Source organism: Pseudomonas oligotrophica, assembly GCF_021726475.1.
Taxonomy (GTDB): domain Bacteria; phylum Pseudomonadota; class Gammaproteobacteria; order Pseudomonadales; family Pseudomonadaceae; genus Stutzerimonas; species Stutzerimonas oligotrophica.
In genome coordinates this window covers 336,409-389,938 of sequence record NZ_JAKJRU010000005.1, presented here as the reverse complement: position 1 = coordinate 389,938, position 53,530 = coordinate 336,409, and the positions used below count along the sequence as shown (strand labels likewise).

The 53,530-nt window shown below is 66.1% G+C and carries 48 protein-coding genes, 3 tRNA genes and 2 pseudogenes (1 of these 53 cut by a window edge); 27 read left to right on the top strand and 26 right to left on the bottom strand.

The annotated features are described in order from the left end of the window. The 7 genes and pseudogenes from L3N39_RS13150 to L3N39_RS13120 all read right to left on the bottom strand — a co-directional run. Positions 1-916 (bottom strand): NosD domain-containing protein (locus L3N39_RS13150; protein WP_237257819.1); only part of this gene is annotated, 916 nt, incomplete at its 3' end. Positions 917-1,017: 101 nt separating this feature from the next. Then, positions 1,018-2,931 carry a TAT-dependent nitrous-oxide reductase gene (gene nosZ, locus L3N39_RS13145; RefSeq protein ID WP_237257817.1) on the bottom strand — a complete coding sequence of 638 codons (1,914 nt, stop codon included), beginning with the start codon at positions 2,929-2,931 and terminating at the stop codon, positions 1,018-1,020. A 738-nt stretch (positions 2,932-3,669) separates the two neighbouring features. Then, positions 3,670-4,377: an ABC transporter ATP-binding protein gene (locus L3N39_RS13140; RefSeq protein ID WP_237257815.1), complete on the bottom strand. Its 708-nt coding sequence runs from the start codon at positions 4,375-4,377 to the stop codon at positions 3,670-3,672. A 1-nt stretch (position 4,378) separates the two neighbouring features. Then, positions 4,379-5,584: an ABC transporter permease gene (locus tag L3N39_RS13135; RefSeq protein WP_237257814.1), complete on the bottom strand. Its 1,206-nt coding sequence runs from the start codon at positions 5,582-5,584 to the stop codon at positions 4,379-4,381. Continuing rightward, a complete protein-coding gene (locus L3N39_RS13130) occupies positions 5,581-6,732 on the bottom strand; it encodes an efflux RND transporter periplasmic adaptor subunit (RefSeq protein ID WP_237257813.1) in 1,152 nt (383 codons plus the stop codon). The genes L3N39_RS13135 and L3N39_RS13130 overlap by 4 nt, the downstream gene beginning before the upstream one ends. Next, a complete protein-coding gene (locus tag L3N39_RS13125; protein WP_237257811.1) occupies positions 6,729-7,337 on the bottom strand; it encodes a TetR/AcrR family transcriptional regulator in 609 nt (202 codons plus the stop codon). The genes L3N39_RS13130 and L3N39_RS13125 overlap by 4 nt, the downstream gene beginning before the upstream one ends. A 235-nt stretch (positions 7,338-7,572) precedes the next feature. Continuing rightward, positions 7,573-7,787 (bottom strand): annotated as a pseudogene (locus tag L3N39_RS13120) (DUF4113 domain-containing protein); the annotation flags it as partial. Positions 7,788-7,833: 46 nt separating this feature from the next. On the opposite strand from L3N39_RS13120, the gene L3N39_RS13115 reads away from it, so the two are divergent. Continuing rightward, a complete protein-coding gene (locus tag L3N39_RS13115; RefSeq protein WP_237257809.1) occupies positions 7,834-8,391 on the top strand; it encodes an IS3 family transposase in 558 nt (185 codons plus the stop codon). Positions 8,392-8,436: 45 nt separating this feature from the next. Here L3N39_RS13115 and L3N39_RS13110 read toward each other — a convergent pair. The 10 genes from L3N39_RS13110 to L3N39_RS13065 form a co-directional block, all read right to left on the bottom strand. Then, a tRNA-Pro gene (locus L3N39_RS13110) sits at positions 8,437-8,513 on the bottom strand. 79 nt (positions 8,514-8,592) lie between these two features. After that, positions 8,593-8,949, bottom strand: a complete 357-nt coding sequence (locus tag L3N39_RS13105) for a MerR family transcriptional regulator (protein WP_237257807.1) — start codon at positions 8,947-8,949, stop codon at positions 8,593-8,595. Then, positions 8,930-9,232 carry an integration host factor subunit alpha gene (gene ihfA / locus L3N39_RS13100; protein WP_011913482.1) on the bottom strand — a complete coding sequence of 101 codons (303 nt, stop codon included), beginning with the start codon at positions 9,230-9,232 and terminating at the stop codon, positions 8,930-8,932. The genes L3N39_RS13105 and ihfA overlap by 20 nt, the downstream gene beginning before the upstream one ends. Before the next feature lie 3 nt (positions 9,233-9,235). After that, entirely contained in the window at positions 9,236-11,614 is a 2,379-nt protein-coding gene (pheT, locus tag L3N39_RS13095; RefSeq protein WP_237257805.1) for a phenylalanine--tRNA ligase subunit beta, read from the bottom strand. A 30-nt stretch (positions 11,615-11,644) separates the two neighbouring features. After that, on the bottom strand, positions 11,645-12,661 hold the full coding sequence (gene pheS, locus L3N39_RS13090) for a phenylalanine--tRNA ligase subunit alpha (protein ID WP_237257804.1): 1,017 nt from the start codon (positions 12,659-12,661) through the stop codon (positions 11,645-11,647). A gap of 161 nt (positions 12,662-12,822) precedes the next feature. Further along, the gene (gene rplT / locus L3N39_RS13085) at positions 12,823-13,179 is read right to left on the bottom strand and encodes a 50S ribosomal protein L20 (RefSeq protein WP_237257803.1); all 357 of its coding nucleotides are present in this window, start codon (positions 13,177-13,179) and stop codon (positions 12,823-12,825) included. Positions 13,180-13,206: 27 nt separating this feature from the next. Further along, positions 13,207-13,401 carry a 50S ribosomal protein L35 gene (gene rpmI, locus L3N39_RS13080; protein WP_003298367.1) on the bottom strand — a complete coding sequence of 65 codons (195 nt, stop codon included), beginning with the start codon at positions 13,399-13,401 and terminating at the stop codon, positions 13,207-13,209. Between the two features lie 59 nt (positions 13,402-13,460). Further along, positions 13,461-14,012 (bottom strand): translation initiation factor IF-3, encoded by a 552-nt coding sequence (gene infC, locus L3N39_RS13075; protein ID WP_237257802.1) that lies wholly within the window; start codon positions 14,010-14,012, stop codon positions 13,461-13,463. Further along, the gene (thrS, locus tag L3N39_RS13070) at positions 14,012-15,934 is read right to left on the bottom strand and encodes a threonine--tRNA ligase (RefSeq protein ID WP_237257800.1); all 1,923 of its coding nucleotides are present in this window, start codon (positions 15,932-15,934) and stop codon (positions 14,012-14,014) included. The genes infC and thrS overlap by 1 nt, the downstream gene beginning before the upstream one ends. A 215-nt stretch (positions 15,935-16,149) precedes the next feature. Next, positions 16,150-16,226: transfer RNA gene (locus L3N39_RS13065), tRNA-Val, on the bottom strand. Positions 16,227-16,396: 170 nt separating this feature from the next. On the opposite strand from L3N39_RS13065, the gene L3N39_RS13060 reads away from it, so the two are divergent. Beyond that, complete coding sequence (locus L3N39_RS13060; protein WP_237257839.1) at positions 16,397-17,680, top strand: NAD(P)/FAD-dependent oxidoreductase; 1,284 nt, start codon at positions 16,397-16,399, stop codon at positions 17,678-17,680. A gap of 39 nt (positions 17,681-17,719) precedes the next feature. On the opposite strand, the gene L3N39_RS13055 is transcribed toward L3N39_RS13060, so the two are convergent. Both L3N39_RS13055 and L3N39_RS13050 read right to left on the bottom strand, forming a co-directional pair. Then, the gene (locus L3N39_RS13055; RefSeq protein ID WP_237257798.1) at positions 17,720-18,604 is read right to left on the bottom strand and encodes a PA2778 family cysteine peptidase; all 885 of its coding nucleotides are present in this window, start codon (positions 18,602-18,604) and stop codon (positions 17,720-17,722) included. Positions 18,605-18,660: 56 nt separating this feature from the next. Further along, positions 18,661-19,062: a PA2779 family protein gene (locus L3N39_RS13050; RefSeq protein WP_237257796.1), complete on the bottom strand. Its 402-nt coding sequence runs from the start codon at positions 19,060-19,062 to the stop codon at positions 18,661-18,663. A gap of 119 nt (positions 19,063-19,181) precedes the next feature. Between L3N39_RS13050 and L3N39_RS13045 the strand changes: the two genes are divergently transcribed. Beyond that, positions 19,182-19,481: an I78 family peptidase inhibitor gene (locus L3N39_RS13045; RefSeq protein ID WP_237257794.1), complete on the top strand. Its 300-nt coding sequence runs from the start codon at positions 19,182-19,184 to the stop codon at positions 19,479-19,481. A gap of 52 nt (positions 19,482-19,533) precedes the next feature. Here L3N39_RS13045 and L3N39_RS13040 read toward each other — a convergent pair whose 3' ends face one another. Further along, entirely contained in the window at positions 19,534-20,565 is a 1,032-nt protein-coding gene (locus tag L3N39_RS13040; protein ID WP_237257793.1) for an acyltransferase family protein, read from the bottom strand. Positions 20,566-20,751: 186 nt separating this feature from the next. On the opposite strand from L3N39_RS13040, the gene mobA reads away from it, so the two are divergent. The 3 genes from mobA to L3N39_RS13025 all read left to right on the top strand — a co-directional run bounded on the left by mobA (position 20,752) and on the right by L3N39_RS13025 (position 21,812). Beyond that, positions 20,752-21,354, top strand: coding sequence for a molybdenum cofactor guanylyltransferase MobA (gene mobA, locus L3N39_RS13035; RefSeq protein ID WP_237257791.1), 603 nt, complete (start codon positions 20,752-20,754; stop codon positions 21,352-21,354). A gap of 52 nt (positions 21,355-21,406) precedes the next feature. Continuing rightward, positions 21,407-21,625, top strand: coding sequence for a YgdI/YgdR family lipoprotein (locus L3N39_RS13030; protein WP_237257790.1), 219 nt, complete (start codon positions 21,407-21,409; stop codon positions 21,623-21,625). Positions 21,626-21,735: 110 nt separating this feature from the next. Then, positions 21,736-21,812, top strand: a tRNA-Pro gene (locus tag L3N39_RS13025). Between the two features lie 78 nt (positions 21,813-21,890). Here L3N39_RS13025 and L3N39_RS13020 read toward each other — a convergent pair. Next, positions 21,891-22,130, bottom strand: coding sequence for a glutaredoxin family protein (locus L3N39_RS13020; protein ID WP_237257789.1), 240 nt, complete (start codon positions 22,128-22,130; stop codon positions 21,891-21,893). Positions 22,131-22,511: 381 nt separating this feature from the next. On the opposite strand from L3N39_RS13020, the gene L3N39_RS13015 reads away from it, so the two are divergent. The 6 genes from L3N39_RS13015 (at position 22,512) to L3N39_RS12990 (ending at position 27,637) form a co-directional block, all read left to right on the top strand. Then, positions 22,512-23,771: an OprD family porin gene (locus L3N39_RS13015; protein ID WP_237257787.1), complete on the top strand. Its 1,260-nt coding sequence runs from the start codon at positions 22,512-22,514 to the stop codon at positions 23,769-23,771. A gap of 196 nt (positions 23,772-23,967) precedes the next feature. Continuing rightward, positions 23,968-24,366 (top strand): ElaB/YgaM/YqjD family protein, encoded by a 399-nt coding sequence (locus L3N39_RS13010; RefSeq protein ID WP_237257786.1) that lies wholly within the window; start codon positions 23,968-23,970, stop codon positions 24,364-24,366. 13 nt (positions 24,367-24,379) lie between these two features. Then, a complete protein-coding gene (locus L3N39_RS13005) occupies positions 24,380-24,760 on the top strand; it encodes a phage holin family protein (RefSeq protein ID WP_237257784.1) in 381 nt (126 codons plus the stop codon). Next, positions 24,757-25,086, top strand: a complete 330-nt coding sequence (locus L3N39_RS13000; RefSeq protein ID WP_237257782.1) for a hypothetical protein — start codon at positions 24,757-24,759, stop codon at positions 25,084-25,086. The genes L3N39_RS13005 and L3N39_RS13000 overlap by 4 nt, the downstream gene beginning before the upstream one ends. A 116-nt stretch (positions 25,087-25,202) precedes the next feature. Continuing rightward, entirely contained in the window at positions 25,203-26,534 is a 1,332-nt protein-coding gene (locus L3N39_RS12995) for a deoxyguanosinetriphosphate triphosphohydrolase (RefSeq protein ID WP_237257779.1), read from the top strand. A 5-nt stretch (positions 26,535-26,539) separates the two neighbouring features. Further along, on the top strand, positions 26,540-27,637 hold the full coding sequence (locus L3N39_RS12990) for an FUSC family protein (protein ID WP_237257778.1): 1,098 nt from the start codon (positions 26,540-26,542) through the stop codon (positions 27,635-27,637). On the opposite strand, the gene L3N39_RS12985 is transcribed toward L3N39_RS12990, so the two are convergent. Continuing rightward, positions 27,627-27,965 (bottom strand): YggL 50S ribosome-binding family protein, encoded by a 339-nt coding sequence (locus tag L3N39_RS12985; protein ID WP_237257776.1) that lies wholly within the window; start codon positions 27,963-27,965, stop codon positions 27,627-27,629. The two genes, L3N39_RS12990 and L3N39_RS12985, sit on opposite strands and share 11 nt — an antisense overlap. Positions 27,966-28,155: 190 nt before the next feature. On the opposite strand from L3N39_RS12985, the gene dacB reads away from it, so the two are divergent. Further along, positions 28,156-29,658: a D-alanyl-D-alanine carboxypeptidase/D-alanyl-D-alanine endopeptidase gene (dacB, locus tag L3N39_RS12980; protein WP_237257774.1), complete on the top strand. Its 1,503-nt coding sequence runs from the start codon at positions 28,156-28,158 to the stop codon at positions 29,656-29,658. Between the two features lie 9 nt (positions 29,659-29,667). Here dacB and rlmKL read toward each other — a convergent pair whose 3' ends face one another. Further along, positions 29,668-31,836: a bifunctional 23S rRNA (guanine(2069)-N(7))-methyltransferase RlmK/23S rRNA (guanine(2445)-N(2))-methyltransferase RlmL gene (gene rlmKL, locus L3N39_RS12975; protein ID WP_237257772.1), complete on the bottom strand. Its 2,169-nt coding sequence runs from the start codon at positions 31,834-31,836 to the stop codon at positions 29,668-29,670. Between the two features lie 310 nt (positions 31,837-32,146). Between rlmKL and rmf the strand changes: the two genes are divergently transcribed. Beyond that, complete coding sequence (rmf, locus tag L3N39_RS12970; RefSeq protein ID WP_237257771.1) at positions 32,147-32,362, top strand: ribosome modulation factor; 216 nt, start codon at positions 32,147-32,149, stop codon at positions 32,360-32,362. Positions 32,363-32,466: 104 nt separating this feature from the next. Here the strand turns inward: rmf and L3N39_RS12965 are convergent, their stop codons facing one another. Both L3N39_RS12965 and L3N39_RS12960 read right to left on the bottom strand, forming a co-directional pair. After that, positions 32,467-33,498: a quinone-dependent dihydroorotate dehydrogenase gene (locus L3N39_RS12965; protein ID WP_237257770.1), complete on the bottom strand. Its 1,032-nt coding sequence runs from the start codon at positions 33,496-33,498 to the stop codon at positions 32,467-32,469. 90 nt (positions 33,499-33,588) lie between these two features. Next, a complete protein-coding gene (locus L3N39_RS12960) occupies positions 33,589-33,810 on the bottom strand; it encodes a DUF2835 domain-containing protein (protein WP_237257768.1) in 222 nt (73 codons plus the stop codon). A gap of 167 nt (positions 33,811-33,977) precedes the next feature. On the opposite strand from L3N39_RS12960, the gene L3N39_RS12955 reads away from it, so the two are divergent. Next, positions 33,978-34,898 carry a DUF6685 family protein gene (locus L3N39_RS12955; RefSeq protein ID WP_237257766.1) on the top strand — a complete coding sequence of 307 codons (921 nt, stop codon included), beginning with the start codon at positions 33,978-33,980 and terminating at the stop codon, positions 34,896-34,898. 45 nt (positions 34,899-34,943) lie between these two features. On the opposite strand, the gene L3N39_RS12950 is transcribed toward L3N39_RS12955, so the two are convergent. Then, positions 34,944-39,803, bottom strand: a complete 4,860-nt coding sequence (locus L3N39_RS12950; RefSeq protein WP_237257764.1) for an NAD-glutamate dehydrogenase — start codon at positions 39,801-39,803, stop codon at positions 34,944-34,946. A gap of 208 nt (positions 39,804-40,011) precedes the next feature. Between L3N39_RS12950 and L3N39_RS12945 the strand changes: the two genes are divergently transcribed. The 12 genes and pseudogenes from L3N39_RS12945 to L3N39_RS12890 form a co-directional block, all read left to right on the top strand. Further along, positions 40,012-40,971: an AAA family ATPase gene (locus tag L3N39_RS12945; protein WP_237257763.1), complete on the top strand. Its 960-nt coding sequence runs from the start codon at positions 40,012-40,014 to the stop codon at positions 40,969-40,971. A 1-nt stretch (position 40,972) separates the two neighbouring features. After that, positions 40,973-41,941 (top strand): DUF58 domain-containing protein, encoded by a 969-nt coding sequence (locus tag L3N39_RS12940; RefSeq protein WP_237257761.1) that lies wholly within the window; start codon positions 40,973-40,975, stop codon positions 41,939-41,941. Further along, a complete protein-coding gene (locus L3N39_RS12935; RefSeq protein ID WP_237257759.1) occupies positions 41,938-42,435 on the top strand; it encodes a DUF4381 domain-containing protein in 498 nt (165 codons plus the stop codon). The genes L3N39_RS12940 and L3N39_RS12935 overlap by 4 nt, the downstream gene beginning before the upstream one ends. Beyond that, on the top strand, positions 42,428-43,447 hold the full coding sequence (locus L3N39_RS12930) for a vWA domain-containing protein (protein WP_237257757.1): 1,020 nt from the start codon (positions 42,428-42,430) through the stop codon (positions 43,445-43,447). Before L3N39_RS12935 ends, L3N39_RS12930 begins: the two co-directional genes overlap by 8 nt. Continuing rightward, entirely contained in the window at positions 43,444-45,135 is a 1,692-nt protein-coding gene (locus L3N39_RS12925) for a VWA domain-containing protein (protein ID WP_237257755.1), read from the top strand. Before L3N39_RS12930 ends, L3N39_RS12925 begins: the two co-directional genes overlap by 4 nt. Then, positions 45,132-46,763: a BatD family protein gene (locus L3N39_RS12920; RefSeq protein ID WP_237257753.1), complete on the top strand. Its 1,632-nt coding sequence runs from the start codon at positions 45,132-45,134 to the stop codon at positions 46,761-46,763. The genes L3N39_RS12925 and L3N39_RS12920 overlap by 4 nt, the downstream gene beginning before the upstream one ends. Before the next feature lie 116 nt (positions 46,764-46,879). Continuing rightward, positions 46,880-48,100: a CmpA/NrtA family ABC transporter substrate-binding protein gene (locus tag L3N39_RS12915; RefSeq protein WP_237257751.1), complete on the top strand. Its 1,221-nt coding sequence runs from the start codon at positions 46,880-46,882 to the stop codon at positions 48,098-48,100. A 12-nt stretch (positions 48,101-48,112) separates the two neighbouring features. Further along, positions 48,113-48,691, top strand: coding sequence for an ANTAR domain-containing response regulator (locus L3N39_RS12910; protein ID WP_237257750.1), 579 nt, complete (start codon positions 48,113-48,115; stop codon positions 48,689-48,691). A gap of 207 nt (positions 48,692-48,898) precedes the next feature. Beyond that, a complete protein-coding gene (locus tag L3N39_RS12905; RefSeq protein ID WP_237257749.1) occupies positions 48,899-50,110 on the top strand; it encodes a nitrate/nitrite transporter in 1,212 nt (403 codons plus the stop codon). Between the two features lie 62 nt (positions 50,111-50,172). Then, complete coding sequence (locus L3N39_RS12900) at positions 50,173-51,846, top strand: bifunctional protein-serine/threonine kinase/phosphatase (RefSeq protein ID WP_237257746.1); 1,674 nt, start codon at positions 50,173-50,175, stop codon at positions 51,844-51,846. 266 nt (positions 51,847-52,112) lie between these two features. Beyond that, positions 52,113-53,316 (top strand): annotated as a pseudogene (locus L3N39_RS12895) (NAD(P)/FAD-dependent oxidoreductase); the annotation flags it as partial. Positions 53,317-53,356: 40 nt separating this feature from the next. Continuing rightward, a protein-coding gene (locus L3N39_RS12890) for a nitrate reductase (RefSeq protein WP_237257744.1) crosses the window boundary here: on the top strand, positions 53,357-53,530 show its 5' portion. Its footprint extends 2,526 nt past the window's final position; only the first 174 of its 2,700 coding nucleotides appear in the window; it begins with the start codon at positions 53,357-53,359; its stop codon lies beyond the right edge, outside the window.

The following is a 53,530-nucleotide window of genomic DNA, read 5'->3' as shown; positions in this document are numbered from 1 at the left end:
CGCTGTTGCCGAAGTGGTTGTTCTCGATGCTGTTGAACAGCGAGTTGTAGATGAACAGGGCCTTGCCTTCGCCGCCGTTGATTTCACCACCGGCGCTGGTGGTCGCCGCCCGGACATCCGCGACGTGGTTATCTTTCAGGGTCGAGTAGGTGATGTTGTTCATCAGGATCCCGTAGCCCTGATCCTCCAGCGACCGGTTGCCTACGACGGTCAGCAGGCGACTCTGCATCAGCGCATAGCCGGTGCGGGTACGGTAGGTAAGGTTGCCGAGCAGCTGATTGTTCTGCGAGTACATGTAGTGCACGCCGTAACGCAGGTCGTGCAGGGTGTTGTTTTCCAGCGTGTTGCCATTGGAGTTGTCGATGAAGATGCCGTCGCGGGTCTGGCTGACGTGGTTGCCGGAAACGAGCGCACCGCTCGCCCGGTACAGGTGAATGCCATTGCCGCGATCCTGCGAGCGCACGCTGTCATCGCCCCGAAGCCGATTACCCAGGATGCGAACGCCACGGGCCGAATCGGAAAAGATGCCGAACCCGGCGCCATCGATGCGGTTGTCGCGTACCACCGTTCCCGCTGCAGCAGGCCGGATGAAGATCGCCGCGTTCATCTCGGTCAGGTTGCGCCCCGCGTTGCGGATCGAACAGCCTTCGAGCACGACGCCGGCAGCGGCAACTTCCAGCGCATTACCCTGCCCTTGCGCGTCCAGGACGGCTCCAGCTGCACAGCGCAGATGCATCGGCCGGTCGATGATGAACTGGCCGGAATACTCCCCGCCAGGCAGCACCCAGCGGTTGTCGCCGGCGGGCTCCAGAGGCAGTTCCGTAATGGGTTTGGGCTGCGCCGTGGCGCAACCGGTAAGGATGAGCAGTACCCAGGGCACCTGGTGGTACTGCCGTCTGACCGCCAGAAGTTTCATTTCATGCCTCGCATGTTCCAGACGCCCCATGTCACCGGAATCTCCCCGGCAACGCCGGGGAGTGCTGGGTTGAAGCGATTTATCCGCTTCGGTGCGCCCCGTCACGCGGGCTCGACGATCATCCTCCCGTTCATTTCCATGTGCAGGGCATGGCAGAAGAAGTTGCAGTAGTACCAGAACACGCCGACCCCTTCGGGTTTGAAGGTAATGGACGATGTCTGCTGCGGGCCGATGGCCATGGTTACGCCCTGGTTGACGATGCAGAAGCCATGGGTCAGATCCTCGATCTTGTCGATGTTGGTAATGGTGATGGTGACTTCATCGCCCTCTTTGACGGTGAACTCGTTGATCCCGTAGCTCGGCGCCATCGACACCATGTACACCCTGACCTTGTTGCCGTCGCGGATGATCTTGTTGTCGGTCTCCAGGTTGATGCCGTCCTTCTCGGCCATCTTCACGGTTTCAGCGAAGTACGGATCGTTGCGGTCCCAGATCTTCTTGGTCTTGATCTGGTCGCGGCGCGCCATGGTGCAGTCATGCGGCTCGGCGAAGGCCGGGCCGTCGTGCACCAGCTTCATCTCATCGCCGGAAATATCGATCAGCTGGTCGTTCTCCGGATGCATCGGGCCGGTCGGCAGGAAACGGTCCTTGGAGAACTTGCTCAGTACCACCAGCCACTGGCCGTCCGCCTCGCGGGACTCGGTCAGCGTGGCGTGGTTATGCCCGGGCTGGTAATGCACATCGAGCTTCTGCTTGATGTAGTTGACCTTCTCGCCCTTGTAGGCACGGATGGCTTCGTCGATGTTCCACTTGACCACCTGGCTGTCGATGAACAGCGTGGTGTAGGCATTGCCGCGGCCATCGAAGGTGGTATGCAGCGGGCCGAGGCCAAGTTCCGGCTCGCCGACCACGACGTCACGCTCGTCCTTCAACTTGCCGGCGAACAACTCGTCGAGCAGCGCCGTGGAGATGATGGTGCAGGTCGGCGACAACTTGCCGGCCGCGATGAAGTACTTGCCATCCGGCGACATGTTGCAACCGTGCGGGTTCTTCGGCACCGGGATGTAGCGCGTGACATTGGTGTCGCCGATCTTGGCCTTGCGGCCATCGACCACGGGTACCTTGCTATCGCCCAGGGTCACGAACTTGCCGTCCTTGATGGCCTTTTCGATCGCCGGGATGTTGTAGACGACCACCCAGTCGCGCTCGTTGCGCATGCTGCCGCCCAGGTCCAGCGCCTTCTCCGAGTTGTAGCAGGTGGACGCGGCGTACTTGCCGGTGTAGTCGGCGTCGCAGTTATCCAGGTTGCCGTCGACGATGACCTGGAAGGCCACTTCCATCGATTCGGCATCGATGGCGTTGAATACCGTGAAGCTGTCTTCGGAATCCAGCGCGATATTGAGGCCGTCGTTCGGATGCGGAATGATGAATTCGGCATTGCAGAACACGTACTTGGTGTACGGCACCTTCTGCAACCGCAGGCCGTGCACCGCCTGCGCGTTGGGAATGGTGACGATCTTGTCGGTCATCATGATATCCAGACGGATACGCGCGACGCGGCTGCAAGCCTTGTCGTTGATGAACAGATACTTGCCGTCATGCTTGCCATCGGTCAGTGACAGGTGCGGGTGGTGGCAATCACCGATCATCCACTTGCCACTGTCGCCCAGCACGCGCTTGCTCTCGTTGGTGAGGCCGTACCCGGTCGCTGGGTCGAGGTTGAACACCGGGATGCGCATGATCTCGCGCATGGACGGCACGCCCATGACGCGCACCTCGCCCTGGTGACCGCCGCTCCAGAAGCCATAGTAGGTATCGAGCTCGCCAGGCCCGACGTGGATCTTGGACTTGGAGTCCTTGGCCGCCGCCGCCCAGCTTTCACGCGTCATCACCGCGCCACCCAGTGCCGTGGCGGCTGCGGCGGCACCGGTCATGGCCGTTGCGCCGAGGAAACCACGACGACTCAAGCCGCTTTTCCCCAGTACTTCGGTGTCGCCTTTACGCTTGTCGCTCATGCTCTACTCCTTTCAGGATGAAATTCGAACCAGCCGATTGAAGGGCGCGCCTGACCAGGGGCTCATGACGTGCACCGTCCAGCTTGGCGCGGCCCGCTTGGCCAAACGCCGGGATCAACGCAACCTGTAGCGAGAACGGGCTTGTGCCGGTCATCCGGCATGGTGACGGCTGTCGTGGCAGATGGTGGTCGACGTCGCCAAGCGCTTCCCCACGGCGAATTCCGCAGCCTGAGGAAAGGCTGGTTCGCCGGCTCGTGGATACCGAGCGGCAGGCTCGGCGGACTTGGCGAACGGAGTTGGCGACGCATCATGACGGCATGCTCTCGCTACGAATGTGTAGGGAGATAATCTGCGTCCATCTGCACCGAAAACAGCGGCAGATAAGGGGAATAAAAGCGTATCAGGCCACTTCCCAAGCGCGCCTACAGGAGGGAGCGGCGTGGGTCCATGACGCGCATCAAGTGGTTCTAACTACGGGCACGCCGACAGCCTTCGAGCTGCGCAGAATTCATGAGGGCAAGACAAGGCTCGGGCAAGGTTCGCAAGCGCAGCGGCCAGTTTTTCCGAGGAATGCACCTACCCGCGTCGCAACGGTCCGCGCCGTTCGCCCGGCCAGGTGTGTGATTGCGTTGGGCACTGGGTATCAATGTCCGGCTTACGCAGTAGCGTTTCGAAGCGTACGTCACCAACCGCACCAGGTAATCGGCGCTCGGCCGAGAGCGGACGCAGGCATACGATTTAGTACGCCCGCCCCTCGCCAGCCTCTTCGTGGGTCACGCCATCGCGAATATGGTAGATGCGCTTGAAGGTGGGAATGATCTTCTCATCGTGCGTGACGACGATGATCGCCGTCTCGAAGGAACGCGCCATCTCGTTGAGGATACGGATGACCGCCATCGCGCGCTCGCTGTCCAGCGGCGCGGTCGGCTCGTCGGCCAGGATCACCGGCGGACGATTGACCAGGCCACGGGCTATCGCCACGCGCTGTTGCTCGCCGCCGGACAACTGCGATGGCATGGCATTGGCCCGATGCCGGACATCCAGTGCGCCCAACAGGTCGAGCGCACGGCTGCGGGCGTCGGCGTTGGGTACGTTGGCCAGCATCGGCAGCAGCGCCACGTTGTCGGTCACGTTGAGGAAGGGGATCAGGTACGGTGCCTGGAACACGAAGCCGATCCTGTCGCGACGCAGGGCGCGCAGGTCGCTGACGCTCCAGCCGTCGTCGTAGATCACCTCGTCGCCCAGGGTCATCCGCCCGGCCGTGGGTTCGATGACCGCGCCCAGGCATTTGAGGAGCGTGCTTTTGCCCGACCCCGAGGGGCCGATCAGCCCCACTACCTCGCCGGGTGCGACATGCATGTTCACCTCTTTCAGGGCGAACACCGCCGTGTCGCCCTCGCCATAGCGCTTGCTCAGCCGTTCGATGCGAATGCCGTTGCCTGCCATGTCAGCCTCCTATGGCCTGCGCCGGATCAACCTTGAGCGCGATACGGATGGCAACCAGGCTGGCCAGCACGCAGATCGCCAGGACGGCGAGGAAGCCGGCGATGGAGTCGCGCGGAATCAGCAGCACATACTTGGGAAACACCGGCGCGGAAAACGTGGCGCTGATCTTGCCCACTGCAAAGCCGATCACCCCCAACGCTATCGCCTGCTGCAGGATCATCGCGGCAATCGTGCGATTGCGCGTGCCGATGAGCTTGAGCACGGCGATCTCGCGAATCTTGTCCATCGTCAGCGAATAGATGATGAAGGCCACGATCGCGGCGCTGACGATGGCCAGGATCACCAGGAACATGCCGATCTGCTTGGCCGATGTCGCGATCAGCTTGCCGACGAGGATCTGCTCCATCTGATCGCGGGTGTATACGGTCAGGCGCTTCCAGCGACGGATGGACTCGGCCACCGCATCCGCCGAATGCCCGGGTTTCAGTGTCACCAGCACGGCGTTGACGTAGGGGTTGGCGACTTGCAGCGCGTTGACGGTTACGAGCATGTCCGACGCCCCGGGGCGATTGAGCTCGAGGTCGGCCGCGGTGCGACGGCGCTCCTGCCAGATCGCATCGTTGTCCTTGAGGAACTGGGCCTGCTGCGCATCCTTGAGCGCAATGAACACCATCGGATCGCCGCTGGAGGACACCATGCGCCGGGTCAGGCCCACGACCGTGTATTGATTGCGGCGAATCGTCAGCCGGTCTCCCAGCTGGAACCCGGTGGCGACATCGGCCACCGCCTCGTAGTGCCCGCGGGTGATCTGGCGCCCGGCGACCAGGTAGGCCGGCCAGCCGGGCGTCACACCCGGCGAGCCCGGCGCGATACCGACCACCATGGCGCGCACATCGCTCGCACCCTTGCGTACCTGCATGGTCAGGTAGGTGGCATTCGCCGCCTGGGAAACCCCCGGCATGGCCAGGATCGTACGGTACAGGTCGTCGTGGATGCTGGATGATTCGGCGTAAGGCCCCAAGGTGTCCCGCTGCACGACCCACAGATCGGCGCCGCTGTTGTCCAGCAGCACCTTGCCGTCATCGACCATGCCGCGATACAGCCCGGCCATGACCAGCGTGACACCGATCAACAGGCCCAGGCCCACACCGGTGAAGACGAACTTGCCCCAGACATGCAGGATGTCGCGCCCGGCGAGACTGATCATCTCGGCGCGCCCACGATGTGCTCGACGACCTGCACGCGGTGGTGCGCCGCCAGCGCCTTCTCGCTATACACCACGATCCGGTCGCCGCGCTCGAGGCCTGCCGCAACCTGCACATAGCCATCCAGGTCGGCGGCACCGAGACGGACCGGCGCGAACCGCAAGCCCCGCTCCATGAGCTGCCAGACACCTGTGGTCTCGTGCTCACGCCTGATCGCGGCGTTGGGAATGACCAGCGCGGCAGGCAGCGCGGGCATGTCGACCGTGACCTCTGCCAGCTCCCCCACCGACGGCAGCGGTTCGGGCAGCGTCTGGAAGACCACCTTGGCCAGCAGTTCCTCGGTTACCGCATCGGCCATCGGCTCCACCCGAAGTACCCGTCCGTGCAGCACCTGGCCGCCACGCGAGCGCAGCACGACCCGAGCCGGCAGATCCTGCGCCAAGCCGGCGGCACCGACCTGGTCAAAGCGAACATTGACCCAGTAGCTGCCCGGGTCAATGACGTTCACCACGGCCTGCCCGGCGACGATCGCCGAGCCGGGATCAGCCGTTCGCTCAGCCACCAGGCCGTCCACCGGAGCGATCAGGCGCAAATCCGCGCGCTGCGCCAACAGCACTTCTTGCTCGGCCCTGGCGCGCGCCAGCTGTTCTTCGGCAGCGGTCAGCGCCGTCTCGGCTATCCGCAGCTCGTGGCGCTTCGTTGCAGCATTCTCCTCGCTGGTCGCCCGCGCCTCATACAACCGTGCGTAGCGTCCAGCCTGGGTGCTGGCGTAACGCTGCCGTTGCTGAGCTTCACGCAAGGCCGCCTCGGCAGCCTTGACGGTCGATGCCTGCGCGGCAATCCGCTTGTCCAGGTCGACCGGGTCCATCTCCCCGATCACCTGTCCGGCAATGACATGATCGCCAACCTGCACGGAGAGGCGCAGCAGGCGCCCGGTCGAAGTGGGACCGATCCTGTAGGTGTAGCGCGCCTCGACGGTGCCGATGCCAAACAGTGCCGGCGCCAACGAGCGCGACTCCACAGGCGCGACCGTTACCGCAACGGGTGCGAGAGGACCGGAACGCAACGCCACATAGCCGAACAAGCCCGCCAACGGCACCACGACCGCCAGCAGCACCAGCACGCGACGGTGCAGGATCGGCCGTTTCATGCGGCCGCCTCGATGCCACGCCGGTAGACCGCGAAGACGCGCGGTGCATCGCGTCGGATTCGCTGCATATCGCCGTCGAGCATCGACTGCATCACCAGCCCCTGGATCGTGCCGATGAAAAGCATTGCCGCGGCTTCGTCATCCAGTTCACCAGACAGTTCGCCGTTCGCTTTGCCCTTCTCGATAAGCAGCTTCAGGCGCTCGGCATAACGCCTGATCAACGTCTGCACCATGCGCTTGGCAGCCGACGATTCGGCGCGCTGAAGTTCGCCGAAGATCATGCGCGGCACGCCCGGATGCTCGGCCACGAAGTCGACGTGGCTCATGAACATCGCCTCCATCGCCTCGAGCGCCGACTCGATGCCGCGAGCCGCACGGTCTATGCGGGCGAGCAGACGTTCGGCCACCCACTCCATCGTCGCCTGCCAAATGGCGTCCTTGTTCGCGAAATGCCGAAACAGCGCGCCCTGGGTTACATGCATGTGCTTGGCAATCGCGGCGGTGGTGATCTCGCTGGGATTGTTCGATCCGGCGAGCTCCACGACCGCCTCGATCGTTACAGCGCGACGCTCGTCGGCGGGGAGATGTTTCGGAGGGTTGTCCATGAGTCACCTAAAGATAGTAATCGATTACTATCTTAGCGCTCGAACCTGGAATTGCAATGGTCGTGACGCCCATCGAACCAAGGCCGCTCGCTTTATGGTGCTGTCTCGCCGAGGCGCGAGGCCTATCGGGACAGCGAATAGTGGAGCGGACGCGGAATCGCATCGCCCCAAGAAGATTGGCTTGCCATATCGAATGCAGCGATTGCTGGTGCAGCGCCGCGTACTGGCGCGCGGCTCAACATGGCACCCGCCACAGCTGGTCAAGGCGCGTAGTGAACGACTGGCTGATCATATCCCGTCGTATTCCCCACTCCGGGCTGGCCACCACGCGCCCCGGACGCAGGGTGCCACGCCCCCAGCGCGCGTTGATCTGATCAACACTGTCATCAGGCGCTCGGTTTCCAGCGGCTGCGTCGTGGCGAACAGATCATCTTGATCTGTCCCCGTCTGAGTGGACCCTGACTTAAGGTGGATAATGCCACCGCAAGGAGTGTTCATGCCCCAGACCAAGCGATGTTTTCCCGAATCTTTCAAACGCGAGGCGATAGACCAAGTGCTTGCCGGTACACCGCTTCGTCATGTAACCGAGACGCTGCGCATCGCTGAAAGCCTCTTGGGCAACTGTAGCGCCGATGTGCCGGCCATGGGGCATGCGTGTGGTCGACACCGGGTTGCTCGACTGATGCGCGAAGCCGGTCTGCGCGCTCGCTCGCGCAAGCGCTGGCGGCTGGTTTCCAGCAGTCATCATGTTTCTGCCGATTGCCCCGAACCACCTGGATCGCCAGTTCGCCTCGGATCACGCCAATCGGCACTGGGTCTCGAACATGACCTACGTGCGGATGGCCTAAGGCTGGCTGCATCGGCCGTCGTGCTCGATCTCTATTCACTCGCCGTCGTCGGTTGGGCGATGCACCACCGGATGCGGCAGGCCCTGATGCACGCTGCTCTGGCACGCCGACAGCCGAAAGAAGAAGTGCTGCTACACCCGGATCGTGCAGCCAATACTGCGCGTACGACTACCAGGTCTTGCTTCGGCGGCATCCTCCAGGCATAAAAAAATCCAGTCACCGCTAAGTGACTGGATTTTCTAGGGATTTTTTGGTCGGGACGGAGTGATTCGAACACTCGACCCCTTGCACCCCATGCAAGTGCGCTACCAGGCTGCGCTACGCCCCGACATTGTCTTCCCTTTCAGGAAAGCGCGCTAACTATATACTAAGCAACTGAATTGCGAAAGGTTTTTTCGATTCGCTTTTCATTTCGCCAGGACTTGGCGAACCTCCTCCAGCTCGACAAGCATCTGCCGAATCAGTTGCCGGTACTGGGTGACATCGTCACGTGCTTCATCACCCGAAAGGCGTTGCCGTGCGCCGCCGATAGTGAAGCCCTGCTCGTAGAGAAGCGCCCGGATCTGTCTGATCATCAGCACATCCTGGCGTTGGTAATAGCGACGATTACCTCGCCTTTTGACGGGACTCAGTTGCGGGAACTCCTGCTCCCAGTAACGCAGTACGTGGGGCTTGACTGCGCACAGCTCGCTGACTTCACCAATGGTGAAGTAACGCTTGCCGGGGATCGGCGGCAGTTCGTCGTTATGGCTTGGTTCCAGCATAGGCTTCGACTCTAGCTTTGAGTTTCTGGCCGGGGCGGAAGGTGACGACACGGCGAGCAGTGATGGGGATCTCCTCGCCGGTCTTCGGATTACGGCCCGGACGCTGGCGCTTGTCGCGCAGATCGAAGTTGCCGAAACCGGACAACTTCACCTGCTCGTTATGCTCCAGTGCTTGCCGTATCTCTTCAAAAAACAGCTCGACCAGTTCCTTGGCCTCACGCTTGTTCAGGCCTAGCTCTTCATATAGACGTTCGGCCATTTCAGCTTTCGTCAGAGCCCCCATACGCTATTTCCTTAACGTGGCATTGAACCTTTCTTCCAGATTAGTGAGGATCCGTCCCATCGCGGCGGTGACCTCATCGTCGTTAAGAGTGCGCGCGGAATGCTGCCAGGTCAAGCCGACTGCCATACTTTTGCTAGACGGATCAATGCCTTTGCCCTGATAAACGTCAAAAAGTCTCAAGTCGCGCAGCGTCTCGCCCGCTGCCTCACGGATGCAGGCCAGTATCTGCTCGGCCGGAACGTTGCGCTCGACCAGGATCGCCAGATCACGCCGAACCTCCGGGAAGCGCGACAGCTCCTGGAATGTCGGCAAGCGCCCTTCGCACAGCTCGGCAAGCGAGATCTCGAATACGTAGATCTGCTGTTCGATGCCCAACTCCTTGGCGATCTGCGGATGAAGCGCGCCAAGATGCCCAACCAAGCGACCATCACGCTCTATGCGTGCCGCCTGCCCCGGATGCAAGACGGGCAGCTCGCCGCGAACGAAGTGGAAAGCACCAGCCGCCCCGGCACTGCCAAGCAGTGCCTCGACATCGGCCTTCAGGTCGAAGAAGTCCACCTCGGCCGACTCATGAGCCCAACCTTCCGGCATCCGACGGCCGCAGATCACACCGGCCAGCATGGTTTCCTGGCGCAAATCGTCCAGCTGGCCGACGAAGCGCAGGCCGGCTTCGAACAGGCGCACGCGCGATTGTTGACGGTTGAGGTTGTACTGCAGCGCCTTGACCAGGCCCGGCAGCAGAGAGGCGCGCATCGCCGCCATGTCGGCGGAGATCGGGTTGGCCAGCTGCAGCGGCGCGACCCCTGGCGTGAACAGCTCGAACAGCTTCGGATCGATGAAGCTGTAGGTGATCGCCTCGTGATAGCCGCGCGCAACGAGCAGGCGGCGCAGCGCTGGCAGCTCGGCACGGGCTTCCGGACGTACCTCGGGCGCCAGGCGTGCCTGCGGATAGCGGGTCGGCAGCAGGTCATAGCCGTAGAGGCGGCCCAGCTCCTCGATGAGATCGACCTCGAGGGCGACATCGAAGCGATGGCTCGGCACACCGACCTGCCAGACACCGGCCGCCTGCTCCTGCACGGTGAATCCCAGTGCGCGCAGTATCGCGACGATGCGATCCGGCTCCATCGAAAGACCGAGCATCTGATCGACGCGTTCTGCACGCAGGGTGATCGGCTGTGGCTGCGGCAGGTGTTCGGCGCTGCTCGCCTCGACAACCGGTCCCGCAGCGCCGCCGACGATCTCGAGCAACAGCGCGGTCGCACGCTCGATCGCCCGCTTGGCCATCTGCGGATCGACCCCACGCTCGTAGCGATGGGATGCGTCCGTATGCAGGCCATAGGATCGCGCCCTGCCCGCCAGGGCGATCGGGTCGAAGAAGGCGCTTTCCAAGAACAGATCGGTCGTCTCGCTGGAAATGCCGCTGTGCTCACCGCCCATGATGCCGGCCATGGCCAATGCGCGACGGTGGTCGGCGATCACCAGGGTATCCGACCGCAACACGACTTCCTGCCCGTCGAGCAGGACAAGCGTCTCGCCCTCCTCGGCCATGCGTACGCGGATGCCGCCCTCGATCTGCTTGAGATCGAAGGCGTGCAGCGGCTGGCCAAGCTCCACCATCACGTAGTTGGTGACATCCACCACCGCATCGATGCTGCGAATACCGGAACGACGCAGGCGCTCGACCAGCCACAACGGCGAAGCGCGGGAAACGTCGACATTGCGAATGACGCGCCCCAGATAGCGCGGGCAGGCTTGAGGCGCCGACACCTCGACAGGGCGGGAATCGTTGACCGAAACCGGATTGTCCGGCGTCTCGACCTCGGTTACCGAGGCGCCGTAGATCGCACCCACCTCACGCGCCAGACCGGTAATGGACAAGCAGTCGCCACGATTGGGCGTCAGGCCGATCTCGATGCTGACATCGTCAAGCCCGAGGTAGCTGCGCAGGTCCTGCCCCACAGGCGCCCCGGCAACCAGTTCCATCAGGCCGCCATGATCCTCGCTGAGCTTCAGCTCGGCTTCCGAACACAGCATGCCGTTCGACTCGACGCCGCGCAGCTTGGCCTTCTTGATCTTGAAGTCACCCGGCAGCACCGCACCAATCTGAGCGAAAGGCACTTTCAATCCTGGCCGCACGTTCGGCGCGCCGCAAACCACCTGGAAGACGTCCTTGCCATCGCTGACCTGGCACACGCGCAGTTTGTCGGCATCAGGGTGCTGCTCGGTCGAGACGACCTCGCCGACCACCACCCCACTGAAAGAACCGGCAACTGGCTCAACTGCATCGACTTCGAGCCCGACCATGGATAGACGGGCCACCAGCTCGTCACGGGAAACCGTCGGGTTCACCCAGGCGCGCAGCCACTGCTCACTGAATTTCATTCTGCTCTCCTAGAATTCTTGAAAACGGCACTAGCGAAATTGCGCAAGAAACCGCAGGTCGTTATCGAAGAACAGACGCAAGTCGTTGACGCCGTAGCGCAGCATGGCCAGCCGCTCTACGCCCATGCCGAAGGCGAAGCCCTGGTATTTCTCGGGGTCGATGCCGGACATGCGCAAGACGTTCGGATGCACCATGCCGCACCCCATCACTTCCAGCCAGCCGGTCTGCTTGCACACCCGACAACCCTTGCCGCTGCACATCACGCACTGCATATCCACTTCGGCCGAGGGTTCGGTGAAGGGGAAGAACGAAGGCCGGAAACGCACGCCGAGCGGCTTCTCGAAGAACACGCGCAGGAACTGCTCGATGGTGCCCTTGAGGTCGGCGAAGCTGATGCCCTCGTCGACCAGCAGCCCTTCGACCTGATGAAACATCGGCGAATGGGTGATATCCGAGTCGCAGCGATACACGCGTCCAGGGCAGACGATACGGATGGGGGGCTGTTGCGCCTCCATCGTGCGCACCTGCACCGGCGACGTGTGGGTACGCAACAGCATGTTCGCATTGAAATAGAAGGTGTCATGCATGGCGCGGGCGGGATGGTGCCCCGGGATGTTGAGCGCCTCGAAGTTGTGATAGTCGTCCTCGACCTCGGGCCCTTCGGCGATACCATATCCGATGTGCGTGAAGAACTGCTCGATACGCTCCAGCGTACGGGTCACCGGATGCAACCCGCCAGACTGCTGGCCGCGCCCCGGCAATGTCACATCGATGCGCTCAGCCGCCAACCGGTTGTTCAGCTCGGTTTCCTCGAGCGCGAGCTTGCGCGCCGAGAGGGCATCCTGCACCTGGGTCTTGGCAGCATTGATCTGCGCACCAGCCCTGGGCCGTTCCTCGGCAGACAGACGACCGAGGGTCTGCATCAGCTGGGTCAACTCGCCCTTCTTGCCCAGGTACTGGACCCGGAGCTGTTCCAGAGCATTGATATCTTCGCACTGCTGCACCGCCTCGAGCGCTTGCGAGACCAGTGCCTCCAGGTTTTCCATTTACAACCTCCCGAGGTTCTTGCAGAACCGCACCGGAACCCGTCGGGTTGCCCGTGCACTTTTGCAAAAGCCTCCTCAGATACGAAATAGGGGAAGAGCCTAAGACTCTTCCCCTATCGGTGACATCCGCAGCGAATCGCTGGATTCGCGACAGTCGGAGCTTAGGCCAGGGAGGCTTTGGCTTTTTCGACGATCACAGCGAATGCCGCTTTTTCGTTCACTGCCAGATCGGCCAGAACCTTGCGGTCGATCTCGATGGCTGCCTTCTTCAGACCGGCGATGAAACGGCTGTAGGACAGACCGTTAACACGAGCACCAGCATTGATACGGGCAATCCACAGAGCGCGGAACTGACGCTTGCGCTGACGACGGTCACGGTAGGCGTACTGGCCAGCCTTGATCACCGCCTGCTTGGCAACGCGGAATACGCGCGAACGCGCACCGTAGTAGCCTTTGGCGAGTTTCAGAATTTTCTTGTGACGGCGACGAGCGATGACGCCACGCTTAACACGAGCCATGAGTTATTCCTCTGAGTCTTGACCGGATCAACGAACGCGCAGCATGCGCTCCACTTTTGCAACGTCGGACGGGTGCACTTGCGAGCAACCGCGCAGCTGACGCTTACGCTTGGTGGTCATCTTGGTCAGGATGTGGCTCTTGAAGGCGTGCTTGTGCTTGAAGCCGTTCGCAGTCTTCTTGAAGCGCTTTGCAGCACCACTCTTGGTTTTCATCTTTGGCATGTTCGTACTCCGCATTCAATAACAACAGTCAACCATCAGGCCTGCCAGTGCCCGGGAGGTTACTTACGCTTCTTGGGAGCGATGACCATCATCAGCTGGCGTCCTTCCAGCTTGGGATGCTGTTCGACGGTACCAATCTCGATCAGGTCAGCTTCGACCCGCTTGAGCAGTTCCATCCCCAGCTCCTGGTGAGCCATCTCGCGGCCGCGGAATCGCAAGGAAACCTTGGCCTTGTCCCCATCTTCAAGGAAACGTACCAGGTTGCGTAGCTTTACCTGGTAATCCCCTTCTTCCGTCCCTGGACGAAACTTGATTTCTTTGATCTGTTGCTGATGCTGGTTCTTCTTCGCAGCAGCAGCCTGCTTCTTCTTCTCGAAAAGGTGCTTGCCGTAATCCATGATCCGGCAGACCGGGGGATTCGCATCCGCGGAAATCTCCACCAGGTCCAGCTTTGCCTCTTCGGCGACACGCAACGCTTCATCAATCGAGACGATGCCAATCTGCTCGCCGTCGCTACCGATCAGGCGCACTTCGCGCGCAGTGATGTTCTCGTTGATCGGTGCCTTGGGCTGAGCTCTTCTATCCTGTCTCATTTCACGCTTAATAGTCATTACTCCGATTCTTGGCGACCACGCCGGGAAACCGCCTGTGCGAGCAGCTGGGCGAACTGTTCGAGCGGCATGGAGCCCATATCGACGCCTTCGCGGGTGCGCACAGCAACGGATCGTGTTTCGACTTCCCGATCCCCAATAACCAAGAGATAGGGTGTCTTGAGCAAAGTATGCTCGCGGATTTTAAAGCCGATCTTCTCGTTTCTCAAGTCAGCCTTGACACGGAAGCCGCCCTGGGAGAGCACCTTCTCGGCCTCCAGCGCGAAATCAGCCTGTTTGTCGGTGATATTCATGATCACCGCCTGGGTTGGCGCCAGCCAGGCCGGGAAGGCCCCTTCGTAATGCTCGATCAGTATGCCGATGAAGCGCTCGAACGACCCCAGGATCGCCCGATGCAGCATCACCGGGTGCTGGCGATCGTTGTTCTCGCTGACGTATTCGGCGCCCAAGCGGATCGGCAGGTTGAAATCCAGCTGCAGCGTACCGCACTGCCAGACGCGCCCCAGGCAATCCTTGAGCGAGAACTCGATCTTCGGACCGTAGAAAGCACCCTCGCCCGGCTGCAGCTCATAGGGCAGCTGCGCGCTGTCGAGCGCCGCAGCCAGCGCCGCCTCGGCACGATCCCACAGCTCATCGGAACCCACGCGCTTTTCCGGACGGGTCGACAGCTTGAGCTGGATATCACTGAAGCCGAAGTCGGCATAGACCGCCTGCGTCAGCTTGATGAACGCTGCGGACTCCGATTGCATCTGCTCTTCGGTACAGAAGATATGCGCATCGTCCTGGGTGAAACCGCGCACGCGCATGATGCCGTGCAGCGCACCCGACGGCTCGTTGCGATGGCAGGCGCCGAACTCGGCGAGACGCAGGGGCAGCTCGCGATAGCTCTTCAAGCCCTGGTTGTAGACCTGCACGTGGCATGGGCAGTTCATCGGCTTGATGGCGTAGTCGCGGCTCTCCGACTCGGTGGTGAACATGTTCTCTGCATAGTTCGCCCAGTGGCCGGACTTCTCCCAGAGCACCCGATCGACCACCTGCGGGGTACGGATCTCCAGGTAGCCGTTCTCGCGCTGCACCTGCCGCATGTACTGCTCGAGCACCTGGTAGAGCGTCCAGCCATTGGGATGCCAGAACACCATGCCGGGCGCTTCTTCCTGCGTATGGAACAGATCCAGTCGCTTGCCGATCTTGCGGTGGTCGCGCTTCTCGGCCTCTTCGATGCGCTGGATGTAGGCTGCCAGCTGCTTCTTGTCGGCCCAGGCCGTGCCGTATACCCGCTGGAGCTGCTCGTTCTTGGCGTCGCCGCGCCAGTAGGCACCGGACAGCTTGGTCAGCTTGAATGCCTTGAGAAAGCGCGTATTGGGCACGTGCGGACCACGGCACATGTCCACGTATTCCTCGTGGTGGTAGAGCCCCATCGCCTTCTCGTCGGGCATGTCCTCGACCAGGCGCAGCTTGTAGTCCTCGCCACGCGCGCGGAAGACCTCGACCACCTCGTCGCGCGGAGTCATCTTCTTGATGACATCGTAATCCTTGTCGATCAGCTCCCGCATGCGCTGCTCGATGGCAGCCAGGTCGTCCGGCGTGAAGGGGCGCTCGTAGGCGATGTCGTAATAGAAGCCCTCGTCGATGACCGGACCGATCACCATCTTCGCCGTCGGGTACAACTGCTTGACCGCATGCCCGACCAGGTGGGCACAGGAGTGCCGGATGATCTCCAGCCCTTCCTCATCCTTCGGGGTGATGATCTGCAGCGTGGCGTCCCGCTCGATCAGATCACAGGCGTCGACCAGGCGACCGTCGACCTTGCCGGCGAGCGTCGCCTTGGCCAGGCCCGCACCGATGGATTGCGCCACTTCGGCGACACTGACGGGATGATCGAACGTGCGCTGACTGCCGTCAGGAAGCGTGATGATGGGCATGGCGTCCTCTCCTAGTGGTGACCCCTACCAAAGGCCACGTGGGTTGGGATGAGCCAGTAAAGCGATCCGCCGCACAGCCTGCCGCACATTGGCAGGCGCTCGAGGCACCGAAGCGGACCGAAGTCACTGGAAAAAGGGCTCGGCATGCTTCCAGAAAGGACGGACGCTGGCAAGCAAGCCAAAAAAAAGGGTCGCTTTCGCGACCCTTTTTGATTTGGTAGGCACAATTGGACTCGAACCAACGACCCCCACCATGTCAAGGTGGTGCTCTAACCAACTGAGCTATGTGCCTCCGTTGGGTGCGCATTCTATAGATCCGCCGAAGTGCGTCAAGCACTTTTTTCGCTAAACCCCTGAATTTTTTTGTTTTTCATTTTCGACACGCGCTTTCCATACACCCATTGGCAGTTGCACAAAGGCCTGGCTAGTATCGCGTCAAATATAAACAACGGACGACACGCGATCATGAACACCGCCTACCCGCCCTCCTACTACGCCGCCTCCGCCAATACCGCGCCGCAACGCCGGCAACTGCAGGAATGTGTCGACACCGACGTGTGCGTTATAGGTGCCGGCTACACCGGCCTGTCCGCGGCGCTCTTTCTGGCCGAACGCGGCTACCGAGTCGTCGTGCTGGAGGCCGCCCGGGTCGGTTATGGGGCATCCGGGCGCAACGGCGGCCAGATCGTCAACAGCTACAGCCGTGACCTCGACACCATCGAACGCAGCACCGGCACCCGGGAGGCCGAGCTGATCGGTGCGATGGCATTCGAGGGTGCGCGCATCATCCGCGAGCGAATCGAACGCTACGCGATCGCCTGCGACCTCAAGGACGGAGGACTCTTTGCCGCCCTGACGGCGAAGCAGATGAAACACCTCGAAGCGCAGAAGGCGCTTTGGGAGCGCTATGGCTACCAGCACCTCGAGTTGCTGGACGCCGATGCCGTTCAGCGCGAGGTCGCCACCAATCGCTACGTCGGCGCCATGCTGGACCGACAGGGAGGCCACATCCACCCATTGAACCTCGCCCTGGGTGAGGCGGCGGCGGTGGAAAGCCTGGGCGGACGCATTCATGAACACTCGCCGGCCATTCGCATCGAAAGAGGCGCACGCCCAACCGTCCACACGCCAGAGGGGCAGGTACGAGCCGACTTTATCGTCGTCGCCGGCAATGCCTACCTCGGCAACCTGGTCCCGGAGCTTGCGGCAAAATCGATGCCCTGCGGCTCGCAAGTCATCACCACCGAACCCTTGCCCGAGGAGATCGCACACGCCCTGCTGCCACACGACTACTGCGTCGAGGACTGCAACTATCTGCTTGATTACTACCGGCTCTCGGCCGACCGACGCCTTATCTATGGCGGCGGGGTGGTCTATGGCGCCCGCGATCCGGCCGACGTGACCGCGATCATCCGCCCGAAGATGCTGGCGACCTTCCCCCAGCTGCGCGAGACGAAAATCGAATTCGCCTGGACGGGCAATTTCCTGCTAACCCTGTCGCGACTTCCCCAGGTCGGCCGGCTTGGCGACAACATCTACTATTCCCAGGGCTGCAGCGGGCACGGGGTGACCTACACGCACCTTGCCGGCAAGGTGCTGGCCGAGGCCATCAGCGGGCAAGCCGAGCGTTTCGATGCTTTCGCCGGCCTACGCCACTACCCCTTCCCAGGCGGGCAGCGCTTTCGTGCCCCGATCAGCGCACTGGGCGCGTTCTATTATTCGCTACGCGATCGGCTCGGTTTCTGAGCCCGGCAGCGAGGCGTGCAGCACCGTCTCGCCCGCCGCTCAGGGCACCGGGCAGGCCGGAAGGCGAGAGCAGGATTGGCTCGACCGGCGCACTGACGGCAGCCCGCCAGACATCTCCTGCCGCGGCGCAAGCCTGCGGGCACAGGCAAGCGCTGCCTGCGCCTGCACGTCGCAGCCCTGCTCGCCCAGCAATTGGGACAGGTTGTACCAGCCGGGCGCGAACTCCGGGTCGCGGTCGAGCGCACGGCGGAATGCTCCCTCCGCCTGCGAGTACTGCTGCGCCGCATAGTGGCTGTTGCCCAGGGCGAACCAGGACAGCGCCCCGCCCCAATGCTCGGCAGCGGTCCGATTGGCCTGCCTCGCCAGCGACGCCCGCCCGGTCTGCTCGAGATCACTGGCAGCGCGCAGCCAGGTGAGCTCCTGCGCCGTGGCCGGCAGCCGGTCGACAGGCACCGTCACGACAGCCCAACGCTCACCCTTGGCCCAGGAGCGCTCGAATTGGGCAAAGCTTCCGACCCATCGCTTCGTCGTGCCGGAACGCAGGATGACCTGCTGGGTCGCCAGGTCGTAACCCACCATCACCGCGAAATGCCATTGGGGCCAACTGTCGAAGGCGAGATTCTGCAGCACCAGCACCGGATTGCCGGCCGCGACCTCGGCAAGCACCGCCTCCAGCCGAGGCTGCAACGGATACACCAGCAAGCCGGCTGCCCGGGCTGCCGCAACCATCTCCACCTGCAGGCTACCCTTGCGCTTCGGCAAGTACACCTGATCGACCAGTTCGTCCGGACCGGCATCTATCCCGCGCTGGGTCAGCATGGTCGCCAGGGCAGCCGGGCCGCACTGGTAGTCTTCCTGGGGAAAGAAGGGAACCTCGGTCAGCTCGACGTGGGCCGGGAGCTGACCCTCATCGATCTGCAGCATGCGCTGTGCGCAGCCGCCGAGCACGGCGGTCACGCACAGCAGGAGCGCCAGCCGGATCAACGGTTGACGCAGTTGACGAAGTTGAAGATGTTCGTGGCGCAGAGCATGTCGGTGATGATGAAGATCACCAGGAACAGCACGATGATGCCTACCACACCAGCACCCGCGGGCGCGCTATCGAGCTGCTGATTGAACTGGGCGAGCTCGGCAGGCGTCAGACTGTTGATGCGCTTCTCCACCTGGGCACGATCGACACCCATCGACTCGAGCTTTTTCTGCACCTCCTGGTCGTCCAGCATCCCGAGCAACTGCTCACGATCGACCTGCTGTTGGTGCTCCGCGAGAATTTCCTGCGTGCCGATCATCGAGGCCTGCGCCTGCGGGATCTGGATGATCATCAGCGAGTGCAACATCAGCGCTACTGCAGCGACGCGCTTCAGAAGAGTGGAAGTGAACATAGCGAAACTCCTTTTGAGGTTTTTTCTTTTACAGCGAAGGTCCACCTTTCTGTGGACGACCAGCCCACAGTTTCGGTTCCGTCCTCACCCCTTGCCTTGAAGTAAAGGATGAATAATCCATGCATTTGACAGCAAAGCACCTTTTGCCGATTTTCGCCGTGATGGCCGTCAGCGCCTGCACATCTTCCCCCGATTCGACAACACCTGCGGGCAGCCAGGGCTGCAATGCCGAGGCGGTGCAGAGCCTGGTCGGGCAAACCGCGACGCCGCAACTGCTCGACAGCGCACGCAAGCAGGCCGGCGCACAACGCGCTCGCCTGCTGCGCCCGGATGACGTGGTCACGCTCGAGTACGACTCGCAACGGCTGAACCTGCATACCGACGACTCGCTGATCATCGAGCGCATCCACTGCGGCTAACCGACAGGCATCCCGCGAAGCCGGGCCGACATCGTCGACCCGGCCTCGCCCTCTACTGGGCCATCGCCTTGCGCATGCGCAGGTTCGTAGCAGACACCAGCCTGGGCGGTGCCAGCAGGAAGGACAGGTTGAAGCGTGTGATGACCAGCTGCGCCACCAACGGCGCCAGCAGGCCGACCAGCGTGCCGACCACCAGATGCACCGGAATCGAGTCGATCCCCATGAACTTGCTGAGCATCACCCGGGCACCGCTACCGGCCAGGATGTGCATCAGGTACACGGTCATGGACGAGGCCCCGATGAACAGCAGCCAGTCGACGCGGAACTGGCCGAGCCACATCGACAGCGCGACCATGAAGAAGATCGACACGGTGGCCAGCGCCAGCACCGGCAAGCCGCCGACGGTGTAGTTCAGACCGTAGGTGACATGGAACAGGTATTGCCCGATCACGAAGAGCACGCCGAAGAACGCCGCCAACTGCGCGTAGCGCGCGAGGAAGAACGCCTTCACCTCGTTGAACCAGACGCCGAGCGCGAAGAACACCGTGTTGCCGAGGATGAAACGCAGCGGCCCCTCGGTCACCAGGTCTTTCTGGAAAACGAACAGCACGCCGAACAGCACCAGCAGCGGAAGGAAATGGCGCCGGTCCGCCTTGCTGTAGACGAATGCGCAGACCACGAACACCAGGAACAGCGCATAGAGGAACCAGAACTGCGCCCGCGGCATCCACAGCAGGGACAGCACCTCGCCGGCGGTCACCTGGCCGTTGGTGTAGTTGGACAGCCCGACCTCGATGAAGCCCTGCAGCAACGACCAGAGAATGAACGGGTAGACGACGGTATCGACCTTGTTGATGATCAGGCCACCCTTGCCGCGCTTGACCAGCGAGTCGTAGAAGAACAGGCCGGACAGGAAGAAGAACAGCGGCATGTGGAAGCTGTAGATGATGCTGTCGACGAGCGTGTAGCTGGCTTCATCCATGGGCAGGCCAGCATTGAAGACGCCGCGCGCCACGTGCCCGTATACGACCAGGATGATCCCGATCGCTTTCGCATAGTCGACCCAGACGTTTCTCTCCTTCATCGTTTGTTCTCCTTGTTCGATGGGCAAAACGAAGACGGCACCCGGCCGAGATAGCCAGGTGGTGGAGATAGACAACCCGATGATGGCTTTGTTTAACCTCGCCCCCGTCGAGAGGTGCCGCCGATCATCCGTGCGCCTGCCGCCGCAACAACCAGCCGCCCTGGACCGGGCCTTGAAAGGAAAAAGATGAATACAGCCGACTGTCAGCCAATTTCGATCCTGGTCCTCGCCGGCGGTCGCGGACAGCGCATGGGCGGCCGCGACAAGGGCCTCGTCGAGTGGCGCGGCCGGCCGCTGGTCGACTGGATCTGCAGCGCGGCACGCCCGCTCACCGACGACCTGCTGATTTCCTGCAACCGCAACCAGGCACGCTATGCACGCTTCGCCGACAGGCTCGTGAGCGACGATGAAGAAGGCTTTCCCGGCCCTCTGGCCGGCATTCGCGCCGGGCTGGCGGCGGCTCGTCATCGACAGCTGCTGGTCGTGCCCTGCGACACACCGCTGATCGACACCACATTGCTCGCCCACATGCAGCAACGTGCACGGCAGGCGCCCGACGCCCCGCTGATGGTGCGCCAGAATGGCCAATGGGAGCCGTTGTTCTGCGTGATTCCCACCGGCCTCCGGGGGACGATCGACGCGCTCTGGCAGCAGGGCGTGCGCAGCCCCAGGCAGGCACTGCTGGCGCAAGGCTGCATAGCGCTCGACCTGGCACCAGACGATCCGCGCCTGGCGAACCTGAACAGTCCCGAACTGCTACGGCAAGTCGCACCACATGAGGGAACTTGAGCGCGCAGCAGGCCGTCCCAACTACGGAAAACCGACCATAGAAGGAACGGATATGCGCCCCTCTCTCTCCATGTGCCTGGCGGCCGCCGGGCTCGCATTACTGGCAGGCTGCTCAAGCCCCAGCGTCATCACCCTCAACGATGGCCGGGAAATCCAGACGCTGGACACGCCCGAGTACGATGACGAATCGGGCTTCTACGAATACGAACTACTGGACGGCAAACCCGGCAAGGTCAACAAGGACCGCGTGCGGACGGTGCGCGAACTCTGACCGAACCGCGCGAGCCGCGGCTGCACTCCGCTCGATCCAACGGCGCGCAAAAAAGTTTTCGTTAACCTCTTGTCGAACAAAACTTTTTCTGTAGAATGCGCGCCATTCCACGGAGCGTAGCGCAGCTTGGTAGCGCGTCTCGTTCGGGACGAGAAGGTCGCTGGTTCGAATCCAGTCGCTCCGACCATATCCCGCTCGCCACTCGGCGAGAAAAGAAACCGGCCTCAATGGCCGGTTTTCTTTTGCCCGCAGAAAAAGATCTGCTCTATTCCTGCAAAAAGGGAACGACCTGTTCCAGTTCGAACGGCCACTCGAGTTCCGCACCGGTATCGACACGACGCAGCACCGGAATGCGCAGGCCGTATTGCTCGACCCAGCGCTCGTCCTCGGCAATGTCTAGCAGTTCGACGAGCAATCCCCGCTCCACCAGCGGCATCAGCAAGCCCTCTGCCTGCTCGCACAGGTGGCATCCCAGGGTTCCGAACAATTGACACTCCGGCAGCATTGCCAGCTTCCCTCAAAATTGGTCTTACCAGTAATTGGAACGGCAAATAGCCGAACTTCCAGACAAGACTTATTGAAATTCGTGACGTCCAGCGCAGCAAAGAGGTGCGACACAGACGCAGGTTCGACTCGCCAGAAACAAAAGGATAGGATACCGGCTGCCTCAGGCAACGACAGATTGCCGGGCAAAGCGTTTGGCATGACCCATCAGGTCCGCTGCCTGTGTGGCCAACGTGGGCAAGACAGGGCGCGAAAGCGTCTAGCACGTTGACTGCAGCGCCTTGAAGACTAAAGTCTAAAGGTTGAAGGCGCTACGTAATGTTTTATTTCACGGCGCCGTAAAGAGCGATTCAGAGCATCATCCAACGAGGAGAAATAAGAAATGCTCAAGACCCCCATCGCCCGGGGCGTGGCCCTGGCCACTCTGGGAGCAACACTCGCAATCCCGACCCTGGCCCAGGCTGCCTTTATCGAAGACACCAAAGCTGGTCTGGAACTGCGTAATTTCTATTTTAACCGTGACTTCCGTCAGGAAGGCGCCTCGCAGTCGAAGCAGGAAGAATGGGCACAAGGCTTCCTGCTCCGTGTCGAATCCGGCTACACCGAAGGTACCGTAGGCTTCGGCGTCGATGCTCTGGGCCTGCTGGGCGTCAAGCTTGATTCCGGCGCCGGCCGCGACGGCAACGGCTCCCAGTTGCTTCCTAGTGAAGGTGATTCTGCTGCGGATGATTTCTCTGAGGTCGGTCTGACCGCCAAAGCAAAGCTTTCCAACAGCGTTCTCAAAGTCGGCACTCTGCAGCCGAAAAACATGGCTATCGCTACTAGCGACAGTCGCCTGCTCCCCGCTGTTACTCGCGGCGCGCAGTTGGTCTCCAACGAGATCGACGGTCTGACGCTGGACGTCGGTTACCTCGACGAAATCAACAATCGTGCGTCGAGCGACTATGAAGATCTGAGCGTTAACAACTCAGGCAAAGGCATTAACGGCGCTACCGAAGCTGACAGCTTCGTGTTCCTGGGTGGCCAGTACAAACTGACCAAGGATCTGACCGCGGGCTACTACTACAGCAATCTGGAAGACAACTACAAGCAGCACGCTGTCAACCTGATCCATGTACTGCCTATTGCAGAAGGCCAGTCGCTGAAGACCGATCTTCGCTACCAGCGCTCTACCGATGACGGCAACACCAATGTCGACAACAAGGCATTCGGTGCCATGGTCACCTACTCGCTGAGCGGCCACAGCTTCGGCCTGGGTTACCAGAAGATGAGCGGCGACACCGGCTTCGCCTACGTCGGCGGCAACATCGACCCCTACCTGGTTAACTTCGTACAGATCGGCGACTTCGCCAATCCTGACGAGAAGTCCTGGCAAGCTCGCTACGACTTCAACTTCGCTGCTGTCGGTATTCCCGGCCTGACTCTGATGACTCGCTACATTACTGGCGATAACTTCGAGCGCTCGGGCGTATCGGAAGGCAAGGAATGGGAGCGTGATACCGATCTCGCCTACACCTTCCAGAGCGGCGCGCTGAAGAACCTGAACGTCAAATGGCGTAACGCGACCTTCCGCAGCAACGGCACCGCAAACGATCTGGACGAAAACCGTCTGATCGTCAGCTACACCATCCCGCTGATGTAATGCATCTCGCGTGATAGGAAAAACCCGCTTCGGCGGGTTTTTCTTTTTCTGCGGCGCGCAAAATACGACTTTTTCCAGCTCCACTGCGACCTATTGCCCGCCCGCCAATACCGCCGCAGCGAAACGGGAACCTTGTACCGAGGCTATGCTCGAAACAGTTAGCCCCGACGACAGTCCATTTCATCAGGAGCGGAAGATGACCATCGAATCCACCAACGGCAGCCCCTTCGAGCAGAACATGGCAGGCGACACCGGCGCCTCGCGCCCGGTGATCGACAAGGACGCCCATCGGCGCAACCTGCAGAACGCGCAGAACGCACTCATCGAGGAATTCCACACGCTGATCGCCGACACCGAGCGCCTGCTCAAGCACACCCAGGAATCGGCCGGCGGCCAGACCGAAGAGCTGCGCGCCAAGATCAACGCGAACATCGCCCGCGCGCGCCAGACGCTCAAGGAGCGCGAGGGCGCCCTGCGCGAACAGAGCCAGGCCGCCATGCAGTGCACCGAGGAATACGTGCAGACCCACCCCTGGCAGTCGGTCGGCATCGCTGCGGGGGTCGGCTTTCTACTGGGCCTGATCACTCGTCGCTGAGCGGAGGCGGACAATGGATGCCTCACCAGGCGAAGAAGCACCCAAGCCATCGCTGAAGAAACTGGGCGGAGCCTTTGTCGATCTGCTGCATGGCCACCTGGAATTGCTCGGCATCGAGTTCCAGGAAGAGAAGTCCCGCACCTTTCGCCTGTTCCTGCTGGCCGGGGTCAGCCTGATCCTCGGCCTTCTGGTACTAGTGGGCCTCTCGGCGGCGGTGGTGATCGTCTTCTGGGAGACCCATCGCATGGCGGCGATCCTGTCGCTCTGCGGGATCTACGCGGTGCTGATGGCCTTGTGCATCGGCCGCGCGATCCGCCTGGCGAAGGAAGCCGCCACGCCGTTCCAGGCGACCCTCGAGGAAATAGCCCGCGACCGGGAGCGACTGCTGCCATGAATCCACCGCTGAGCAGTTCCACCGACCTCAAGATGCGCAAGGACCTGGTACGCCTGCGCATGGAAATGCACCGCCAACAGCTGCGCTACCATGCCCGCCCGCTGGCGAGCCCGCTGCACTACGTACAGGGTCTGTTCGGCCGCGACCGCGAGCCGGACGAAACGCGCCACCCGGGCAAGAGCCCCATGATCGCGGTTGCCACCGCCCTGCTCTTTCTCTTCGGCAAGCGGCTCGGGCGCTTCGGCACCCTCGCCCGCATCGGCATCACCTTGTACCCGATCATCAAGGGCCAGCAGATACTGCGACGCAAGATCAAGGCACCATAGCCAGCGTCATCGGAAACTGGTGAACGGTGCCGCTTAGCCAAAAGGCTGAGCGGCACCGCACCGGCGCGCGACTGTGGTAGCGTTGCCCGACTGCTGTAGCGAGATGGAGAGCGTCCTTGGACTGGAATACCCTGCTGACCCGCGAACGGCTCGGAAAGCCGACCCAGGGCACCGATGAGCTGGGGCGCAGCCCGTTTCACAAGGACCACGACCGCATCATCTTCTCCGGCGCCTTTCGCCGCCTCGGCCGCAAGACCCAGGTGCACCCGGTCTCGAGCAACGACCATATCCACACCCGCCTGACCCACTCGCTGGAAGTCAGCTGCGTGGGCCGCTCGCTCGGCATGCGTGTCGGCGAGGTGCTGCGCGAGGCCTTGCCCGAATGGTGCAGCCCGGCAGACCTGGGGATGATCGTGCAATCGGCCTGCCTGGCCCATGACATCGGCAACCCGCCGTTCGGCCACTCGGGCGAGGACGCGATTCGCTACTGGTTCCAGCAGGCAGCGGCACGGGGCTGGCTCGACGACATGAACGATGCCGAGCGCGCCGACTTTCTCAATTTCGAAGGCAATGCCCAGGGCTTTCGCGTCCTCACCCAGCTCGAATACCACCAGTTCGACGGTGGGATGCGGCTGACCTACGCAACCCTCGGCGCGTACCTGAAATACCCCTGGACCTCCCGCCACGCCGAGGCGCTCGGCTACAAGAAGCACAAGTTCGGCTGCTACCAGAACGAGCAAGCCCTGCTCGAGCAGATCACCGCCCGCCTCGGCCTGCCCCGCATCGACGACCAGCGCTGGGCGCGTCATCCGCTGGTGTACCTGATGGAGGCCGCAGATGACATCTGCTACGGGCTGATCGATCTGGAAGACGGGCTGGAGATGGAGCTGCTCGACTACGCCGAGGTCGAAGCCCTGCTGCTGGACCTGGTCGGCGACGACCTGCCGGAGACCTACCGCCAGCTCGGCCCGCGGGACTCGCGCCGGCGCAAGCTGGCGATCCTGCGCGGCAAGGCCATCGAACACCTGACCAACGCGGCGGCGCGCGCCTTCGTCGAGCAGCAGCCAAACCTGCTGGCCGGCACGCTGGCCGGCGACCTGGTCGAGCACCTGCACGGGCCGGCCAAGCGCTGCGTGCTGCAGGCCAAGACCCTGGCGCGGGAAAAAATCTTCCAGGACAAGCGCAAGACGCTGCACGAGATCGGCGCCTACACCACCCTGGAGATCCTGCTCAACGCGTTCTGCGGCGCCGCGCTGGAGCAACATCGCGGGCGCAGCCTGTCATTCAAGAACCAGCGCATCCTGGACCTGCTCGGGCGCGGCGCACCGGACGCGAAGCTGCCGCTGTATCAGTCCTTCCTGCGCATGATCGATTTCATCGCCGGCATGACCGACAGCTACGCCACCGAGATGGCTGGCGAAATGACCGGCCGCTCCAGCCCGGTCTGACCACCATGAAGCGCCTGTTCAGCCAGACACTGCAATGGACACCCGGCCGCCCCGCCTGGGGCGCCGCGCTGGTCGCCGGCTTCGGTTGCGCGCTGCCGTTGCTGCTCGGCCTGTTCAGCGGCCACCCGGGCTTCCTCTGGGCCACGGTAGGTGCCTTCCAGGCCGCCAAGGCCAACCCGCTGCATCGCTTCGGCATGCTGCGCATGCTGCTGCTGATTGCCCTCGGCGCCTGCTCGGCGGGCCTGGGTTTCTGGTCGGCAACCCATCCGCTGATCAGCCTCGGGCTGTTCGCCTTCTATGCGCTGCTGCTGGCCTGGCTGCAACGCTACGGGGCCGAGGCCGGCAAGCTGGGCATCGGCCTGGCGATCTGCCTGTGCCTGGGGCAAGGCCAGTATGGCGTCGCCGACTTCAACAATCCGGCCGCGATCGCCATGCTGTTCGCCCTCGGCGGACTGTGGGTCACGCTGCTCGCCTTCGGCCTGCGCGGCATGCACGGCCTGCGCATGTGGCCGTACATGCCGCGCCTGGGCCGGCTGGTGCGGGTGCTGCATCGTCATGCGCGACGCACACCGATCCGGCAGTGGCGCGTGCATGCAATGTCCTACGTGATTGCCTGTGCCCTGGGCGGCCTGATCGTCAACCTGGCGCAGCTGCCGCGCGGCTACTGGCTGACCCTGGCCGTGTTCACCAGCCTGCAGATGGATGTGGAGCGCAGCGTGGTGCGGGCCATCCAGGCCTGCCTGGCGATCCTCGTGGCCGCAGCCATCCTGATCTACCTGGGCCATAGCCTGGCCGACCCGCCGATGATGGTGATGGTGCTGCTGCCGCTGGTGGTGCTGGGCCGGGCGTTCCAGGCGCACCACTACGGGCTGTTCGTGCTGCAGACGACGCTGGGGTTCCTGCTGCTAGCCGAGACGCTGGCGCAGGACTGGAACCTGCCGCAGGTGCGCCTGATCAACGCCTCGATCGGCGTCGGCCTGGCGCTGCTGGTGACGCTGGTCATGCACGGCCTGCGCCGCTGGCTACTGGCCCGCGCACCGGCGTCGAAGGACGCCGGGCAACCTGGGCCAGCGGAGGACGAGCGCCCGGAAATCAGGCTCTGATGGGGTTTTCCGGGTACCAGACGTCCATCAGCGGGCTGACCTGGTACTCGGCGAGTTCCGCGCGGTCCTTGAGCCAGGCCTCGACCTGCTGGCGCTGTTCCTCGTTGACCGAACCGCGGCGGGCAAGGCAGACGAAACCGTAGTCCTCACCGCCGATATAACCCAGACCATTGCCTTCGATCGCGTCGCGCAGGAAGCCCTGCAGGAAGGCATCGACCGCCTTGCTGTCGATACCTTCGCGGTAGTTCAGCGTGACTTCGAAGCCAAGCTCCTGGAATTCGTCGACACAGAGTTTCTTGCGCAGGCGTCGCGAACGGTTGGTAGCCATGGTTGATCCTTTGGTTTGCGGGAATGACGGCGCGCACTCTAGCAGCATCGGCCCGAGGGTGCGAACGCCGGCAGGGGCACATGCCGTTTTGCAGAGTGGCCCTGGCGCCAGCTACGCTTATCGGACCGTCGCATGTCGCCGCGGAGGGCGTAGCATAATGCCCGCACCTTCCCTTGGAGCAGTGGGAAACATGTCCCTGAAAGCAGCTCATCGCGTGCGTCCGGCAGGCGCACGCTGCAAAACCCTTCTTCGCACCCTGGCAGCCATCGCCCTGGCCGTGCCGCTGGCCGCCCCGGCAGTCGCCGCCCCGGCCAGCCAGGCGCTCCCGGCCAGCGTGGCCAAGGCGCTGCAGGCCAACAAGATCGACAGCAAGGCGCTGTCGCTGGTGATGCTGCCGCTCAACGGCAGTGGCGCACCGACCTATTTCAACGCCGACGTCTCGGTCAACCCGGCCTCGACCATGAAGCTGGTCACCACCTACGCCGCGCTCGAACTGCTCGGCCCCAACCATCAGTGGAAGACCGAGTTCTATGCCGACGGCCCGTTGGTCGACGGCACGCTGAACGGCAACCTGTACCTCAAGGGCGGCGGCGACCCGAAGCTGAACATGGAAAAGCTCTGGCTGCTGATGCGCGACCTTCGCGCCAACGGCGTGCGCACGGTGACCGGCGACCTGGTGCTGGACCGCAGCCATTTCGTCCAGCCGGACCTGCCCGAGTTCGATGACGACGGCGGCGACTCCAACAAGCCCTTCCTCGTCGAGCCCGATTCGCTGCTGGTCAATCTCAAGGCGCTGCGCTTCGTCGTGCGCAATGACGGCGGCACGGTCAATGTGACGGTCGAGCCGCCGATCGCCAGCGTGCAGATCGACAACCGCGTCAAGCCGCTGCCGGCCGCCAAGTGCCCCGGCTGGCCCGACGTGCTGTTCAACCCCATCGAGCAGGACGGCAGCGTCAGCGTGGTGGTGAGCGGCAAGCTCGCAGCCGGCTGCAAGACCCAGACCTACATCTCGCTGCTCGACCACCAGCGCTACGCCGCCGGTGCCGTGCGTGCCATCTGGCACGAGTTGGGCGGCAGCATCCAGGGTCACGACCGCGTGGCCCAGGTGCCGAAGGATGCCAAGCTGATCGCCCGCGCCTTCTCGCCGGATCTCGTCGAGGTGATCCGCGACGTCAACAAGTACAGCAACAACACCATGGCCAAGCAGCTGTTCCTCAGCCTGGGCGCGCAGTTCCGTAACGAGGCCGACGCCGACGATGCCAAGGCCGCGCAGCGCGTGATCCGGCAGTGGCTGGCGAAGAAGAACCTGATCTCGCCGCACCTGGTGATCGAGAACGGCTCGGGATTGTCGCGCGACGAGCGCATCAGCGCGCGCGAGATGGCCGGCCTGCTACAGGCGGCCTGGCGCAGCCCCTACGCCGCGGAATTCATCTCCTCGATGCCGCTGGCGGCGATCGACGGCACCATGCGCAAGCGCCTGCGCAACACCGCGGTGGCCGGCAAGGCCCACATCAAGACCGGCACGCTGAACACGGTGCGCGCCATTGCCGGCTACAGCCGCGACGGCGACGGCAACACCTGGGCCGTGGTCGCTATCCTCAACCACCCGCGGCCCTGGGGCGCCTCGTCGATCCTCGACCAGGTGCTGGTCAGTCTCGCCCGCGAGCGCGGCGACCGCACCGCGCAACGCTGACGGCCCGCCTCATCGTGCCTGGAACTTCCAGGCGCGATGGATGCGCGGATTGCGCCGGAAGTCCTCGTCCAGCGTGCTGGCGCTGATCTCCTCGACGCGATAGCGCGCCGCAAGTCCCTCGTCCAGCGCGAACTTGCGGAAGTTGTTGGAGAAATACAGCGTGCCGCCGGCAGCCAGGCGCGCCATGGCCAGGTCCAGCAGGGCCACGTGGTCGCGCTGGACATCGAACACGCCTTCCATGCGCTTGGAGTTGGAGAAGGTCGGCGGGTCGATGAAGATCAGCTCGTACTCGCCGCGATCCTCGGCCAGCCAAGCCATCACGTCGCCCTGCTCCAGACGCTGGCGCTCGGAGAAACCATTCAGCGCGAGGTTGCGCCGCGCCCAGTCGAGATAGGTCCGGGACAGGTCCACGCTGGTGGTGCTGCGCGCGCCGCCCTTGGCAGCATGCACGGTGGCCGTCGCGGTATAGCAGAACAGGTTGAGGAAGCGCTTGCCCGCCGCCTCGCGCTGGATGCGCAGGCGCAGCGGACGGTGGTCGAGGAACAGCCCGGTGTCCAGGTAGTCGGTCAGGTTGACCAGCAGCTTCACGCCGCCCTCGGCGACTTCGAGGAACTGGCCCTGGCTGGACTGGCGCTCGTACTGGCGCGTACCACTCTGCCGTTCACGTCGCTTGACCACGATGCGCTCGCGCGGAATGTTCAGCGCCTGGGGAATCGCGGCCAGCGCATCGAGCAGGCGCTCCTGCGCCTTCTGCGGGTCGATCGAGCGCGGCGGTGCGTATTCCTGCACATGTACCCAGTCGCGGTACAGATCGACCGCCAGCGCGTATTCGGGCATGTCGGCGTCGTAGAGGCGATAGCACTCCACACCGGTGCGCGCCGCCCATTTGCCGAGCTGGCGCAGGTTCTTCTGCAGGCGGTTGGCGAACATCTGCCCGCCTTCGCTCAGGCGTACCTCGCTCACAGGCTCGCTGGCGGTCGTCTCGGCCGCCTTGGCGCCGATCACGAACTGGTCCGGGGTGACGCGCAGCAGCAGCAACTTGCACGGCAGCGCGCCATTCCAGAACGCGTACTGCTTGTGACTGCGAATGCCCATGCGCTTGCCCAGCTCCGGGGCCGCGGTGAAGACGCCCGCCTCCCAGCCCTCGCAGGCCTGGCGCAACCGCTCGCCGAGGCTCTGGTAGAGATACAGCAGGCTGGCCTCGTCACCCAGGCGCTCGCCATAGGGCGGGTTGCAGATCACCAGGCCTTTCTGGTTCTGGTCCGGGCGCGGCGCGAAGGTGGCCACCTCGCCCTGGTAGATCTTCACCCACTCCGCCAGCCCGGCCCGCTCGATGTTGTTGCGCGCCGGCTGGATCAGTCGCGGGTCGGCTTCGTAGCCACGGATCCACAACGGCGTACGGGCCAGGCCCGCCTCGGCTCGCGCCTGGGCCTCGGCGTGCAGCCGTGCCCACAATGCCGGCACATGGCCGAGCCAGGCGCTGAAGCCCCAGCGCTCGCGCTTGAGGTTCGGCGCAATGTCGGCGGCCATCATCGCGCCCTCGACGAGGAAGGTGCCCACCCCGCACATCGGGTCGGTCAGGGCGCCGCCCTCGGCGGCGATGCGCGGCCAGGCGGCGCGCAGGAGGATGGCCGCGGCGAGGTTCTCCTTCAGCGGCGCGGCGCCCTGCTGCAGGCGATAACCGCGCTGGTGCAGGCTGTGGCCGGACAGGTCCAGCGAAAGCACAGCCTGGCCTTTGTCCAGGCGCAGGTGCACGCGCAGGTCGGGGTTCAGCTTGTCGATGCCCGGCCGCGTGCCGTCCGGCCTGCGCAGGGCATCGACGATGGCGTCCTTGACCTTGAGCGCACCGAAATGGGTGTTGTCGATGCCCGAGCCGCGGCCGCTGAACTCCACCGCCAGGCTGCCGTCGGCGGCCAGGTGCTCGCTCCAGTCCACCGCGCGCACGCCGTCATACAGCGCCTGCGCGTCGGCAACCGGAAAGCGCGCGAGCACCAGCAACACCCGGTTGGCCAGGCGCGACCACAGGCAGAGCCGGTAGGCCACCTCGAGCTCGGCGACACCACGGATCGCCGCCGTCTGCTCGCGTACCTCCTCCAGGCCGAGGCCGAGCGCCTCGTCACGCAGCAGGCCTTCGAGGCCCTTGGGACAGGTGAGGATGAGTTCGTGCCGTGTGCTCATGAAATTTCCAGTAAATGACTGCGCCCTGTCGGGCAAGAGAAGCTGAAATCGGCCGTCAGCCCGTAGGCCAGGGCTGTCGCGCCGCGGTGCTGGTCCGGCTTATGGGCAGAACCATAGATCTGTTACCTACTTATGACAAAACGATCGTTCCCGCCCCGGAATCCATGGGTTAGAACTGGCCCCAGGTCGGCTCCGCAATGGAGTCCGGCGAAGCTCGCCACGCCGGCAGCGAGCTTCACTGGCAGCCCGCCTGCCAGGTCTCACCAGGAGACCACCAGGAACACCAGTCAACCACTGAGGGCAACACCCAATGAGAAGACTCAAGCGTGATCCGATGGAACGAGCTTTCTTGCGCGGTTATCAACACGGTATTCATGGCAAGTCCCGCGACATGTGTCCTTTCAATCATCCCAACACCCGGCAGGCCTGGCTGAACGGCTGGCGGGAGGGCCGCGGCGACAACTGGGATGGCTTGACCGGCACCGCCGGTCTGCATCGACTGAATCAACTTCACGCGGTCGGCTGACCTGACCTGACACCCCAACCTTTTTTCAAGCACGCCCCACCCGGGCGGCGGGCTAGAAGCCCAGGGGCTCCAGACGGAGCCCCTTCCGGGCCAGGCCGCCGGGCCTAGCCCTTCTCGGCACGCAGCGCCGCGATGGCATCGACCGACTCGCGAATCAGCGCCGGCCCCTTGTAGATGAACCCCGAATAGAGCTGAACGAGACTGGCGCCCGCCTTGATCTTCTCGGCGGCATGCCGCCCTTCGGTAATGCCGCCGACCGCGATGATCGGCAGCCGCCCGCCCAGGGTCTCGGCCAGCACCTTCACGGTGTGGGTGCTCTTGTCGCGCACCGGCGCACCGGACAGCCCGCCCGCCTCGTCGGCATGTGCCAGCCCGGCGACGCCCTCGCGGCCGAGGGTGGTATTGGTCGCGATGATGGCGTCCATCCCGGCCTGGAACACCGCCTCGCCGACCAGGGCGATCTCCTCGTCGCTCATGTCCGGCGCGATCTTGATCGCCAGCGGCACGCGCTTGCCGTGCTCGATCTCCAGGTCCTCGCGGCGCAGCCGCAAGGCATCGAGCAGGTGCTTGAGCGAGTCGCCGAACTGCAGGCTGCGCAGCCCCGGAGTGTTAGGCGAGCTGACGTTGACCGTGACGTAGCTGGCCTGGTGGTAGACCTTGTCCAGGCAGAGCAGGTAGTCATCCTCGGCACGCTCGACCGGCGTGTCGAAGTTCTTGCCGATGTTGATCCCCAGCACGCCGCGGAAACCGGCCGCATCGACGCGCGCCAGCAAGGCGTCGACGCCGTTGTTGTTGAAGCCCATGCGATTGATGATCGCCTCGGCCTCCGGCAGGCGGAAGATCCGCGGCTTGGGATTGCCCGGCTGTGGCCGCGGCGTGACGGTACCGATCTCGATGAAGCCGAAGCCCAGCTGGGAAAGCCCGCAGATCGCCTCGCCATTCTTGTCCAGGCCGGCCGCCAGCCCGACGGGGTTGGGAAAGTCCAGCCCCATCACCCGCACCGGCAGGCTCGCCGGCGCCTTGCACAGCAGCCGGTTGATGCCCAGGCGACCGCCTGCGCCGATCAGATCGAGCGACAGTTCGTGGGATGTCTCGGGAGAAAGCTTGAACAGCAGCTGGCGGGCCAGGTTGTACATACGCAGCCTAATATCCTGGGGAGGGAACGATGGCCGCGAGTATAGCAGCCGGCATGGGGTTTAAGCCGACCGGCAGGCACCACCGCGCGATCAGGAAAGCCTGCGCAATCCCAGCAGCCGACCCTGCTCGGCGAACACCAGTTCGAAGGAACCAAACACGCCGTCGCGCGTCAGAAAGCGGCGCAGCTCAGCGGCCGGCAGGCTGACCCGCCGGCCATCGCGGCTGCGCAGCAGTACCCGATTGGCCTGTCCCTGGTAGACCGCCAGCAGCTTTTCGGCAGGCAACGCGATATCCAGCACAAGAGTCGGCATGGAGGCTCCTCGGTGACAGTCGCAACGATAGTGCCACAGCCACGGGCTGCGGCAGGCATCCGTCCGGGCATTGCCGGGCGCCCGCAGGCCCGGGCACCGCGCAAAGCGGATGCAGATTGCCGCCCGCTCTGCCAAACTCCGGCCGGAGCTGTGCGAGCACACGCATCATGATCAGCCTGTCGGAAACCATGCCCTCACTGACCGCCCATATCGCTCGGCTGGCCCAACGCCTGGGGCTCGGCCCATCGCCATCGCGCGACATGCTGGAGCGCGCCGGTTCGCTGAGCCTGCCCTTCACCCAGTTGCCCGAGCCCGAACCGAGCATTTTCTGGGGGGACGGCCCCTGCCTGCATCGCCTGGTCGAGCTGCCCAGGGGCGCACTGTCCGGCCCGGTGCAGGAAGACAAGGCGCGCGCCCACGCGGCCCTCTGCCGGCTGATCCGCAAGGAAACCGAAAGCCTCGCTGCGCTCGACCTGCGCCAGGTCGACGGCATCTGCGCCCAGCCGCAGGACGGCCAGTACCACCGGAGCTTCGAAGCCCTCGCTGCCAGCCCGGGCGCACGGCGCGTACGCATCATCAGCTACAACGACTTCCTGCGCGCGATCGGCTCGGCGCTGCCCGGTTTTCCGCGCTGCGCGCCGGTCGAGCTGCGCCAGGCCAGCTGGCTCGGCGAGCGCCTGTACTGGAGCGGCGAGCACCACGCCGATGCCTTCGCCTGCGCAATCGCCTATGCACGGCTACGCGGCCTGGACCTGAGCGCACCGGTGCAACTGGTCGACTATCGGCTGGAGCGCAGCGGCATCCGCGCGCTGGACGAGCAGTACCACGCACTGACCATGCCGGCACAGGCCTGGAGCGACGGCCAGTTCATGGCCCTGTTGCTGGAAAGCCAGGTGCCCTATGCGCGGCTCTCGCTGCTGCGCCAGCCGAACAATTCCGAACTGCTGCTGCTCGAGCGCAGCCAGCCGGTGGCCAACGCCCTGGGCGAAGGCCTCAAGGCAGCCGGTGCGCCAGACTTCATCCGTTATCTCAAGGGCTTGCCGCAGATCACCCGCTTCAAGCGTGGCGAGCCCGCGCAGCACGACTGAGCGGCCCCGCCTGTGCCGGCCGGAGTCACCCCCGGCCGGCGCCCCTCACGCCGGCTCGCGTAGCGGCAAGGCCTGGGCCAGGTCCTGCAGCTCGCGACTGGCAACCGCATACATCGCATAGTCGGCCACCGTGGCCGCGCGCAGGTCGGCCAGCATGCAGCGCCAGCGCGCGACCTGCTCGTGGCGCTGACCGAGCCAGCGCTCCAGGCGCTCGTGCAGCGTGCCCGCGCCGGTCTCGAACTGCAGCACCGACACGGTGATGGCGCGCTGCTGGCTGTCCAGGTCGTCGCGCAAGCCCTCGCGCGCCAGCGCCTGCCAGTTGTTCTGCACCGGCAGCGCAGTCAGCTGCTGGCCGTACCAGGGCAGGTCCAGCGCATCGCCGACGGCGAAGTAGGCGGTGGCCACCTCGACCGGCGACTGCCCGGTCTCGTCGGCCGCCTCGAGCACCGGTAGCAGCGTGTACAGGTGGCTGGTCCCGGCGACCAGTCGGGCCAGCAGTTCCGGCACACCGGCCTCGACGTAGCGCTGGTAGCGCGCCTCCCAGAATTCGCGCGTCGAGCCCTGCAGCAGTTCGTTGAGCTTGAGCCCGAGCGCCGCGACCCGCGGGCCGAAGTGCGCCACGTCGCGCGCCGCATCCAGCTCGCCGCGCCGGTTGCGCAGGAACCAGCGGGTCGCCCGCCGCCCGAGGCGCACCAGCTCGTCCATCAGGCGCAGCTGTAGCTCGGCCGGGATGCGGTGGTCCAGCGCCTCGATCTGCCGGAACCAGTGCGGCAGGTGGAAGATGTCGCGCACGATCACATAGGCGCCGGCCACGTTGGCCGCGCTCATGCCGGTGGCCTCCTTCAGGCGCTGGACGAAGGCGATGCCCATGTTGTTGACCAGGTCGTTGGCGATCTGCGTGCAGACGATCTCGCGCTTCAAACGGTGCTGGCGCATCACCTCGCGGTAGCGCTCGCCCAAGAGCACCGGGAAGGCCGTCTCCATCTCGCGCGCCAGGTAGTCGTCGTCCGGCACGCGCGAATGCAGCAGCGCATCCTTGAGCTGGATCTTGCTGTAGGAGATCAGCACCGACAGCTCCGGCCGGGTCAGCCCCTTGCCGAGGTTGCTGCGCTCGGCCAGCGCCTCGTCGCTGGGCAGGTACTCGAGGGTGCGATCAAGCAAACCGTCGGCCTCCAGCGCGGCGATCAGGCGCACGTACTCGCCGCCCCGCTCGGCCGCCCGGAACTCGGCCTGGGACAGCGCCTGGGTCTGCTTGTAGTTGTTGTGCAGCACCAGTTCGGCGACCGCCTCGGTCATCTCGGCCAGCAACTGGTTGCGCTGCTTGCCGGTCATGTCGCCGGCGCGCACCAACTCGTTGAGCAGGATCTTGATGTTGACCTCGTGGTCCGAGCAGTCCACGCCGCCGGCGTTGTCGATGAAGTCGGTGTTGCTCGCCCCGCCGTGCAAGGCGTACTCCACCCGGCCGAGCTGGGTCATGCCCAGGTTGCCGCCTTCGCCCACCACCTTGGCGCGCAGCTCGTTGCCGTTGACCCGCACCGCGTCGTTGGCCTTGTCGCCGACATCGGCGTGGGCCTCGGTGCTGCTCTTGACGTAGGTGCCGATGCCGCCGTTCCACAGCAGATCGACCGGCGCCTTGAGCAGCGCATGGATCAGTTCGGCCGGGGTCAGCTGGTCGGCCTCGATGGCGAAACGCGCCTTCATCTGCGGACTGATCAGGATGCGCTTGGCCGAACGCGCAAACACCCCGCCGCCGGCCGAGATGAGGCTGGCGTCGTAGTCGGCCCAGGACGAGCGCGGCAACTGGAACAGCCGCTGGCGCTCGGCGAAGCTGGCTGCCGGGTCTGGATCGGGGTCGATGAAGATGTGCAGGTGGTTGAACGCGGCGACCAGTTGCAGCGTCTGCGACATCAGCAGGCCGTTGCCGAACACGTCGCCGGCCATATCGCCGATACCGATCACCGTGATGCTGTCGCGCTGCACGTCGATGCCGCGTTCGCGGAAGTGACGCTGCACCGAGACCCAGGCACCGCGCGCGGTGATGCCCATCTTCTTGTGGTCGTAGCCGGCAGAGCCGCCGGAGGCGAAGGCATCGCCCAGCCAGAAGTCGTAGTCGGCGGCGATGCCGTTGGCGATGTCGGAGAAGGTCGCGGTGCCCTTGTCGGCGGCGACCACCAGGTAGGGGTCGTCCTCGTCGTAGCGCACCACGCCGGCCGGCGGCACCACCTGGCCCTCCTTCAGGTTGTCGGTCAGGTCGAGCAGGCCGCTGATGAAGATGCGATAGCAGGCGATGGCTTCGGCCTGGATCTCGTCACGCGAGCCCCCGACCGGCAGGCGCCGCGGAATGAAGCCGCCCTTGGCACCGCCGGGGACGATCACCGCGTTCTTCACCTGCTGCGCCTTGACCAGCCCGAGCACCTCGGTGCGGTAGTCCTCCTCGCGGTCGGACCAGCGCAGCCCGCCGCGGGCGACCTTGCCGCCGCGCAGGTGCACGCCCTCGACCCGTGGCGAGTAGACGAAGATCTCGAACATCGGCACCGGCCGCGGCATCTCCGGGATCTGCCGCGGGTCGAACTTGAAGCTGAAATAGTCCTTGGCCCGGCCGCCGGCATCGGGCTGATAGAAGTTGGTGCGCAGGGTCGCCTTGATCAGCGCCAGGTAGCGCCTGAGGATGCGGTCCTCGTTGAGCACTGCCACCTCGTCCAGCGCGCCGAGCACGGCCTGCTCCAGGCGCTGCTGCTTGTCGGCCAGGTCCTGCTCGCTCATCTTGCGCGCCAGGTAGAAGCGCATCTTGAACAGCCGCACCAGCTCGCGGGCGATGTCGGTGTGGTTGAGCAGCGCGCTGGCGATGTAGCCCAGGTCGAAGCCCATGCGGATCTGCTTGAGGTAGCGCGCGTAGGCCCGCAGCAGCGCAACTTCGCGCCAGGTCAGCCCGGCGCTCAGCACCAGGCGGTTGAAGGCGTCGTTCTCGGCGTCGCCGCGACTGATGTGGATGAAGGCGTCCTGCAGCGGCTCGTTGATCTCCAGCAGGTCGATTTCCAGCCCTTCGGCATAGGTGAAGGCGAAATCGTGGATCCAGTATTCGCGGCCGCTGCGGTCGCGCATGCGGTAGGGAAACTCGCCGAGCACGCGCAGCCCGAGGTTTTCCATGATCGGCAGCGCGTCGGACAGCGGCAGCGGCGTGTCGAGGTGGTAGAGCTTGCAGTGCAGGGTCCGCTCGGCGGCGCTGATCGGCTGGTAGAAGCTCATCACCATCGGCCGCTCGGCACTCAGGCTCTGCAGGTGCTGCATGTCCACGGTGGCCGACTGCGCGGTGAAGCGCTCGCGGTAGCCGGCCGGGAAGCCCTTGGGAAACTCGTCGAGCAAGGTGGTGCCCTGGGCTTCACCGAAGCGCTCGACCATCAGCGCGGCGTACTCGGCCTGCCAGCTGCGGCAGGCCTGGATCACTTCCTGCTCGAGGCGCTGCGGGTCCGCCTCGATCGGCCGGTTCGGGTCCAGGCGCAGGATGAACTGCACCCGCGTCAGCACCGACTCGGAGAAGTAGGTGGAAAACTCGCAGCCGCTGGCGTCCAGCCGATCGACCAGCACCTGCTGGATCTTCAGGCGCGTCTCGGTCGAGTAGCTGTCACGCGGCACGTAGACCAAGCAGTAGCAGAAGCGTCGGTACGGGTCGAAGCGCAGGAACAGGCGCAGGCGGTTGCGCTCCTGGATCTGCACGATGGCCACGGCGTTCTCGTACAACTCGTCGGTGGCGGCCTGGAACAGCTCGTCGCGCGGCAGCACCTCGAGCACCTGGGCCAGCTCCTTGCTCAGGTGGGTGGAGCCGCCGAAATCGGCGCGCGCCAGCACCGCGTCCACCTTGCGCCGGATGAAGGGAATGCGCCGCACGCTCTGGGTGTAGACCGACGAGGTGAACAGCCCCATGAAGCGGCACTCGCGCACCACCTGGCCGGCGGCGTCGAATTCACGTACCGACACGTAGTCCGGGTAGGCCGGGCGGTGCACGCGGCTCTGGGTGGCCGCCTTGGCGAACGACAGCAGCAGCGGTTCGCGCAGGTAGGCCTGCGACTGCGGCGTCAGCGCCTGGTTGTCGTCGCCGAGGTTGGTGCGTAGCGTGCGCGACAGGCCCAGCAGCGAGTCCTCGTCGTAGACGATGCGCGCGTTGCCGTCCTGCTCATGCACGGTGAATTCCTCGTAGCCGAGGAAGGTGAAGTGGTCGTCGGCCAGCCAGCCGAGGAAGTCGCGGATTTCCTGCAGCTGCTCGGGATCGACCGCCAGGTTGACCGTCTCCAGTTGCGCCTGGACCTGCTCGGCGCGCGCCTTCATCGCCGGGAAATCGGCCACCACCTGGCGCACGTCGCCCAGCACCGCCTGCAGCGCCTGCTCCAGCTCGCGCAGCTCGGCGGTGCTCGCGCAGCGGTCGATCTCGATGAAGATCAGCGACTCGCGGCCGCCCGCCACCGGCGGTGCATCGGTGGGCAGCAGCTCGAGCAGCGCGCCCTCGGCGTCGCGGCGCACGTTGAGCACGCAGTTCTGCAGCGTGTGGATGCTCAGCCCGCGGCGGGTCAGCTCCATGCGCACCGAGTCCACCAGGAACGGCATGTCCGGGTGCAGCACCTCGACCACCGTATGGGTCGACTGCCAGCCGTGCTTTTCGAAGTCGGGGTTGAACACCAGCACGTCCGGGCTGGCCGGATCGAAGCGCTCGAGCAGGCGCCAGCTGGCCAGGGTCGAGCCGACCAGGTCGGTCATGCGCCGCTCGCTGAGCTCGCCCAGCGCGACGATGCCGAAGAACTGCTCGGCGAACAGGCCCAACTGGGCAAGAAGAGGACCATCCACGTGTTGTGCCAGGGCCGCCTGCAACTGGTGCTGGAAGTCGGCCTTGCTGGCGGCTGTGAAAAACGCCATTTAGGGCTCCGCGACTGCGAGAAGAAAGGGATCGCCGGTAGTGACTGGCGCCACAGGGCGAAGGTTCAAGGTTAGTCTAGCCCCCGGCAAATGCAGTAAAGTGACGCCCCCGGCCTTCGCCCGGGCCCGATTGCCGCAGCCGCGTGCCAGCGGTCGCGCGAGGCATTGCCGAGGCTCCCCGCAGCCGTCTTCCGGAAGTAGCGAAACGATGGATCACCGTGAAGCGATCGTCGCCCTGCGACAGTTTCTGTCCAGCCAGATTCTCGGCCAGGACCGCCTGATCGAGCGCCTGCTGATCGCCCTGCTCGCCGACGGCCACATGCTCGTCGAAGGCGCGCCGGGGCTGGCCAAGACCCGCGCCATCAAGGAACTCGCCGAGGGCCTGGAGGCCGAGTTCCACCGCATCCAGTTCACCCCCGACCTGCTGCCTGCCGACATCACCGGCACCGAGATCTACCGCCCGGAAACCGGCAGCTTCGTGTTCCAGCAGGGGCCGATCTTCCACAACCTGGTGCTGGCCGACGAGATCAACCGCGCCCCGGCCAAGGTGCAGTCGGCGCTGCTCGAGGCCATGGCCGAGCGCCAGGTCAGCGTCGGGCGCAGCACCTACGACCTGCCGCCGCTGTTCCTGGTCATGGCCACGCAGAACCCCATCGAGCAGGAAGGCACCTACCCGCTGCCCGAGGCACAGCTCGACCGCTTCCTGCTGCACGTGAAGATCGGCTTCCCCGACGCCGCCGTCGAGCGACGCATCCTCCAGCAGGCGCGTGGCGAAGCCATCCACGGCGAGACCGCGCCGGAGCATCGCATCAGCCAGCAGGTGATCTTCGCCGCGCGCAAGGAAATCCTCGGCCTGTACATGGCCGATGCGGTGGAGGAATACCTGGTGCAACTGATCATGGCCACGCGCACCCCGGCCAAGTACGACGCCGAGCTCGCCGAATGGATCGCCTACGGCGCCAGCCCGCGCGGCTCCATCGCGCTGGACCGTTGCGCCCGCGCCCACGCCTGGCTGGCCGGACGCGACTTCGTCAGCCCCGAGGACATCCAGGCGATGCTGTTCGATACGCTGCGCCATCGCCTGATCCTCTCGTTCGAGGCCGAGGCCGCCGGCATCGACCAGGACCGCGTGCTGCAGCGCATCCTCGACGTGGTGGCGGTGGCCTGAGATGCACGCCCAGGCGTCCAGCCCCGCCGCTGGCAGCGCGCCACCGGGCGGCAGCGGCGTGCATGTCGAACTGGCCGAGCTCATCGAACTGCGCCACCGCGTGCGCGAAGTCCCGCTGTTCTCCACCCCGCACCGGCGCAGCCCGCTGATCGGCCTGCACCACTCGAAGCTGCGTGGGCGTGGCGTGGACTTCGACCAGGTGCGCGTCTACCAGGCCGGCGACGACGTGCGCAGCATCGACTGGCGGGTCACCGCGCGCACCCAGGAGCCGCACACCAAGTTGTTCCACGAGGAGCGCGAGCGGCCGATCTTCCTCGTCGTCGAGCAGAGCCGCCGGCTGTTCTTCGGCAGCGGCCGGGTATTCAAGTCGGTGCTGGCCGCCCAGGCCGCGAGCCTGATCGGCTGGGCGGCGCTGCACCACAACGACCGTGTCGGCGGGCTGGTCTTCGGCAGCCGCGAAACCCACGAGATCAAGCCGCGGCGCAACAAGCAGAGCCTGCTGCAGCTGCTCGACCGCCTGGCCCGCGCCAACCGCGCGCTGGACTGCGCCACGCCGCTGCCAGCCGAAGCCTTTTCCCTGGCCCTGCGCCGTGCCCGCGAGGTGCTGCGCCCGGGCAGCCTGGCAGTGATCCTCTGCGACGAGCGCACCCTGGGCGAAGCCGCCGAGCAGCAGCTGAGCCTGCTGGCGCGGCATGTCGACCTGCTGTTGCTGCCGCTGTTCGACCCGCTCGACCACGCCCTGCCGGCCGCCGGCCTGCTGCGCTTCGCCCAGGGTCCGGCGCGGCTCGAGCTCGACACCCAGGACGCCGCCCTGCGCCAGCGCTACCACCGCCAGGGTGAAGAGCGCCAGGCGCGCTGGCAGCGCCTGGCCGACCGCCTGCGCGTGCCGCTGATGCCGCTGGACACCCAGGGCGAGTTGGTCGAGCAGTTGCGCCAGCACCTGAGCCTGCGCCCGGGCGCGCCGGCATGAACCCGCTGGACCAGCTGGCCCCGCCGATCCTGCCACCGGCCGTCTCCTGGTGGCCGCCGGCACCGGGCTGGTGGCTGCTCGCCGTGCTGTTCCTGCTGGGCCTGGCCGGCCTCTGGCGCGCCCGCCATCGGCTGCGCCGCCGGGAGCGACCGGCGGCGACCGGCGAAACCCCGCTGGAGCCCAGGCGCCAGGCCGCGCTGGATGAGCTGGCGCGGCTCGCCAAGCCCTATGGCCGGCAGCCGGCCAACGACTGGCTGCAGCAGCTCAACGCCCTGCTCAAGCGGCTGTGCCGCGCCCGCTACCCGGCCGACCACCCGCACACCTTGAGCGGCCGGGCCTGGCTGGCGTTTCTCGACAACCGCTGCCCGGCGGCCGGGCTGACGCGCTGGATGGTGCTGGTCGAGGGCAGCTACCGCCCGCAGTGCCGGCTCGACGACAAGGCCATCGACGGGCTGGAGCAGGCCGTCGAGATCTGGATCCGCAAGCATGTTTGATCTCGCCTGGCCGTGGGTCTTCCTGCTGCTGCCGCTGCCCTGGCTGCTGCGCTGGCTGCTGCCGGCCGCCGACAACGGCGAGGCGGCGCTCAAGGTCGGCTTCCTGCCGGAGCTGGAAGCCATCGCCGGGCGCCGCGCATGGATCGCCCTGCCCGGCTGGCGCCAGCAGGTCCCCTACCTCACCGTCTGGCTGCTGCTGCTGTTCGCCGCGGCGCGCCCGCAATGGCTGGGCGAGCCGCTGCCGCTGCCCACCAGCGGGCGCGACCTGCTGCTGGCGGTGGATGTGTCCGGCTCCATGGACTACCCCGACATGCGCTGGCAGGACGAGGACATCAGCCGCCTGGAGCTGGTCAAGCGCCTGCTCGGCGACTTCATCGAGGAGCGCCGGGGCGATCGTGTCGGGCTGATCCTGTTCGGCAGCAAGGCCTACCTGCAGGCGCCGCTGACCTTCGACCGCCGCACCGTGCGCACCTGGCTCGACGAGGCGGTGGTCGGCATCGCCGGGAGCAACACGGCCCTGGGCGATGCCATCGGCCTGGCCGTCAAGCGCCTGCGCGAGCGGCCGGCGCCGAGCCGCGTGCTGGTGCTGGTCACCGACGGCGCCAACAACGGCGGCCAGGTCGAGCCGCTGGTCGCCGCCCAGCTGGCTGCCGAGGCGGGGGTCAAGGTGCACGCCATCGGCATCGGTGCCGACCCGGAGCAGGCCGGGGTGCTCAGCCGCTTCGGCTTCAACCCGGGCGTCGAACTGGACGAGCCCACCCTGCACGCCATCGTCGAGGCCACCGGCGGCCGCTATTTCCGCGCCCGCAGCCGCGAGGAGCTCGAAGCGGTCGGTGCCACCCTGGACCGCCTCGAACCCGCCGCGCAGACGCCGACCCGCGCGCGCATCGCCGAACCCCTGCATGCCTGGCCGCTGGCCGCGGCCCTGGCGATCAGCCTGCTGCTGGTCGCCGCGCACCTGTGGCAGGCGCAGCTGGCGCGGCTGGCCTGGCGCCGGGAGCGTGGCCGATGAACGAGCTGATGCCCCATCTGCTGCGCCCCTGGTGGCTACTGGCGATACCGCTGCTGGCCTGGCTGCTCTGGCGCCTGTGGCACCGCCAGCGCGAGGTCGGGCGCTGGCAGCGCCTATTGCCCGAAGCCTTCCACGCCGCGCTGCTGACCCGCGGCCGGCTGCGCCACAGCCGCCTGCCCTGGGCCCTTCTCGCACTCGCCTGGCTGCTCGGGCTGCTGATCCTGCTGGGCCCCAGCTGGGAACGCCTCGAACAGCCGAGCCTCAAGCGCGCCGACCCGCTGGTGGTGCTGCTGGAGATGACCCCGGCGATGCTCGCCGGCGACGTGCCACCGACCCGCCTGGACCAGGCGCGGCGCAAGCTGCTCGACCTGCTCGCCGCGCGCGCCGACGCGCAGACCGCGGTGATCGTCTTCGCCGGCAGCGCCCACGCCCTGGTGCCGCTGTCCGACGACCTGGCCACCACCGCCAACCTGCTGCAGGCGGTCAAGCCGGGGCTGATGCCCGAACCCGGCCAGCGCGCCGACCTGGCGCTGGAAAAGGGCCTGGCGCTGCTCGACCAGGGTGCCCAGGGCCGCGGCCGGCTGCTGCTGATCAGCACCGGCGTCGAGGCGGCGCAACGCGAGGCCATCGTCCGGCGGCTCGGCGACCAGGGGCCGCGCCTGCTGATCCTCGGCGTCGGCACCCCCGAAGGCGCCCCGATCGCCGCGGAGGATGGCGGCTTCGTCAAGGATGCCAGCGGCGCCATCCTCATGCCGCGCCTGGACGACGGCGGCCTGCGCCAGCTGGCCGCCGAGCTGGGCAGCCGCTACCGGCGGGCACGCCTGGACAGCGCCGACCTCGATGGCCTCGGTCTGCTCGACCGCAGCGGCGCGATCGTCCGCCAGCCGGAAAGCGTGCGCCTGGACGCCTGGCTGGACCAAGGCTACTGGCTGCTGCTCCCGCTGCTGCTGCTGGCCGCCTGCGCCGGGCGCCGCGGCTGGCTGTTCGGCCTGGCCCTGCTGCTGGTCGAGGCGCCCGACGCCAGCGCCTTCGAATGGCGCGACCTGTGGCTACGCGCCGACCAACAGGGCCAGCGGCTGCTCGACGAAGGGCGCGGGGCTGAGGCCGCCGAGCGCTTCAGCGACCTGCGCTGGCAGGGCATCGCGCTGTACCGCGCGGGCGACCATGCCGCCGCGGCGCAGCGCTTCGCCGAGGGCGACACGGCGGCCGATCACTACAACCGCGGCAACGCGCTGGCCCGCGACGAGGCGCTGGAAGCGGCCCTGGAGGCCTACGAGCAGGCGCTGGAGCGCGAGCCCGACCTGCAGCCGGCGCAACGCAACAAGGCCCTGGTCGAGGCGCTGCTGCGCCAGCGCAAGGAAGCCGCCGAACAGGGCGAGCCGGGCCGCGAGCAGGCCCGGCCCCAGGCCGGCGACAACGGGCAGAGCGCCAGCGGTTCCGCCCCCGAGAACCGCACCCAGGCGGCCAACACCACCAGTGGCCAGCCCAGTGCGCCGGAGGCCGAGCAGGCGCGCGCAGACAGCGCGCCGGCCCGGGACGCCGCACCGGCCGGCAGTCGCACGGCGCCGATCAGCGAGCGCGGCCAGGCCGCCGAACAGTGGCTCAGGCAGATCCCGGACGACCCCGGCGAGCTGCTGCGGCGCAAATTCCTCTACGAACAACGCAAGCACCAGGAACCGTCCCGATGACCCGTCTGCTGGCCCTCCTTCTGTTGCTCTGCACAGCCGCCGGCGCGCATGCCGCCGGGCTGGTCGCCAGTGTCGATCGCACGCGCCTGAGCCTCGACGAGACCCTCGAGCTGACCCTGGAGACCCGCGACGCGGCGACGTTCGGACGCCCCGACCTGCAGCCGCTGGACGAGCTGTTCGAGGTGTTCGACACCCGCCAGCTGAACAACCTGTCCAACGCCGGCGGCGAGGCCCAGGCGGTGACCCGCTGGCTGACCACCCTGCGCCCGCGGCGTACCGGCTACCTGGTGATTCCCTCGCTCAGCCTCGGCGACTGGCGCAGCGAGCCGATCACCCTCTACGTGCAGGAGGCTCGCGGCAGCCAGGACGGCGGCGCGCTGGCGCCGGTGTTCATCGATGCCAGCGTCGACCGCGAGCGCGTCTACGTGCAGGCCCAGGTGATCCTCACCCTGCGCATCTACCACTCGGTGTCGCTGTACGACGACAGCACCCTCTCGCCGCTGCAGATGAACGACGCGCTGGTGCGCCGGCTCGGCGAGCCACGTACCTACGAGAAGGACATCAACGGCGTGCGCCACGGCGTGATCGAGGTGCGCTACGCGGTCTTCCCGCAGACCAGCGGGCAGGTCGAGATCCCCAGCCAGCTGTTCAGCGCGACCACCGTGGCCAGCGGCGACGACTATGCACTGCGCGGGCCGCGCCCCGGGCGCTCGACCCAGGTGAAGTCGCCGAGCATTCCGCTGCAGGTCATGCCGAGGCCCGCGGACTACCCGCAGGACGCGCCCTGGCTGCCGGCCCGATCGCTGACCCTGGTCGAGGCCTGGAACGGCGATCCGGACCAGGTGCAGGTCGGCGACTCGCTGACCCGCAGCCTGCTGCTCAAGGCGGACGGGCTGGTCAGCAGCCAGTTGCCACCGCTCGGCGCGCCCGGCGTGGACGGCCTGCGGCGCTACCCGGACCAGCCAGGCCTGGGCGACGAGATCAGCCAGAACGGCGTCACCGGCAGCCGCGAGGACCGCGAGGCGCTGGTGCCGACCCGCCCCGGCTCGCTGGGCCTGCCGCCGGTGGAGGTGGTCTGGTGGAATGTCGACACGGACCGTCTCGAACGCACCGGCCTGGCCGGGCGCAGCCTCGCCGTTGCCGAGAATCCGCTGCTGGAGCAGGCGCCGCTGGCCGCCGCCGACACCCGCCAGCCGGCGGCGCCGGCCCGGCGCGTCTGGCCCTGGCAGCTGAGCACCCTGCTGCTCGGCCTGACCACCCTGCTCGGCTTCGGCCTCTGGTGGCGCGCCCGCCAGCAGCCGGCGGTGCCACGCAGCGCGCCGGCCGGGCCCACCCCGCGCAGCCTGCTCGATGACCTGCGCCGCGCCTGCCAGGCCAACGACACCCAGGCCACCCGCCAGGCGCTGGACGCCTGGGCGCGCCAGCAGCCGGAGACCCTGGCCGACATGGCCGCCCGCTACGTGCCGCTGTCCGATGCGCTCGACGGGCTCAACGGCGCGCTCTACAGCGAGGCCGGCCAGCGCTGGCAGGGCGAGGCCCTGTGGCAGGCGATCCGCACGCTGCCGCCGCTGCAGGCACCGGCCGCCGAAGGCGAACAGAGCGCCCTGCCGCCGTTGTATCCACGTTGACTGTGTCGCCAGGGCACGGCCCTGGCATATCGCTTGCTTCGGCCATCCCGACCGGCCGACTGCCCGTGCGAGGGCAGCGTGCGACGGTCGCGTGCACATTCGACAAGGCCGACTTCATGAACGAATTTCCTGCCCCTGTCCGCCCGGATGCCCTCGCCTGGGTCAACGGTAGCGACGCCCCCGAGAAGAGCAGCCTCAACCTCGGCTTCATGGCGCTGACCGACGCCGCCTCGCTCATCGTCGCCGCCACCCAGGGCTTCGCCCAGCCGTACGGGCTGACCCTCAACCTGCGCCGGCAGCACTCCTGGTCGGCGCTGCGCGACCGCCTGCTCGACGGCCAGCTGGACGCCGCCCAGGGCCTCTACAGCCTGATCTATGCCGTGCACCTGGGCATCGGCGGCAGCGCACCGGTGGACATGGCCGTGCTCATGGGCCTGTCGCAGAACGGCCAGAGCATCAACCTGTCGGCCACGCTGAAGGACGCCGGCGTGACCGATGCCGAGGCGCTGCGCCGCTGTGTGCGCCAAAGCGGTGCACGCCTGACCTTCGCCCAGACCTTCCCCACCGGCACCCACGCCCTGTGGCTGTATTACTGGCTGGCCGCGCATGGCATCCACCCGCTGCGCGACGTGCGCACCCTGGTGGTTCCGCCGGCACAGATGGTCGGCCACCTGCGCAGCGGGCGCATCGACGGCTTCTGCGCCGGCGAGCCCTGGGGCGCGCAGGCGGTGGCCGAGGGGACCGGTTTCACCCTCGCCAGCAGTCAGGCGATCTGGCCGGACCACCCGGAGAAGGTGCTCGGCTGCACCCGCGCCTTCGTCGAGCAGTACCCCAACACCGCCCGCGCGCTGATCATGGCGGTACTGGCGGCCAGCCGCTTCATCGACCAGAGCGACGAGAACCGGCGCAGCACCGCGCAGCTGATCGCCGCGCCCGAGTACGTCGGCGCGCCGCTCGCCGCCATCGCCCCGCGCTTTCTCGGCGACTACCGCGACGGCCTCGGCAACGCCTGGCAGGACGCCCACCCGCTGCGCTTCTGCGCCGACGGCGCGGTGAACATGCCCTACCAGTCCGACGCGCTCTGGTTCATGACCCAGCTGCGCCGCTGGGGCCTGCTGCGCGAGGACCCGGACTACCTCGCCGTGGCCGCGGCCGTGCAGCAGACCGCGCTTTACCGCGAGGCCGCCAGCGCGCTCGGCATCGGCGTGCCAGGCTCGCCGATGCGCAGCTGCCAGCTGCTCGACGGCAGCCGCTGGGATGGCTGCGACCCGGCCGCCTATGCGCGCAGCTTCGCCCTGCACGCCCTGGCCGAACCGGCCCTGGCCCCGTTGAGCTGAGAGGCGTACGGCATGCTGCGAATTCTCCTCATAGACGACACGCCGAAGAAGGTCGGCCGCCTGCGCAGTGCGCTGATCGACGCCGGTTTCGAGGTCATCGACGACAACGGCCCGCTGATCGACCTGCCCGAACGCGTCGAGGCGATCCACCCCGACGTGGTGCTGATCGACACCGATTCACCCGGGCGCGATGTCATGGAGCAGGTGGTGATGGTCAGCCGCGACCGGCCGCGACCGATCGTGCTGTTCACCGACGACGACAACCCCGACGCCATGCGCCAGGCCATACGCGCCGGCGTCAGCGCCTACATCGTCGAGGGCATCCAGGCGCAGCGGCTCAAGCCGATCCTCGAGGTGGCCATGGCCCGCTTCGAGAGCGACCAGGCGATGCGTGCCCAGTTGCAGGCGCGCGAGCAGCAGCTGGCCGATCGCAAGCGCATCGAACTGGCCAAGGGCCTGCTGATGAAGATGCGCGACTGCAACGAGGAAGAGGCCTACACGCTCATGCGCCGCCAGGCCATGGGTCGCCAGCAGAAGCTGATCCAGGTGGCCGAGCAGATCATCGCGATGAACGACCTGCTGGGCCACTGACCGAAGCCTGGCACGCTTCCTGCTGAACACTTGCTGTCGGCAGCCAACGGCGGCTACCGAACACAGACAAAGGCGTCGCACCACCCTGCCCAGGCAGGCGTGTTGCGGCGCCTTTTTCGTTTTCGCCCCGATGCCGGGGCCGCGTTGATCGATGTGCCACTTGCGGAAGCAGCACCCGGCCGCTCCGCCCCAAACTGGAACCGAACGATGAAAACGAGTTTCTGGAAAGCCGGCCATACGCCGACCCTGTTCAGCGCCTTCCTCTACTTCGACCTGAGCTTCATGGTCTGGTATGTCCTCGGCCCGCTGGGCGTGCAGATCGCCGCCGACCTGGGCCTGACCACCCAGCAACGCGCCATGATGGTTGCCACGCCGATCCTCTCCGGCGCGTTGCTGCGCCTGGTGCTGGGCATGCTTGCCGACCGCACCTCGCCGAAGACCGCCGGCCTGCTCGGCCAGGTGGTGGTGATCGTCGCGCTGTTCGTCGCCTGGTTCTTCGGCGTGCACAGCTACGGCCAGGCGCTGCTGCTCGGCCTGTTCCTCGGCATGGCCGGCGCCTCCTTCGCCGTCGCCCTGCCGCTGGCCTCGCAGTGGTACCCGGCCGAGCACCAGGGCAAGGCCATGGGCATCGCCGGAGCGGGCAACTCCGGCACCGTGCTGGCCGCGCTGTTCGCCCCGGTGCTGGCCTCGATGTTCGGCTGGAACAACGTCTTCGGCCTGGCGCTGATCCCGCTGACGCTGACCCTGGCGATCTTTGCCTGCGCCGCGAAGAACGCGCCGAACCGTCCCGCGCCCAAGTCGGTGGCCGACTATCTCAAGGCCCTCGGCGACCGCGACAGCTGGTGGTTCATGTTCTTCTACAGCGTGACCTTCGGCGGCTTCCTCGGCCTGGCCAGCACCCTGCCCGGCTACTTCCACGACCAGTACGCCTTCGACCCGGTCAAGGCCGGCTACTACACCGCCGCCTGCGTATTCGCCGGCAGCCTGCTGCGGCCGCTGGGCGGCGCCCTGGCCGACCGCATCGGCGGCATTCGCGCGCTGCTGGGGATGTACACCGTGGCGGCCATCTGCATCGCCGCGGTCGGCTTCAACCTGCCCAGCGCGACCGCTGCGCTGGCCCTGTTCGTGGTCGCCATGCTCAGCCTGGGCGCCGGCAACGGTGCGGTGTTCCAACTGGTGCCGCAGCGCTTCTACAAGGAGATCGGCGTGATGACCGGGCTGGTCGGCATGGCCGGCGGCATCGGCGGTTTCCTGCTCACCGCCGGGCTCGGCGCAGTCAAGCAGTCCACCGGCGACTACCAGCTCGGTCTCTGGCTGTTCGCCAGCCTCGGCGTGCTGGCCTGGTTCGGCCTGCAGGGCGTCAAGCGCCGCTGGCGCACCACCTGGGGCTCGGCGGCAGTGACCGCGGCGCGGGTCTAGGCGCATGGTGTAGGGTGCGCCATGCGCACCCTCGTTCCCCACCCGCTGACGGGACCCTTCTCATGCCCCTGCAGTTGACCATCGGCGAGGCCAGTGCCACCGGGCCGCGAGCGGAAAACCAGGACGCCCTGCGCGTCGTCACGCCGGCGCCCGCGCTGGCGGCGAGCAAGGGCTTTCTCGTCGCCCTGGCCGACGGTGTCAGCGGTTGCGCCGATGGCGGCCTGGCGGCCCGCGCGACCCTGCAGGCCCTTGCCCTCGATTACTACGCCACGCCGGAAACCTGGGCGGTGGCGCATGCGCTGGATCGCATCCTGGTCGCCCATAACCGCTGGCTGCAGGCCAACGGCGGCGGCCAGCCGCTGCTGACCACGCTCACCGCGCTGGTGCTGCGCGGGCGGCGCTACACCCTAGCGCATGTCGGCGACTGCCGCGCCTACCGCTGGGACGGTGCCCGCCTGGAACGACTCAGCGAGGACCACGTCTGGGAGCAGCCGCAGATGCAGCATGTGCTGCGGCGCGCGCTGGGCCTCGACCAGCACTTGGTGGTCGATTACCGGGACGGCGAGCTGCAGGCCGGCGACTGCTTCGTGCTGCTCAGCGACGGCGTCTGGGCGAGCCTGGCCGAGGCCGACATCGTCAATCTGCTGCGCGACGAGCCGCAGCTGCCGGTCGCCGCGCGCCGGCTGGTCGATCTGGCCCACCGCCAGGGCAGCCAGGACAACGCCAGCGCCCTGCTGGTGCGCATCGACGCCCTGCCTGCAGCGGCGCTGGCCGATTCCCTGGCCCAGCTCGCGCAGTGGCCGCTGCCACCGCCGCTCAAGCCGGGCCAGGCGTTCGAGGGCTGGCAGGTCGAGGCGCTGCTGGGCGAGTCGCGCCAGTCGCTGCTCTACCGCGTGCACGACGGCGCCGGCCAGCCCTGGCTGCTGAAGACCCTGCCGGCCAGCCGCCACGACGAGCCCGAGGCCGGCCCGGCCCTGCTGCAGGAGGAATGGTTCCTGCGCCGGGTGGCCGGGCGCAGCGTGCCGGAACTGCATGCCCTGGGGCAGCGCCAGCACCTGTACTACGTGCAGCGCGAGTACCCCGGCCGCACGCTCGAACAGCGCCTGCAGCGCGAAGGCCCACTGCCGCTGGCCGACTGGCTGGCGCTGGCGCCGCGGCTGATCCGCGCGGTCGGCCTGCTGCACCGGCGCAACATCCTGCACCGCGACATCAAGCCGGAGAACCTGCACGAAGGCGATGACGGCGAGCTGCGCCTGCTGGACTTCGGGCTGGCCTACTGTCCCGGCCTGTCGCAGGACCCGCCGCACGCGCTGCCCGGCACGCCGAGCTACCTCGCCCCCGAGGCCTTCGGCGGCGCGCCGCCCAGTGCGGCCGGCGACCTGTATGCCACCGGCGTCACCCTCTACCGCCTGCTCACCGGCCACTACCCCTACGGCGAGGTCGAACCCTTCCAGCGACCGCGCTTCGGCCAGCCGCTGCCGGCCAGCCGCTACCGGCCGGATCTGCCAGCCTGGCTCGACGAACTGCTGCTGCAGGGCGTAGCGGCCAGCCCCGAGGCGCGCTTCGAAACCGCCGAGCACTGGCTGCTGCAGCTCGAGCAGGGCGAGCGCCGGGCCTTGCGCCAGGCGCCCCGACCGCTGCTCGAACGCGAGCCGCTGAAGGTCTGGCGCGGCCTGGCGCTGCTCTCGCTGCTGGCCAACCTCGGCTTGCTGGTGGTCCTGGCGCTCAGCAGCTGAGCGCACCAGGGCTGCGCCTGAGCGCCCCCAAAGGGGGCACAGGCCGCACCCAATACGGTTGCCCGCCATGGCTCTGGGCGCCGAGCGGTGCGGCTTTCGCACAACTGGCACGGCATCTGCAATGGCCGAGGCACAGACATCACGCCTGCCCTTCAACGGCGAAGCACAGGCGCTCCCTTCGACGGGATACGGACAAAGGCGTCCTACCGGGCAACCGGTGGGACGCCTTTTTGCTTTTCGCCTGACGACCGCAGACGGAGACCGACATGAACAGACCCAGACTCGTGGTGATCGGCAACGGCATGGCCGGCGTGCGCACCCTCGAAGAACTGCTTGCCCTGGCCCCGGCGCTCTACGACATCACTGTGTTCGGCGCCGAGCCGCACCCCAACTACAACCGCATCCTGCTGTCGCCGGTGCTGGCCGGCGAACAGGGCTTCGCCGACATCGTGCTGAACGACCTGGAATGGTACCGCCACCACGGCATCGACCTGCGCCTGGGGCGCCAGGTGGTGCGCATCGACCGCGCGCGCCGGCGGGTGATCGCCGACGACGGCAGCGAGGCCGAATACGACCGCCTGCTGATCGCCACCGGCTCGAGCCCCTTCATCCTGCCGGTGCCGGGCAACGAGCTGGACGGCGTGATCGGCTACCGCGACATCGCCGACACCCAGGCCATGCTCGAGGCCGCCCGCACGCACCGCCACGCGGTGGTCGTCGGCGGCGGCCTGCTCGGCCTGGAGGCAGCCAACGGCCTGGCCCGGCGCGGCATGCAGGTGACCGTGGTGCACCTGGGCGAATGGCTGCTGGAACGCCAGCTCGACCGCACCGCCGGCGAACTGCTGCAGCAGACGCTGCAGGCGCGCGGCCTAACCTTCCGCCTGGCGGCGCAGACCGAGGCCCTGCTGGACGACGGCCAGGGCCGGGTCGCCGCGCTGCGCCTGGCCAGCGGCGAGACGCTGCCGGCCGAACTGGTGGTGATGGCCGCCGGCATCCGCCCCAACGCCGGCCTGGCCGAGGCGGCCGGCCTGCCCTGCGCACGCGGCATCCTGGTCGACGACACCCTGCAGACCTTCGACCCGCGCATCTATGCGGTCGGTGAATGCGCCAGCCATCGCGGCGTCGCCTACGGCCTGGTTGCCCCGCTCTACGAGCAGGCGCGCGTCTGCGCCAACCACCTGGCCCGGCTCGGCCACGTGCGCTACCCCGGCTCGGTGACCGCCACGCGGCTCAAGGTGACCGGCATCGAACTGTTCTCGGCCGGCGACTTCAGCGGCGCCGACGGCAGCGAGACCATCACCCTCAGCGATCCGTTCGAGGGCGTCTACAAGAAGCTGGTGATCAAGGACGACGTGCTGGTCGGCGCCTGCCTCTACGGTGACACCGCCGACAGCGCCTGGTACCTGCGCCAGCTGCGCGAGGGCCAGCGCATCGGCGAGGTGCGCGACCTGCTGATGTTCGGCGCGCTCGCCCCCGCGGCCGCCGGCGAGGTCGCGCCATGAGCACGGACATGCGCACCACTGCCTCCACCTGCTGCTACTGCGGCGTCGGCTGCGGCGTACTGATCGAGCACGACGGCGAGCGCATCCACAACGTCGCCGGCGACCCGGAGCACCCGGCCAACCACGGCCGCCTGTGCAGCAAGGGCTCGACGCTGCACCTGACCGGCGACCGCGACGCCCGT

Bases quoted from the DNA above. Each gene is read 5' to 3' on its own strand.
- L3N39_RS12950 (WP_237257764.1), bottom strand. From the start codon at position 39,803: ATGGCGTTTTTCACAGCCGCCAGCAAGGCCGACTTCCAGCACCAGTTG.
- L3N39_RS12990 (WP_237257778.1), top strand. From the start codon at position 26,540: ATGAAGCGCCTGTTCAGCCAGACACTGCAATGGACACCCGGCCGCCCC.
- L3N39_RS12910 (WP_237257750.1), top strand. From the start codon at position 48,113: ATGCTGCGAATTCTCCTCATAGACGACACGCCGAAGAAGGTCGGCCGC.
- L3N39_RS12920 (WP_237257753.1), top strand. From the start codon at position 45,132: ATGACCCGTCTGCTGGCCCTCCTTCTGTTGCTCTGCACAGCCGCCGGC.
- L3N39_RS12935 (WP_237257759.1), top strand. From the start codon at position 41,938: ATGAACCCGCTGGACCAGCTGGCCCCGCCGATCCTGCCACCGGCCGTC.
- mobA (WP_237257791.1), top strand. From the start codon at position 20,752: ATGAATACAGCCGACTGTCAGCCAATTTCGATCCTGGTCCTCGCCGGC.
- L3N39_RS13005 (WP_237257784.1), top strand. From the start codon at position 24,380: ATGGATGCCTCACCAGGCGAAGAAGCACCCAAGCCATCGCTGAAGAAA.
- L3N39_RS12900 (WP_237257746.1), top strand. From the start codon at position 50,173: ATGCCCCTGCAGTTGACCATCGGCGAGGCCAGTGCCACCGGGCCGCGA.
- rlmKL (WP_237257772.1), bottom strand. From the start codon at position 31,836: ATGAGCACACGGCACGAACTCATCCTCACCTGTCCCAAGGGCCTCGAA.
- L3N39_RS13115 (WP_237257809.1), top strand. From the start codon at position 7,834: ATGCCCCAGACCAAGCGATGTTTTCCCGAATCTTTCAAACGCGAGGCG.
- L3N39_RS12915 (WP_237257751.1), top strand. From the start codon at position 46,880: ATGAACGAATTTCCTGCCCCTGTCCGCCCGGATGCCCTCGCCTGGGTC.
- L3N39_RS13125 (WP_237257811.1), bottom strand. From the start codon at position 7,337: ATGGACAACCCTCCGAAACATCTCCCCGCCGACGAGCGTCGCGCTGTA.
- L3N39_RS12955 (WP_237257766.1), top strand. From the start codon at position 33,978: ATGATCAGCCTGTCGGAAACCATGCCCTCACTGACCGCCCATATCGCT.
- L3N39_RS13050 (WP_237257796.1), bottom strand. From the start codon at position 19,062: ATGTTCACTTCCACTCTTCTGAAGCGCGTCGCTGCAGTAGCGCTGATG.
- L3N39_RS12965 (WP_237257770.1), bottom strand. From the start codon at position 33,498: ATGTACAACCTGGCCCGCCAGCTGCTGTTCAAGCTTTCTCCCGAGACA.
- dacB (WP_237257774.1), top strand. From the start codon at position 28,156: ATGTCCCTGAAAGCAGCTCATCGCGTGCGTCCGGCAGGCGCACGCTGC.
- L3N39_RS12930 (WP_237257757.1), top strand. From the start codon at position 42,428: ATGTTTGATCTCGCCTGGCCGTGGGTCTTCCTGCTGCTGCCGCTGCCC.
- thrS (WP_237257800.1), bottom strand. From the start codon at position 15,934: ATGCCCATCATCACGCTTCCTGACGGCAGTCAGCGCACGTTCGATCAT.
- L3N39_RS13135 (WP_237257814.1), bottom strand. From the start codon at position 5,584: ATGATCAGTCTCGCCGGGCGCGACATCCTGCATGTCTGGGGCAAGTTC.
- L3N39_RS13000 (WP_237257782.1), top strand. From the start codon at position 24,757: ATGAATCCACCGCTGAGCAGTTCCACCGACCTCAAGATGCGCAAGGAC.
- pheS (WP_237257804.1), bottom strand. From the start codon at position 12,661: ATGGAAAACCTGGAGGCACTGGTCTCGCAAGCGCTCGAGGCGGTGCAG.
- L3N39_RS12960 (WP_237257768.1), bottom strand. From the start codon at position 33,810: ATGCCGACTCTTGTGCTGGATATCGCGTTGCCTGCCGAAAAGCTGCTG.
- L3N39_RS13055 (WP_237257798.1), bottom strand. From the start codon at position 18,604: ATGCTGCAGATCGATGAGGGTCAGCTCCCGGCCCACGTCGAGCTGACC.
- L3N39_RS12925 (WP_237257755.1), top strand. From the start codon at position 43,444: ATGAACGAGCTGATGCCCCATCTGCTGCGCCCCTGGTGGCTACTGGCG.
- L3N39_RS13030 (WP_237257790.1), top strand. From the start codon at position 21,407: ATGCGCCCCTCTCTCTCCATGTGCCTGGCGGCCGCCGGGCTCGCATTA.
- L3N39_RS13010 (WP_237257786.1), top strand. From the start codon at position 23,968: ATGACCATCGAATCCACCAACGGCAGCCCCTTCGAGCAGAACATGGCA.
- rpmI (WP_003298367.1), bottom strand. From the start codon at position 13,401: ATGCCAAAGATGAAAACCAAGAGTGGTGCTGCAAAGCGCTTCAAGAAG.
- L3N39_RS13130 (WP_237257813.1), bottom strand. From the start codon at position 6,732: ATGAAACGGCCGATCCTGCACCGTCGCGTGCTGGTGCTGCTGGCGGTC.
- pheT (WP_237257805.1), bottom strand. From the start codon at position 11,614: ATGAAATTCAGTGAGCAGTGGCTGCGCGCCTGGGTGAACCCGACGGTT.
- infC (WP_237257802.1), bottom strand. From the start codon at position 14,012: ATGACTATTAAGCGTGAAATGAGACAGGATAGAAGAGCTCAGCCCAAG.
- L3N39_RS12905 (WP_237257749.1), top strand. From the start codon at position 48,899: ATGAAAACGAGTTTCTGGAAAGCCGGCCATACGCCGACCCTGTTCAGC.
- L3N39_RS13045 (WP_237257794.1), top strand. From the start codon at position 19,182: ATGCATTTGACAGCAAAGCACCTTTTGCCGATTTTCGCCGTGATGGCC.
- L3N39_RS13015 (WP_237257787.1), top strand. From the start codon at position 22,512: ATGCTCAAGACCCCCATCGCCCGGGGCGTGGCCCTGGCCACTCTGGGA.
- ihfA (WP_011913482.1), bottom strand. From the start codon at position 9,232: ATGGGGGCTCTGACGAAAGCTGAAATGGCCGAACGTCTATATGAAGAG.
- nosZ (WP_237257817.1), bottom strand. From the start codon at position 2,931: ATGAGCGACAAGCGTAAAGGCGACACCGAAGTACTGGGGAAAAGCGGC.
- L3N39_RS13040 (WP_237257793.1), bottom strand. From the start codon at position 20,565: ATGAAGGAGAGAAACGTCTGGGTCGACTATGCGAAAGCGATCGGGATC.
- rplT (WP_237257803.1), bottom strand. From the start codon at position 13,179: ATGGCTCGTGTTAAGCGTGGCGTCATCGCTCGTCGCCGTCACAAGAAA.
- L3N39_RS12945 (WP_237257763.1), top strand. From the start codon at position 40,012: ATGGATCACCGTGAAGCGATCGTCGCCCTGCGACAGTTTCTGTCCAGC.
- L3N39_RS12985 (WP_237257776.1), bottom strand. From the start codon at position 27,965: ATGGCTACCAACCGTTCGCGACGCCTGCGCAAGAAACTCTGTGTCGAC.
- L3N39_RS12940 (WP_237257761.1), top strand. From the start codon at position 40,973: ATGCACGCCCAGGCGTCCAGCCCCGCCGCTGGCAGCGCGCCACCGGGC.
- L3N39_RS13105 (WP_237257807.1), bottom strand. From the start codon at position 8,949: ATGCTGGAACCAAGCCATAACGACGAACTGCCGCCGATCCCCGGCAAG.
- rmf (WP_237257771.1), top strand. From the start codon at position 32,147: ATGAGAAGACTCAAGCGTGATCCGATGGAACGAGCTTTCTTGCGCGGT.
- L3N39_RS13140 (WP_237257815.1), bottom strand. From the start codon at position 4,377: ATGGCAGGCAACGGCATTCGCATCGAACGGCTGAGCAAGCGCTATGGC.
- L3N39_RS13020 (WP_237257789.1), bottom strand. From the start codon at position 22,130: ATGCTGCCGGAGTGTCAATTGTTCGGAACCCTGGGATGCCACCTGTGC.